This window comes from Rahnella rivi (genome assembly GCF_019049655.1).
GTDB classification, from domain to species: domain Bacteria; phylum Pseudomonadota; class Gammaproteobacteria; order Enterobacterales; family Enterobacteriaceae; genus Rahnella; species Rahnella rivi.
On the sequence record NZ_JAFMOX010000066.1, the window covers coordinates 283276 to 340946 of the forward strand.

General features: G+C 55.1%; 51 protein-coding genes (1 of these 51 running past the window's edge). 33 read left to right on the forward strand and 18 right to left on the reverse strand.

Features of this window, described 5'->3' with window-relative positions; genetic code table 11:
- Nucleotides 1-193: 193 nt before the first annotated feature.
- The 7 genes from J1779_RS22565 to J1779_RS22595 are packed head-to-tail and all read left to right on the forward strand — an operon-like array spanning nt 194 to nt 8340.
- Nucleotides 194-1834, forward strand: coding sequence for a TIGR04028 family ABC transporter substrate-binding protein (locus J1779_RS22565; protein WP_217204843.1), 1641 nt, complete (start codon nt 194-196; stop codon nt 1832-1834).
- A 17-nt stretch (nt 1835-1851) separates the two neighbouring features.
- On the forward strand, nt 1852-2811 hold the full coding sequence (locus J1779_RS22570; protein ID WP_217204844.1) for an ABC transporter permease: 960 nt from the start codon (nt 1852-1854) through the stop codon (nt 2809-2811).
- Entirely contained in the window at nt 2808-3671 is an 864-nt protein-coding gene (locus tag J1779_RS22575; protein ID WP_056778557.1) for an ABC transporter permease, read from the forward strand. Before J1779_RS22570 ends, J1779_RS22575 begins: the two co-directional genes overlap by 4 nt.
- Nucleotides 3668-5287: a dipeptide ABC transporter ATP-binding protein gene (locus J1779_RS22580; protein ID WP_217204845.1), complete on the forward strand. Its 1620-nt coding sequence runs from the start codon at nt 3668-3670 to the stop codon at nt 5285-5287. The genes J1779_RS22575 and J1779_RS22580 overlap by 4 nt, the downstream gene beginning before the upstream one ends.
- 32 nt (nt 5288-5319) lie before the next feature.
- Entirely contained in the window at nt 5320-6381 is a 1062-nt protein-coding gene (locus tag J1779_RS22585; RefSeq protein WP_217204846.1) for a putative FMN-dependent luciferase-like monooxygenase, read from the forward strand.
- Entirely contained in the window at nt 6378-7487 is a 1110-nt protein-coding gene (locus tag J1779_RS22590) for an alkylhydroperoxidase domain protein (protein ID WP_217204847.1), read from the forward strand. Before J1779_RS22585 ends, J1779_RS22590 begins: the two co-directional genes overlap by 4 nt.
- Nucleotides 7480-8340, forward strand: a complete 861-nt coding sequence (locus J1779_RS22595) for a VOC family protein (RefSeq protein WP_217204848.1) — start codon at nt 7480-7482, stop codon at nt 8338-8340. The genes J1779_RS22590 and J1779_RS22595 overlap by 8 nt, the downstream gene beginning before the upstream one ends.
- A gap of 861 nt (nt 8341-9201) precedes the next feature.
- Here the strand turns inward: J1779_RS22595 and fruA are convergent.
- Genes fruA through fruB form a run of 3 tightly spaced genes read right to left on the reverse strand, consistent with a single transcriptional unit; the run spans nt 9202 to nt 12983 of the window.
- Nucleotides 9202-10905, reverse strand: a complete 1704-nt coding sequence (fruA, locus tag J1779_RS22600; protein ID WP_056778542.1) for a PTS fructose transporter subunit IIBC — start codon at nt 10903-10905, stop codon at nt 9202-9204.
- 15 nt (nt 10906-10920) lie between these two features.
- Complete coding sequence (fruK, locus tag J1779_RS22605; protein WP_056778537.1) at nt 10921-11856, reverse strand: 1-phosphofructokinase; 936 nt, start codon at nt 11854-11856, stop codon at nt 10921-10923.
- Complete coding sequence (fruB, locus tag J1779_RS22610) at nt 11853-12983, reverse strand: fused PTS fructose transporter subunit IIA/HPr protein (protein ID WP_056778532.1); 1131 nt, start codon at nt 12981-12983, stop codon at nt 11853-11855. The genes fruK and fruB overlap by 4 nt, the downstream gene beginning before the upstream one ends.
- 474 nt (nt 12984-13457) lie before the next feature.
- Between fruB and J1779_RS22615 the strand changes: the two genes are divergently transcribed.
- Complete coding sequence (locus J1779_RS22615; RefSeq protein ID WP_056778529.1) at nt 13458-14672, forward strand: sugar efflux transporter; 1215 nt, start codon at nt 13458-13460, stop codon at nt 14670-14672.
- A 9-nt stretch (nt 14673-14681) separates the two neighbouring features.
- Here the strand turns inward: J1779_RS22615 and J1779_RS22620 are convergent, their stop codons facing one another.
- Nucleotides 14682-14936, reverse strand: coding sequence for a YkgJ family cysteine cluster protein (locus J1779_RS22620; protein WP_056778527.1), 255 nt, complete (start codon nt 14934-14936; stop codon nt 14682-14684).
- A 245-nt stretch (nt 14937-15181) separates the two neighbouring features.
- On the opposite strand from J1779_RS22620, the gene yeiP reads away from it, so the two are divergent.
- Nucleotides 15182-15754, forward strand: a complete 573-nt coding sequence (yeiP, locus tag J1779_RS22625; RefSeq protein WP_056778524.1) for an elongation factor P-like protein YeiP — start codon at nt 15182-15184, stop codon at nt 15752-15754.
- 284 nt (nt 15755-16038) lie between these two features.
- Nucleotides 16039-17508: a mannitol dehydrogenase family protein gene (locus J1779_RS22630; RefSeq protein ID WP_217204849.1), complete on the forward strand. Its 1470-nt coding sequence runs from the start codon at nt 16039-16041 to the stop codon at nt 17506-17508.
- Between the two features lie 59 nt (nt 17509-17567).
- Here J1779_RS22630 and J1779_RS22635 read toward each other — a convergent pair whose 3' ends face one another.
- Both J1779_RS22635 and J1779_RS22640 read right to left on the reverse strand, forming a co-directional pair.
- Nucleotides 17568-18299, reverse strand: coding sequence for a GntR family transcriptional regulator (locus J1779_RS22635; protein ID WP_056778516.1), 732 nt, complete (start codon nt 18297-18299; stop codon nt 17568-17570).
- A gap of 241 nt (nt 18300-18540) precedes the next feature.
- Nucleotides 18541-18849, reverse strand: coding sequence for a fimbrial protein (locus J1779_RS22640; RefSeq protein ID WP_183846337.1), 309 nt, complete (start codon nt 18847-18849; stop codon nt 18541-18543).
- Between the two features lie 215 nt (nt 18850-19064).
- On the opposite strand from J1779_RS22640, the gene J1779_RS22645 reads away from it, so the two are divergent.
- From J1779_RS22645 to yejF, 8 genes are all read left to right on the forward strand, one after another.
- A complete protein-coding gene (locus tag J1779_RS22645; protein ID WP_136375148.1) occupies nt 19065-20048 on the forward strand; it encodes a CobW family GTP-binding protein in 984 nt (327 codons plus the stop codon).
- 51 nt (nt 20049-20099) lie between these two features.
- Nucleotides 20100-20813 carry a phosphatase PAP2 family protein gene (locus J1779_RS22650; protein WP_217204850.1) on the forward strand — a complete coding sequence of 238 codons (714 nt, stop codon included), beginning with the start codon at nt 20100-20102 and terminating at the stop codon, nt 20811-20813.
- A 428-nt stretch (nt 20814-21241) separates the two neighbouring features.
- Nucleotides 21242-21817 carry a bifunctional murein DD-endopeptidase/murein LD-carboxypeptidase gene (gene mepS / locus J1779_RS22655; protein ID WP_056778505.1) on the forward strand — a complete coding sequence of 192 codons (576 nt, stop codon included), beginning with the start codon at nt 21242-21244 and terminating at the stop codon, nt 21815-21817.
- Nucleotides 21818-22056: 239 nt separating this feature from the next.
- Nucleotides 22057-23565: a cyclic di-GMP phosphodiesterase gene (locus J1779_RS22660; RefSeq protein WP_338019877.1), complete on the forward strand. Its 1509-nt coding sequence runs from the start codon at nt 22057-22059 to the stop codon at nt 23563-23565.
- Nucleotides 23566-23761: 196 nt separating this feature from the next.
- On the forward strand, nt 23762-25567 hold the full coding sequence (locus J1779_RS22665; RefSeq protein ID WP_217204851.1) for an extracellular solute-binding protein: 1806 nt from the start codon (nt 23762-23764) through the stop codon (nt 25565-25567).
- A gap of 10 nt (nt 25568-25577) precedes the next feature.
- A complete protein-coding gene (yejB, locus tag J1779_RS22670; RefSeq protein ID WP_217204898.1) occupies nt 25578-26672 on the forward strand; it encodes a microcin C ABC transporter permease YejB in 1095 nt (364 codons plus the stop codon).
- Complete coding sequence (locus J1779_RS22675; protein ID WP_217204852.1) at nt 26672-27712, forward strand: ABC transporter permease; 1041 nt, start codon at nt 26672-26674, stop codon at nt 27710-27712. The genes yejB and J1779_RS22675 overlap by 1 nt, the downstream gene beginning before the upstream one ends.
- A gap of 1 nt (nt 27713) precedes the next feature.
- Nucleotides 27714-29327, forward strand: coding sequence for a microcin C ABC transporter ATP-binding protein YejF (yejF, locus tag J1779_RS22680; RefSeq protein ID WP_217204853.1), 1614 nt, complete (start codon nt 27714-27716; stop codon nt 29325-29327).
- 65 nt (nt 29328-29392) lie between these two features.
- Here the strand turns inward: yejF and J1779_RS22685 are convergent, their stop codons facing one another.
- Nucleotides 29393-29737: a YejG family protein gene (locus J1779_RS22685; RefSeq protein ID WP_056778487.1), complete on the reverse strand. Its 345-nt coding sequence runs from the start codon at nt 29735-29737 to the stop codon at nt 29393-29395.
- A gap of 645 nt (nt 29738-30382) precedes the next feature.
- Here J1779_RS22685 and J1779_RS22690 point away from each other — a divergent pair.
- Genes J1779_RS22690 through J1779_RS22700 form a run of 3 tightly spaced genes read left to right on the forward strand, consistent with a single transcriptional unit; the run spans nt 30383 to nt 34055 of the window.
- A complete protein-coding gene (locus J1779_RS22690) occupies nt 30383-31000 on the forward strand; it encodes a sorbitol dehydrogenase family protein (RefSeq protein WP_136374934.1) in 618 nt (205 codons plus the stop codon).
- Nucleotides 31000-32655, forward strand: a complete 1656-nt coding sequence (locus tag J1779_RS22695) for a GMC family oxidoreductase (protein WP_217204854.1) — start codon at nt 31000-31002, stop codon at nt 32653-32655. Before J1779_RS22690 ends, J1779_RS22695 begins: the two co-directional genes overlap by 1 nt.
- Nucleotides 32652-34055 carry a cytochrome c gene (locus J1779_RS22700; protein WP_217204855.1) on the forward strand — a complete coding sequence of 468 codons (1404 nt, stop codon included), beginning with the start codon at nt 32652-32654 and terminating at the stop codon, nt 34053-34055. The genes J1779_RS22695 and J1779_RS22700 overlap by 4 nt, the downstream gene beginning before the upstream one ends.
- 58 nt (nt 34056-34113) lie before the next feature.
- On the opposite strand, the gene J1779_RS22705 is transcribed toward J1779_RS22700, so the two are convergent.
- Both J1779_RS22705 and idnO read right to left on the reverse strand, forming a co-directional pair.
- A complete protein-coding gene (locus J1779_RS22705; RefSeq protein WP_217204856.1) occupies nt 34114-34869 on the reverse strand; it encodes an SDR family oxidoreductase in 756 nt (251 codons plus the stop codon).
- 11 nt (nt 34870-34880) lie between these two features.
- A complete protein-coding gene (idnO, locus tag J1779_RS22710; RefSeq protein WP_056778472.1) occupies nt 34881-35645 on the reverse strand; it encodes a gluconate 5-dehydrogenase in 765 nt (254 codons plus the stop codon).
- Nucleotides 35646-35851: 206 nt separating this feature from the next.
- Between idnO and J1779_RS22715 the strand changes: the two genes are divergently transcribed.
- The 3 genes from J1779_RS22715 (at nt 35852) to J1779_RS22725 (ending at nt 38900) form a co-directional block, all read left to right on the forward strand.
- Nucleotides 35852-36835 carry a LacI family DNA-binding transcriptional regulator gene (locus J1779_RS22715; RefSeq protein WP_056778469.1) on the forward strand — a complete coding sequence of 328 codons (984 nt, stop codon included), beginning with the start codon at nt 35852-35854 and terminating at the stop codon, nt 36833-36835.
- Between the two features lie 184 nt (nt 36836-37019).
- Nucleotides 37020-38375 carry an MFS transporter gene (locus J1779_RS22720; protein ID WP_056778464.1) on the forward strand — a complete coding sequence of 452 codons (1356 nt, stop codon included), beginning with the start codon at nt 37020-37022 and terminating at the stop codon, nt 38373-38375.
- Between the two features lie 267 nt (nt 38376-38642).
- Nucleotides 38643-38900, forward strand: a complete 258-nt coding sequence (locus tag J1779_RS22725) for a hypothetical protein (RefSeq protein WP_122095792.1) — start codon at nt 38643-38645, stop codon at nt 38898-38900.
- Nucleotides 38901-38996: 96 nt separating this feature from the next.
- Here J1779_RS22725 and J1779_RS22730 read toward each other — a convergent pair whose 3' ends face one another.
- Both J1779_RS22730 and rsuA read right to left on the reverse strand, forming a co-directional pair.
- Nucleotides 38997-40196: a Bcr/CflA family multidrug efflux MFS transporter gene (locus J1779_RS22730; RefSeq protein ID WP_056779147.1), complete on the reverse strand. Its 1200-nt coding sequence runs from the start codon at nt 40194-40196 to the stop codon at nt 38997-38999.
- 33 nt (nt 40197-40229) lie between these two features.
- Nucleotides 40230-40937 (reverse strand): 16S rRNA pseudouridine(516) synthase RsuA, encoded by a 708-nt coding sequence (gene rsuA, locus J1779_RS22735; RefSeq protein WP_217204857.1) that lies wholly within the window; start codon nt 40935-40937, stop codon nt 40230-40232.
- A gap of 351 nt (nt 40938-41288) precedes the next feature.
- Between rsuA and radD the strand changes: the two genes are divergently transcribed.
- Complete coding sequence (gene radD, locus J1779_RS22740) at nt 41289-43052, forward strand: DNA repair helicase RadD (RefSeq protein ID WP_217204858.1); 1764 nt, start codon at nt 41289-41291, stop codon at nt 43050-43052.
- A gap of 160 nt (nt 43053-43212) precedes the next feature.
- Nucleotides 43213-43503: a 50S ribosomal protein L25 gene (gene rplY / locus J1779_RS22745; RefSeq protein WP_056778449.1), complete on the forward strand. Its 291-nt coding sequence runs from the start codon at nt 43213-43215 to the stop codon at nt 43501-43503.
- Nucleotides 43504-43630: 127 nt separating this feature from the next.
- Here the strand turns inward: rplY and yejK are convergent, their stop codons facing one another.
- The gene (gene yejK, locus J1779_RS22750) at nt 43631-44632 is read right to left on the reverse strand and encodes a nucleoid-associated protein YejK (RefSeq protein ID WP_056778446.1); all 1002 of its coding nucleotides are present in this window, start codon (nt 44630-44632) and stop codon (nt 43631-43633) included.
- Nucleotides 44633-44853: 221 nt separating this feature from the next.
- On the opposite strand from yejK, the gene J1779_RS22755 reads away from it, so the two are divergent.
- Both J1779_RS22755 and yejM read left to right on the forward strand, forming a co-directional pair.
- On the forward strand, nt 44854-45081 hold the full coding sequence (locus tag J1779_RS22755; RefSeq protein WP_056778441.1) for a YejL family protein: 228 nt from the start codon (nt 44854-44856) through the stop codon (nt 45079-45081).
- 24 nt (nt 45082-45105) lie between these two features.
- The gene (gene yejM / locus J1779_RS22760) at nt 45106-46887 is read left to right on the forward strand and encodes an LPS biosynthesis-modulating metalloenzyme YejM (RefSeq protein WP_056778439.1); all 1782 of its coding nucleotides are present in this window, start codon (nt 45106-45108) and stop codon (nt 46885-46887) included.
- 75 nt (nt 46888-46962) lie between these two features.
- Here the strand turns inward: yejM and J1779_RS22765 are convergent, their stop codons facing one another.
- The 4 genes from J1779_RS22765 to J1779_RS22780 are packed head-to-tail and all read right to left on the reverse strand — an operon-like array spanning nt 46963 to nt 50506.
- Nucleotides 46963-47463: a protein disulfide oxidoreductase gene (locus J1779_RS22765; RefSeq protein WP_217204859.1), complete on the reverse strand. Its 501-nt coding sequence runs from the start codon at nt 47461-47463 to the stop codon at nt 46963-46965.
- Nucleotides 47450-48034: a DsbA family protein gene (locus tag J1779_RS22770; RefSeq protein ID WP_056778432.1), complete on the reverse strand. Its 585-nt coding sequence runs from the start codon at nt 48032-48034 to the stop codon at nt 47450-47452. The genes J1779_RS22765 and J1779_RS22770 overlap by 14 nt, the downstream gene beginning before the upstream one ends.
- Nucleotides 48034-50073: a protein-disulfide reductase DsbD family protein gene (locus J1779_RS22775; protein ID WP_217204860.1), complete on the reverse strand. Its 2040-nt coding sequence runs from the start codon at nt 50071-50073 to the stop codon at nt 48034-48036. The genes J1779_RS22770 and J1779_RS22775 overlap by 1 nt, the downstream gene beginning before the upstream one ends.
- Before the next feature lie 55 nt (nt 50074-50128).
- Complete coding sequence (locus J1779_RS22780; RefSeq protein WP_217204861.1) at nt 50129-50506, reverse strand: copper resistance protein; 378 nt, start codon at nt 50504-50506, stop codon at nt 50129-50131.
- 195 nt (nt 50507-50701) lie between these two features.
- On the opposite strand from J1779_RS22780, the gene J1779_RS22785 reads away from it, so the two are divergent.
- The 3 genes from J1779_RS22785 to J1779_RS22795 all read left to right on the forward strand — a co-directional run bounded on the left by J1779_RS22785 (nt 50702) and on the right by J1779_RS22795 (nt 53837).
- Nucleotides 50702-50944, forward strand: coding sequence for a DinI family protein (locus J1779_RS22785; RefSeq protein ID WP_217204862.1), 243 nt, complete (start codon nt 50702-50704; stop codon nt 50942-50944).
- A 220-nt stretch (nt 50945-51164) separates the two neighbouring features.
- Complete coding sequence (locus J1779_RS22790; protein WP_056778420.1) at nt 51165-52937, forward strand: penicillin-binding transpeptidase domain-containing protein; 1773 nt, start codon at nt 51165-51167, stop codon at nt 52935-52937.
- 513 nt (nt 52938-53450) lie between these two features.
- Entirely contained in the window at nt 53451-53837 is a 387-nt protein-coding gene (locus J1779_RS22795) for a helix-turn-helix domain-containing protein (protein ID WP_056778417.1), read from the forward strand.
- Between the two features lie 5 nt (nt 53838-53842).
- Here the strand turns inward: J1779_RS22795 and J1779_RS22800 are convergent, their stop codons facing one another.
- Nucleotides 53843-54310 carry a nuclear transport factor 2 family protein gene (locus J1779_RS22800; RefSeq protein ID WP_217204863.1) on the reverse strand — a complete coding sequence of 156 codons (468 nt, stop codon included), beginning with the start codon at nt 54308-54310 and terminating at the stop codon, nt 53843-53845.
- Between the two features lie 110 nt (nt 54311-54420).
- Here J1779_RS22800 and J1779_RS22805 point away from each other — a divergent pair, with 110 nt between their 5' ends.
- Nucleotides 54421-55011 (forward strand): TetR/AcrR family transcriptional regulator, encoded by a 591-nt coding sequence (locus tag J1779_RS22805; protein WP_217204864.1) that lies wholly within the window; start codon nt 54421-54423, stop codon nt 55009-55011.
- A gap of 91 nt (nt 55012-55102) precedes the next feature.
- Here the strand turns inward: J1779_RS22805 and ompC are convergent, their stop codons facing one another.
- Nucleotides 55103-56230: a porin OmpC gene (ompC, locus tag J1779_RS22810; RefSeq protein ID WP_056778409.1), complete on the reverse strand. Its 1128-nt coding sequence runs from the start codon at nt 56228-56230 to the stop codon at nt 55103-55105.
- Between the two features lie 845 nt (nt 56231-57075).
- Between ompC and J1779_RS22815 the strand changes: the two genes are divergently transcribed.
- On the forward strand, nt 57076-57671 hold the start of the coding sequence (locus J1779_RS22815; protein WP_217204865.1) for a DUF4034 domain-containing protein. 1393 nt of this gene lie beyond the right edge of the window; the window shows 596 of its 1989 coding nt (coding positions 1-596); it begins with the start codon at nt 57076-57078; its stop codon lies off the right edge, out of view.

The window sequence follows — 57671 nt, forward strand, 5'->3', positions numbered from 1 at the left end:
TCCACCCGTCCGGATTAGCCGCTGGTTTTTTTCTTTCTGCCTCCCGTCCGTTCCCCCTAATGCCGTTTCCAGCTAACCATTGCTAAATTCCTTCGTTCACCTGCCCTTTAAATTGGTTTGTTATGGGTCCAGCACTTTCGTTCTATGCGAACGGAAAAGTGATTCATCTGCTAATAAGAAAAAGGGTTTAACTATGCAAAACATTCGCCGGGCAAACGCGATCACCCGCGCACTGGCTTTAGGGGCACTTCTCACCAGCACGTTTTCCGCCATCGCCGCTGACGGCACACCGGTTCAGGGCGGCACGCTGATTTATCTTGAGCAGCAGGCGCACACCAACCTGTATCCGCCCGCAGGCGGCTTCTACCCGAACGGCGGCATCCTTAATCAGATCACCGACAAACTGACCTACCAGAACCCGAAAACGCTGGAGATTGAACCCTGGATCGCCCAATCCTGGTCCTTCAACGCCGATAAAACCGAATACACCTTCAAGCTGCGTCCGGGTGTGACCTTCTCCGACGGTACGCCGCTCGATGCCAGCGCGGTGGCTAAAAACTTTGATACCTACGGTCTGGGCAACAAAGAGCACCACCTGCCGGTGTCTGAAGTCATCAACAACTATGACCACAGCGAAGTGGTTGATCCGCTGACCGTGAAGTTCTATTTCAAAAAGTCCTCGCCGGGCTTCCTGCAGGGCACGGCGACGATTGGCTCCGGGCTGGTGTCGCTGAGCACGCTGGAACGCAATTTTGATGCGCTGGGCGATGCCACGCACATCATCGGTTCCGGCCCGTTCGTGGTCAGCAAAGAAACGCTTGGGCGAGAAGTCGATCTGACCGCGCGTAAAGATTACAACTGGGGGCCGAAAAACCTCAAACAGCAGGGCCGCGCCAATCTCGACGGCATCAAAGTGATCGTCACCGGCGAAGACAGCGTGCGTATCGGCGCGCTGCTGGCGGGTCAGGCGGATTTCATCCGTCAGGTTCAGGCCTATGACGAGAAACAGGCCAAAGACCAGAATTTCCCGATTTATGCCGCGCCAACCAAAGGCGTCAACGACAGCATTTCGTTCCGCCCCGATAACGCGCTGGTGTCTGATCTGAAAGTCCGTCAGGCGCTGCTGCACGCCACCAACAGCAAACAGGTGGTCGATACGCTGTTCTCGCCAAACTACCCGCAGGCCACCTCGGTGATTGCCAAAACCGCGGCCGGTTATGTTGATCTGAGCAACAAACTGACTTACGACCCGACGCTTTCCAAAAAACTGCTTGATGAAGCGGGCTGGAAACCGGGCCCGAACGGCATCCGCCAGAAAGACGGCAAAACGCTGTCACTGACCATCTATGAATCGCTGCCACAACCGCAGAACAAAGAGGTGTTGCAGCTGGTGTCGCAGCAATGGAGCCAGGTCGGCGCGAAGCTCAATATTCTGGCGGGCGACGCGGGCAGCCGCGTGGCGGATAACCTCGATCCGGAGAAAACCCCGGCTAACGTGGTGGAAGTGGGGCGCGCCGATCCTGACGTCATCAAAAGCTCTTTCTACCCGACTAACCGTGATGCGCTGCTGCAAAAAGGCGGCCTGAGCAGCAAGGTGAAAAGCTTCCGCGACGACAAACTTAACGACCTGCTGACGGCCATTTCTGCCGAAGTGGATCCGAAAAAACGTCTGGCACTGACCGGCGACGTGCAGAACTACCTGCTCGATCAGGCGTATGTCATTCCGATTTTCGAAGAGCCGCAGGTGTTTGCCGGTGCGCCCTATTTCAAAGGCGTGAGCTTTGAAGCGGTCGGGCGTCCGAGCTTCTACGGCGCGTGGCTGGAAAAGCATTAACTGACGGGGAGTAAATCATGAGCCGATACGTGAGCGGTCGATTCGGGCAGGCGTTGCTGGTGCTGTGGGCGGCGTTTACCGTCTCCTTCATCCTGTTGCAGGTGCTGCCCGGCGACGCGATCCTGATTAAATTTCAGAATCCGGACATGGGATTAAGCCCGGCGCAAATCGCCGATATGCGTGCCGCGTACGGCGCAGATGTGCCGTTGCTGCAACAATATCTGCATACGCTGGGCAATTTTCTGCGCGGGGATCTGGGCTATTCGATTCAGGCTGGCGTACCGGTGACTGAATTACTCAGCAGCAACTTCCCGCCGACGCTGCGTCTGGCGCTGATTGGTTTCGCACTGGCCGCCGTGGTGGCCTTTGCGCTGGCGTTTATCTCCAGCCTGCTGCATTTCGGCTGGCTGAAAAATGCCTTACAGGCGCTGCCGTCGCTGTTTATCTCCATTCCAACCTTCTGGCTGGGCATCGCGCTGATTCAGTTCTTTTCGTTCCATCTGCGCTGGATCCCGGTGATTAATCCGGGTGAATGGGTCGGGCTGATTTTGCCGATTATTACGCTGGCAGTGCCGATTTCCGCGCCGCTGGCGCAGATCCTTATCCGCAGCATTGATCAGGTACAAACCCAGCCATTCGTCGCCGTCGCCCGCGCCAAAGGGGCCAGCCGCAGCGGCGTGTTGTGGCGTCATGTGGCGCGCAACGCCCTGCTTCCGGCGCTGACCATTGCCGGTTTGCTGTTTGGCGAACTGATTGCCGGTGCGCTTATCACCGAAACGGTGTTCGGGCTTAACGGCCTCGGGCAACTCACGCAGCAGGCGGTGAATAATCAGGATGTCGCGGTGCTTCAGGCGATTGTGGTGATTTCCGCAGCCGCCTTTGTCGGCATCAATTTAGTGGTCGATTTGCTGTATCCGCTTCTCGACCCGCGTCTTAAAGCATCTGCGTCTAAAAACTCACGGGGAGCCACCGCATGAGCAGCTTACCGCTTGGCAAAAGCACGCTTTCATTACCGCTCACACAGCGCCGCCGCTGGAAACCCGCCCGCCTGCAACCGGGATTGATCCTCGCCTGGCTGGTGATGGCAACCGTGATTTTATGGGCGATCGCCCCCGGTTTATTCACCAGCTACAGCGGCACCGAAGGGATTGCCGGTGCGCAGCGTCTGGCTCCGCAGGCCGGACACTGGCTGGGCACGGATCAGCTTGGCCGCGATGTGTACGCGCGTATTGTCTACGGCGCGTCGCATTCGCTTTCCGGCGCGCTGGTCGCCGTGGCGCTCGGGCTGGTGTTCGGCACTGCGCTCGGGCTGGCGGCGGGCGCGACCGGCGGTCTGGTGGATGCCATCGTCATGCGCATCAACGACGTATTGCTGTCAATTCCCGGCCTGCTGCTGTCGCTGAGCGTGATTATTTTGCTCGGCTTCGGCACGGTGCATGCGGCGATCGCCGTCGGTGTCACGTCGGTCGCCAACTTCGCCCGCCTGGCACGCGCCGAAGTGGTGCTGGTGCGTCACAGTGATTACGTTGAAGCGGCGTACGGCAGCGGAGGTTCCTTCTTCTCCATTTTGTGGCGGCACATTTTGCCCAACTCGCTGACCTCGGTGATCGCCTTTTCCGCATTGCAGTTCGGCAGCGCCATTCTCGCCATTTCCACCCTGAGTTTCCTCGGTTACGGCACGCCACCGCCGACGCCGGAATGGGGTTTGCTGATTGCCGAAGGCCGTAACTACATCTCCACCGCCTGGTGGTTAACCACCTTCCCCGGCGTGGTGGTGGTGTTAGTGGTGCTTTCCGCCAACCGCATCAGCCAGTCATTACGCAGGAGAACGCGATGAACGCACAGGCCACTTTTACGCATGACGCTCCGCCGGTTCTCGAACTGGACAATCTTTCCATCGCCTATGACGGCAAAGCGGTGGTACACAACGTGTCGTTTTCGATTCACGCCGGTGAAGTGCTGGCGCTGGTCGGTGAATCCGGCTCGGGGAAAACCACGACCGCGCAGGCGATTATCGGCCTGCTGGCGGAAAACGGTCATATCGAACAGGGCGAAATTCGCCTCAATGGCACCGACATCAGCCAGTGGTCGCAGCGCCGTCTCGACGCCCTGCGCGGTGCGCGCATCAGCCTGATACCGCAGGATCCGACCAGCTCGCTGGATCCGGTAAAAACCATCGGTTCGCAGGTGGCAGAAATTCTCGATATCCATCAGCGACTGCCGCGTGCGCAGCGCGACGCCCGCGTGGTGGAACTGCTTTCCCGCGTCGGCCTTTCGCATCCGGAACAGCGGGCGAAGCAGTATCCGCATGAACTTTCCGGCGGCATGAAACAGCGCGTCTTGATCGCCATTGCGATTGCGCTGAAACCGGCGCTGATCATCGCCGACGAACCCACCAGCGCGCTGGACGTCACGGTGCAAAAACGCATTCTGGATCTGATCGACGAACTGCGCCGCGAGTTCGGCACCGCCGTTCTGCTGGTGACGCACGATCTGGCGATTGCCGCCGAACGCGCCGACCGGCTGCTGGTGTTCCGTCACGGCAAAGTGCAGGAACAGGGCATCACCGCCGAGGTACTGAGCGCACCAAAAAGTGATTACACCCGCCAGCTGTTCGCCGACGTCCCTGCCCTTTCAGGCCGTCACCGCGCACAGATCCGTGCGGCTGAAGATCCGGTGCTGGTGGTGGAAAACATCACCCATGATTTCACGCTGGGCGGCAAACATCAGGCGGCGTTCCGCGCTGTCGATCACGTGTCATTCAGCATTCCGCGCGGCACCACGCATTCGCTGGTGGGTGAATCCGGCTCCGGTAAAACCACGCTGGCGCGCATTCTGCTCGGTTTTCAGAAACCGGACAGCGGACGCGTGTTGATCGACGGCGAAGACATCACGCGCCTGAAAGGTGAACTGCTGCGCCAGCTGCGCAGGAAAATCCAGCTGGTGTATCAGAACCCGTTCGCCTCGCTGGATCCGTCGCAAACGCTGTTCAGCGTGATTGAAGAACCGCTGCTGAATTTCGAAAAAATCCCGGCTGCCGTGCGCCGTGAACGGGTGCTGGATATCGCCCGCCGCGTGGCGCTGCCGGAAGAATTGCTCAGCCGCAAACCGCGTGAGCTTTCCGGCGGTCAGCGCCAGCGGGTGGCCATTGCGCGCGCGTTAATTTTAGAGCCGAAAGTGCTGATCCTCGATGAAGCCACGTCGGCGCTCGACGTCACCGTGCAGGCCCAAATCCTGACGTTGCTTTCGCAGTTACAGGATTCCCTCGGCCTGACCTATTTGTTTATCTCGCACGATCTGGCGACCGTCCGGCAAATCTCGCACAGCGTCTCGGTGTTAAACCGCGGACAGCAGGTGGATTCCGGCAACGTTGAGGACGTTTTCGCCCTGCCTTCCAGCGATTACACCCGCCAGCTGATCGACGCAATCCCGGGCCGCCACCGCGCCGCCTGATTCAGCACATGAAAAAAGAAAAGAGGGACATTATGAGCAGTAAACGTCTTGGATTTTTCACCCGCCTGCTGGACAACACCAGCGCGCAGGAACGTTACCGGCTGGCGACCGAACAAATCATTCACGCCGAGCAGTTAGGTTTTGATTCCGCGTGGGTCGCGCAGCACCATTTTCACGAGGCGGAAGGCGGCCTGCCTGCGCCGCTGGTTTTCCTCGCGCAGGTGGCGGCACATACCCGCTTTATCCGTCTCGGCACCGGCGTGATCACCCTGCCGATGGAGAATGCCCTGCGCGTCGCCGAAGACACTGCCGTGCTGGATTTACTTTCCGGCGGACGGCTTGAAATCGGTTTAGGCTCGGGCGGCACGCCGACGTCATTCCCGCCGTTCGGGCTGGAAAGTCAGGATCGCGGCAAAGCCTTTGGCAATAACCTGCAAACCCTGCTCACCGCCTGGCGCGGCGAACCGCTGGCGGGCACCGATAACCGGTTATACCCGGCGGCACCGCAGCTGGCGAACCGCGTCTGGCAAGCAACGTTCTCCGTTGACGGCGGCGCGCGTGCGGGTAAATCCGGCGACGGCCTGATGCTTTCGCGCACCCAGCCACGCCCGGCGGATGCGCCGGATTTGCGCCTCGACGAGCTGCAAAACCCGATTATTGATGCCTATCTCGATGCCCTGCCGGAAGGCGTTGCGCCACGCATCATGGGCTCGCGTACCGCGTTCGTCACCGAAAACGGCGATGAGGCCCGTGAGCTGGCGCAAAAAGGCTTACGCCGTCAGGCCGAAAATCACCGTGCCAGCGGACAGATTGTGAGGGGCGATACGCTCGACGATTACATCCGCACCTTCGACGTGCATCTCGGCACAGCGGCGCAGGTGACCGCGACGTTGCAGGCCGATACCGCACTGGCCCGCGTCACCGATCTGGCGTTTCAGGTGCATTCTATCGATCCGCCGCATCCGTATATTTTACGTTCCATCGAACTGATTGCCCGTCACGTTGCGCCCGCGCTCGGCTGGGTTCGCCGCACGCCGCAGCGCAGTGTCTCCACCTCTTCCGCCGATACTTTATTTTCACGGGAAACCTTATGACATCCTATTCGACCGACCTGCTGGAAAAACTGGCTGACATCGCCCCTGATTCCGCGCTGAAACAGGCCCGCGACACCCGCGACGCCGCCACCCGTCACGCGCAGGGCAGCTATGACGCGCTGTTTACTGAACAGGATGGCGTGGATTTTTCGCTGGCTGAGCGCCTGCGTTTAGCGCAAAACGTCGCCCGCTGGCACGGTGATTCGCAGCTTACCAATCACTATTCCGAACGCTTGCAGGATTTGCCGGACATCGACGAAACCGCCCGTCTCGACGCTGCGCTGACGCACGGCGAACGTCTGAGTTTCAAACCCGCCAGCGCCACGCCCGCACATTTGCAGGCGCTGAAAAAAGCCGGCTGGTCGGTGGATGCGATTGTCACGCTGTCGCAGCTGATTGCTTTCGTCAGCTTCCAGAGCCGCGTGCTGCGCAGCTACCGGCTGATTGGCGGCAAACCGGTGGAGAACGGCAGCAGTAAACCGGTCGGCGCGGCGTTCTGGCTTACCGAACCCAATACCCACAGCGGCCGTGATGCACCGCAGGCGTTTACCCAGGAAGAACTCGGCTGGGAACCGTGGATCCCGGCAAAAAAACTGGAAGAATTTGATGAAGCGCAGCAGGCGATTCTGGCGAAATTCGGCCATACCGATTCCGATTATTTCCGCCTGTTAGGCCGCAATTTGCCGGTTCTCGAACAGCGCACGCTGACCGACAAAGGCATTTTCTACACCTCCGGCGGGCTGCCGCGCAAAGAGCGTGAACTGGCCGCGACGGTCGCCAGCAAAATCAACGGCTGTATTTACTGCGCGTCGGTGCATGCGCGCAAAGCCAGCCAGCTTTCCAAACAGACGCAAGACGTCCAGCGCCTGATCGACACCCCGCCGGGCGGCATCCTCAGCAAAGAACAGTCTCCGCGCTGGCAGGCCGAAATTGATTTCGCTGCCGCGCTTTCCGCAACGCCACCGGTCGCTACAGAACAGCACATTGCGGCGCTGCGCGAACAGGGTTTAGATGAGCTGGAGATTGTTGATCTGGCGCAGTCCGCGGCCTTTTTCGCCTGGGCCAACCGTCTGATGTTAACGCTGGGAGAACCCTTCAATGACTGAAGCACAACGTTCACACCCTCTTCGCCCGCAGCTTGATCATGTGGTGATTAACGTTGCCGAGCAGCTGAATCAGTCCGAGCAGCAATTCCGTAGGCTGGGTTTTCACCTCACGCCGCGCGGCCATCACTCGCTCGGCTCCAGTAATCATCTGGCGATTTTTGGCGATAATTATCTCGAACTGCTGGGCTACGAGCCGGGTAATGCTCACACCCGCACCGACCTGTGGCAGGCACCGCTCGGGCTGAGTGGTCTGGTCTGGAAAACGCAGGATTCATCGGCGGTGTATCAACATCTGCAACAGCAAAATATTGCCGGTTCGCCACCGGCAGAATTCTTCCGTCCCGTTGCGCTCAACGACGGCACCTCGCCAAATGCGCGGTTCCGCACTGTGCCGCTGGCCGCCACCCGCGTGCCAAATGGCCGCAGTTTCTTCTGCCACCACCTGACGCCGGAACTGGTATGGCGCAATGAATGGCAAAACCACCCGAACGGCGTTGCTGATATCACCGGCTTTGTGATTTCTGCGGCAAATCCGCATGAGGCCGCGCAGGTCTATGGCGAGTTATTCGGTGCAAGCGCACTGGACGTCAGACCCAAAGAAGTGATCCTGCGCGCAGGCCGCGCCAGCGTACGATTTGTCACGCCGGAGCAAGCCACCGCAGAATTTGGCATTGTGCCGGAAGGCGAAAATGGCAGCGCCCGGATGATCGGGCTGGAGTTTGCCACGCGCTCACTGGATGCGGTACGCAACAGTTTGCGCGTCGGGGAAATCGCGTTTGCTGATCATACTTCGCAGATCACCGTGCGTGCAGCGGATGCATTAGGGGTGGGGGTTCAATTCAGGGAAGAATAAGGTCAAGGGCTTGTCGCCTGAACTGGCGTTAAGGTCAAGGTCGTGGGCGTCGGCCCACACCGACTTGGGGGTGGCTTATCGCCGCCACCCCCAAGACCCCCAGGCTCTTTCACTGCGCGCTGCCGCTCGCTGGCTATGTTTCAGCCCCCTCCGCTATTGCCGCAAAATCCCGCTGCTGCGCAGTCCCCTCCCGTCGGGTTTCAACCCGCGCAAACACACGCGCGGTTTTCCACCACTCCTCCGGCGCGATTTTTGAGCGCGGCTGGGGATTTTTAGGTCGTCACCTCACCCTTTTTGATTCTTTGAAAATCAAAAAGGGTCGGATTGGGTTTTATCTTTAAAAATAGTGGGATGGCGCGCTCAAAAATCTGGCCGACCGGGGGTTCGAGACGCAGGGCTCGAATCCCGCGGGGAGGGAACCGCGCAGCGGCTAGATTTTGCGCCACATTGGGGAGTGTCAGATCATGTCCATCGACCCAGCGGCAGCGCGTGTTTAAAAAAAGCGAGGAGAGTGCAGAGAGGAAAAGCAATTTCCTCTCTGCTCGGTTTCGGCGCGAAAAGCCAGGCGAGCACTGCTATTGAGAAACCGAAATGTTCACGGTTTAACGCAATGTTGAGCGCCACCGGCATGCCCGTCGGGCCAGCGCCACCGCGTGTTTAAAAAAGCGAGGAGAGTGCAGAGAGGAAAAGCACTTTCCTCTCTGCTCGGTTTCGGCGCGGGGAGTTAAGCAATCACGGTAATTAAAAAACCGAAATATTCTCTATCTAAGAAAATGCCGCCCCATTGCCCGGCCAAGGCAATAAAAAAAAAGACGCGACATTTTCACGTCGCGTCTTTTTCATTCACTACCCAATCTGATGTTATGCGGCGGTTTTAGCCGCTACAGCAACTTCTGAACGTTTCAGGATGGCGTAAGCACCGCCCGCCAGAACCGTACCGGCGATAATCGCCACCAGATAACCGAGAACCGGTGTGATAGCACCTGGGATCAACAGAACGAACAGACCACCGTGTGGCGCCATCAGTTGTGCATGGAATGCCATCGACAGAGCACCGGTCAGTGCGCCACCAGCGATACAGCATGGCAGAACACGCATCGGGTCACGGGCGGCGAACGGAATCGCACCTTCAGAAATAAAGCACAGACCCAACACCAGCGCCGCTTTACCGCCTTCACGCTCGCTTTGCTCAAACTTATGACGCGCCAGCAGCGTTGCCAGACCCATCGCCAGCGGTGGCACCATACCGGCAGCCATGATGGCGGCCATAGGTGCGTAAACGGATGAACTCAGCAGTGCCACGCCGAAAGCGTAAGCGGCTTTGTTGACCGGGCCACCCATGTCGGTACACATCATCGCACCAAGGATTGCGCCGAGCAGAACTGCGTTGGCAGTACCCAAAGATTGCAACCACGCCGTCAGACCCGCCATGATTTTAGCCACCGGCGTACCGACAACGTAAATCATCACCAGACCGGTAATCAGACTCGCCACCAGCGGAATGATCAGGATTGGTTTCAGGGCTTCCATACTTTGCGGTAATTTCAGCTTGCCGCTGATGGCCTTCGCCACATAACCCGCCAGGAAACCGGCAATGATACCGCCAAGGAAACCGGCACCGGTGCTCACCGCCAGCATGCCGCCGATAAGACCCGGTGTCAGACCCGGACGGTCAGCGATGGAGAAGGCAATGAAACCGGCCAGAACCGGCACCATCAGCGCGAAGGCTGAAGCGCCACCGATTTGCATCAGTGCTGCCGCGAGCGTGCCTTTAACTTCAAACGCTTTAATACCAAACACGAAGGAAAGCGCGATACACAAACCACCGGCAACCACCATTGGCAGCATGTAAGACACGCCGGTCAACAGGTGACGGTATGGGCCTGCGCCGCCCGCTTCTTTCTTCTTGCTAGTGGACGCACTGCCCTGAGTGGCTGGCTGGAACAGCTCAGCTTCAACCAGCGCTTTGTCCAGTTCCTGCTTCGTCTTTTTCAGTGCCAGACCGGTAGAGGTACGGTACATCGGTTTACCGGCAAACTTCGCCAGATCCACTTCGATGTCTGCCGCGACAATCACCAGATCGGCCGCTGCCACTTCTTCCGGGGTAATCGCATTGCCTGCGCCCACGGAACCGCGGGTTTCCACTTTCACCCACCAGCCACGTTTTTTGGCTTCGGATTCAATGGCTTCAGCAGCCATAAAGGTATGCGCTACGCCGGTCGGGCACGCCGTGATTGCCACGATACGTTTCGGACCCGCAGCAGCCGGTGCAGAAACGGCGGCAACGGCCGCAGGCGCCACATACGGTTTTGCCTCAGCCAGTGCGCGTTGCACAAAAGCATCAGGCTCACGCACCGCATCCGCCACGTTACCGGTGTAAATGTTTTTGCCGGTCAGCGCCGCGTCGTTCGGCACGGTTTCACCGGCCACGATCACGATGTCAGCTTCAGCAGCCTGTTCAACCAACGAGTGCCCGGCTTTTGCGACGGCAGCAGCGAGCAAATTTTTCGCCAGGTGGCTCCGGGCCTGTCCCAGCGAACTGTCTATCATCAGCAGCGTTTTCATTCTGCCTCCTGCGAATTAAAAGGGTTTCAGATCAACACGGGCCATCATCGCCGCGAGCTGCGGACGATCGGTGACACCGACATTACTCTGGCTGACAGCCAGGGCGGCAACGGCAGTGGCCAGTCGTAGCGTATGTTCACTGGATTCACGCATCAGTAAGCCGTAGATCAGGCCACCGACCATGGAATCACCGGCACCGACGGTGCTGACGACTTCACAGGCTGGCGGTTTGGCAATCCACGCACCCGACGCGTTAACCCACAAGGCACCTTCTGCACCCAGAGAAATCACCACATGGGCGATACCCTGGTCACGTAAGGCGTGCGCGGCTTCTACCACGTCACTCAGTTCTGGCAATTTACGGCCAGCCCAAATTTCCAGTTCACGACGGTTTGGCTTAACCAGCCATGGCGCAGCTTTAAGACCGGCGACCAGCGCTTCACGGCTGCTGTCGAAGATGATGCAAGGGCACTGGGCGCGCAGGCGCTTCATCCAGTCGGTGAAAGCATCAGGATCGACGCCCGCTGGCAAACTTCCGCTGACGGCAACCATGTCGAACTGACCCAGCCAGGAGAGGGAGTCGGTCACGAAACGTTCCCAGTCTGCCGGCGTCACGTTAAAACCAGAGAAGTTGAAGTCGCTGACTTCGCCATCTTTTTCGGTCAGTTTAACGTTGATGCGGGTCCGGCCATTGACCACCTGGAAACGGTTCGCAATACCCAGATCGCTGAACAGCAACTGGAAGCCGTCCTGATTTTCTTTGCCGAGGAAACCACCAACGGTGACGTCGATGCCCAGATCTTTCAGCACTTTCGCTACGTTGATGCCTTTACCTGCGGCATGCAGACCGGTGGTTTGCACCAGATTGACTTCACCGCGTTCGATTTCAGGCACATAGCCCACTAAATCGTACGCCGGGTTTAAGGTAATTGTGGCGACTCTGCGGCTCATGCGCCCTCCCCAAGACCTTCAGAAATAGCTTCACCAATGGTTTTCAGTGCCAGTTCGGCATCTTCACCGCTGGCGGTAAAGCGCAGGTGGTGACCTTTTTTCACGCCCAGCGCCACGACTTTCATCAGGCTGCGGCCGTTGGCAGGTTTACCGCTGCCATCAAGGTTGGTCACGGTGATTTCGCTGGTAAATTGCTTGATCACGTTGACTAAGGCGGTACCCGGACGTGCATGCAGGCCGTGTTCGTTACGGATAACGTATTCCGCACTCAGCACGTTGGCTTCTTCTGCCACTTCGCTGGTCAGCAATGCCAGCACGCCTACCGCGTCTGCCGTCAGCAGACGTTCAGCTTTGTTGGCTATCAGCAGATCGCTCAAGTAATTCAGCAGGTTCAGCGGCTGATCGTCGGCGACGGAAATGGTCAGCAACATCGCCACCTTTTCACCGTCCAGATCAAATGCCTGCTGAGCGCGGCTGAGGGTAGCAGCACTTTTCAGGTTGCCTTCCGTGCTGTCACTCAGCCAGATGCCCTGACCCAGGTTCAGCGGTTTACGGCTGATGACATCGCTGACGAAGGCAGTATCGACCGCGCCAATCTGTTGCAGACGGCCAGCGTTCAGCGCCTGCAGAGTGATCAGGTTTTCAGCAGCAACATCCACGGCGATCAGTTGGGTATCAAACAGGAATTCAGCGGCATTCTTTTCGCCCATCAGCAGGCTGCGCAGTTCTTCAGCTGAATCTGTTTTCGCCATGCGTTCAGCCACGCTGTCGTCGCTTAATACGTGCGTAAGCTGACGCAGCAGGCTGAGGTGTTCATCAGAACGCGCCGCGATGCCGATAACGATGTAGGCGGTCTGGTCTTCACCCCAGGAAATACCCTGCGGGAACTGATAGACCTGAACACCGGTATCAAGCACTAAATCACGGGTATCCGTGGTGCCATGAGGGATCGCAATGCCATTACCGAGGTAAGTGGAGGTTTGCAGTTCACGGGCTAACATGCCGTCGACATAACCTTCGCTGACGCGACCGGCCTGTGTCAGTGCTGCGGCGACCTGGCGAATGGCGTCCTGCTTATCGCTGGCTGCGGCACCGAGGTGAATATCTTGCTGTGACAGTTGGAACATAATTCTCCTCTCCTGCTGAAATTGAATCGTTTCAGCTTTACTGAGAAAAAAGGAGCGCCACCAGATTACGTTGTTGAAATCGGTAACGCTGAAACGTTTCAGGAAGTCTTAATCGGGCTCGTTTTTAAAGCAAGCATTCCCTGATTCTACGTGATGATTTTTTGATGCCACGCACAGTTTCCTTTATTCAGAACGCCTGGCGCGAATAACTTAACGCAAATGCTGAAGTCAGGCTGACGCGTTTTTCGTCAGACGAAAAAAACCAAAGCTGAAGCAAGCTGACCGGTATTTGAACATGACATCCCGGACCCTCTTGCGGTTATTTTTAACACAAAATGCGGTTTTATTATTCAGTATGGCAAATTAACTCAGGTTTACATTTTTGATGATCAAAACCTGTTTTTGTTTTTTTTAAACTGACGTAACATTCGCGCAAATTTCGTCCCTCCCCCTACTTCTGGTTCAGTTATACACATGCGAATTTCTACAGCATCAGCCCGCCGTTTGCCTGACATGACCTCGACCGCATTCCTGATCATTGCCTTTCTGACAGGCATTGCCGGTGCGCTACAGACGCCTACGCTCAGCCTGTTTCTGACCTCTCAGGTGCACGTCAGCCCCTTTATGGTCGGGATCTTTTTTACCGGCAGCGCGGTGATCGGCATTTTTGTCAGCCAGTTGCTGGCCACCTGGTCGGATAAACGCGGTGACCGCAAAACGCTGATCCTCTATTGCTGCCTGCTGGGCGCGCTGGCCTGCGTGCTGTTCGCCTTCAACCGTAACTACTTTATTCTGCTGTTTATCGGGGTATTGCTGTCGAGTTTTGGCTCCACCGCCAACCCGCAGATGTTCGCGCTGGCGCGGGAACACGCGGAAAAAACGGGCCGCGAAGCCGTGATGTTCAGCTCCATCCTGCGCGCACAGGTTTCTCTGGCGTGGGTGGTTGGCCCGCCGCTGGCGTTTGCGTTGTCGATGGGCTTCGGTTTCACCTTCATGTACTGCGCTGCCACGCTGGCGTTTCTGGTGTGTGGCGCGATGGTGTATGTCTTTTTGCCTTCGATGCCAAAAGCGCGCGTGAAGACCTCCGCGACGCTGGAAGCCCCGCGCCGCAACCGCCGCGACACGCTGATGTTATTCATCGCCTGCTCGCTGATGTGGGCAGCCAACAGCATTTATCTGATCAATATGCCGCTGTATGTGGTGCGTGAATTAGGTTTGCCGGAAAAACTGGCGGGCGTGCTGATGGGCAGCGCCGCGTGTCTGGAAATCCCCACCATGCTGATTGCCGGTTATCTGGCACGGCAGTTGGGTAAGCGTTTTCTGATGCGCCTCGCCGTGATTGCCGGCGTGATTTTCTACGGATGTTTGCTGTTTACTACCGGCGCCATGATGCTGATTGCTTTACAGCTGCTGAACGCGATTTTCATCGGCATTCTGGCCGGTATCGGCATGCTCTATTTTCAGGATTTGATGCCGGGTCAGGCCGGTGCGGCCACCACGCTGTTTACGAATTCTACCCGCGCTGGCTGGATCCTCGCCGGGTCGCTTGCGGGTGTGATTGCGCAGTTCTGGACCTATCACGCCGTGTTTTACGCCGCGCTGGCAATGGTGGTGGGGTCGGTGGTGTGTATCTGGAATGTGAAAAATGTGGATGATCCGGTCACGGAAACGGTGGCGGCGAAACGCTGATATCACCGCTCAGGGCGCAGTATCCGCTTCAAGCTTTATCAGGTAGGTCAGGGCCTGGTCGCGATGGGTAAAACACATCTCGCGGCTGGCCTGCAAACTGGCGCAGACTTTCGGGCGCAGCGGCGACGTAAAAATGTTGCACAGGAAGTTATCCGCCAGATGAATGCAACGCGTGTTGGCGGGTTTGCCGTCCGGCATTCCGGGGATCGGGCTGGAAATTGAAGGCGCTATGCAACAGGCTCCGCAATCAGTACGACAGTCCATCTACAGCCTCCTCAGGCCTGGTTTTGAGGCGCGACAATAGCAGGCGCTTTCATGCGCCACCAGCGAAATATTTACTACTCTTTAACACTGTTGACCCAACAAGTTTGATACCGGCTGGCTGCCCCACAGAGATGCGCAATAATGCGGGTTTTCACGACTCTTTTTGCGCTATCTGCTTGCCTGAAATCAGCGGCGCGAGTAACGTGTCGCAAATTATTTCCCCCTTTATCTCGACAGGTATTTATATGGCACGTGCTAACGAAATTAAACGCGGCTTCGTTGTGAACTACGACGGCAAATTGCTGCTGGTAAAAGATATCGATGTTCAAAGCCCAAGCGCCCGTGGTGCCAGCACCCTGTACAAAATGCGTTTTTCTGACGTTCGTACCGGTGGCAAAGTGGAAGAGCGTTTCAAAGGCGATGACATTCTCGATACCGTCACCCTGACCCGCCGTAAAGTGAACTTCTCTTACGTCGATGGCGACGAATACATCTTTATGGATGATGAAGATTTCACGCCTTACACTTTCAACAAAGCGCAGATCGAAGAAGAACTGCTGTTTATCCCTGAAGAAGGTTTGCAGGGTATGCAGGTTCTGACCCTCGACAGCCAGCTGCTGGCGCTGGAAATGCCGCAAACCGTGGATTTGGAAATTGTAGAAACCGCGCCGGGTATTAAAGGCGCTTCCGCCAGCTCACGCACCAAACCTGCCGTGATGGCTACCGGCCTGAACATTCAGGTGCCGGAATACCTGAGCTCCGGCGACAAAATCCGCATTCATATTGCCGAACGTCGCTATATGGGCCGCGCGGATTAATCATCCCTGCACATTGCTCTTCAAAGGAACGCCACAGCGTTCCTTTTTTATTGCGCCAGACCTGGCTGAAACTTTGCGTTAAATGCTCCAGACTCTCGATCTACTTCACAAAACGAGAGGCCATCCGGACTTACCAATTCCCCTTTCTATCATATGACTTTACACTCAAAGCCCTGATTTCGGCTTAAATCGTCGCTTTATCCAGCATGAAATTGAACTGACGGGTAAACAGCCCCAATTTGGCCTGACCAATTATTTATTTTCTGACTTGCCTGGAGTATTGCATGAAAACTATTGCCACAGCGTCCCTGCCCGCAGCCGTGTCATTGCCTGCTTACGACCGTGATGCGCTGAAAAGCCGCATTGTTCACCTCGGATTTGGCGCCTTCCACCGCGCCCACCAGGCGCTGCTGACCAACCGGGTGCTGAATTTACAGGGCGGCGACTGGGGCATCTGTGAAATCAGCCTGTTTGGCAATGAAAGCCTGATCAACGCGCTGCGTCAGCAAAATCACCTGTTCACCGTGCTGGAAAAAGGTGCAGAGGGAAATCAGGCCATCGTTGTCGGTTCCGCCCATGATTCGGTGCACGGCATCATTGACGGGCTGGAAGCGGTCATCGAAAAACTGGCGGAAGCGCAGGTGGCCATCGTGTCACTGACCATCACCGAGAAAGGGTATTGCATTGAGCCTGGCACCGGTGAACTGGATCTGCAAAACCCGAAAATCCAGCAGGATCTGGCAGGCGGTCAGGCACCCTGTACCGCGCCGGGTGTACTGGTTGAAGCATTACGCCTGCGCCATGAGCGCAATCTGCCTGGCTTTACGATTCTGTGCTGCGATAACATTCCGGAAAACGGTCTGGTCGTAAAAAATGCCGTTCTGGGCATGGCGAAGGCACGCTCCGCTGAGCTGGCGGAATGGATCACTGCAAACGTTTCTTTCCCGAGCACCATGGTGGATCGCATCGTTCCCGCCGCGACCGAAACGACTCTCGACGAGATCACCGAAGCGCTGGGCGGCATCACCGATCCCTGCGGAATCGCCTGTGAGCCATTCATTCAGTGGGTTGTGGAAGATGACTTTGTCGCCGGTCGTCCTGACTGGGAAAAAGCCGGTGCGCAGATGGTGTCCGACGTTCTGCCTTTCGAACAGATGAAACTGCGTATGCTGAACGGCAGCCACTCATTCCTGGCTTATCTGGGCTATCTGGCCGGTTATCAGCACATCAACGACTGTATGGAAGATGAACATTATAAGACGGCAGCTCACCGTCTGATGCTGAAAAAACAGGCGCCAACGCTGAGCGTGGAAGGTGTCGATCTCAACGCCTATGCTGACAGCCTGATCGCACGTTACAGCAACCCTTCACTCAAGCACCGCACCTGGCAAATCGCGATGGACGGCACGCAGAAGCTTCCGCAACGTATGCTCGATTCCATCCGCTGGCATGTGAAAAATGGCGGTTCTTATGAACTGCTGGCGCTGGGCGTGGCGGGCTGGATGCGTTACATCAGCGGGATGGATGATGCGGGCCAGCCGATTGAGATTAAAGATCCGATGGCCGATACCTTAGCCAGCATCGTGGCCTCAACCGCAGACGGCGAAGAACGCGTGAAAGCCCTGCTGGCCCTGAATGCGGTGTTTGGCGAGCAACTGCCGCACGAAGAAAAAGTGGTGCAGGCGATTCTGGCGGCTTATGCCGATCTGCAACGCGTGGGCGCGAAAAAAGCCGTGGCGAAGTACGTCAGCTAACCGTAAAAGAAGAGAAAACCACGGCTGCTGCGGCAGCCGTTTTTTATGGGGACGGGTCTTCAGTCGTTGAGTTCGGAGGGAACGGAGGAAAATAAGAAACCATCAAACGCAGGGTCATCCGCATCTGACACCTGCAACAACATATCTTTCACGTTTTCCAGATGCTGCCACATCGCCTGCTTAGCCGCTTTCGGATCACGGCGCAGCACGGCCTGCAAAATGGTCTGATGATCCTGCAACCAGAGCTGGCTGTGGGTTTTGCCGACAACGTGCTGATGAATACCCAGCCACATCGGGCTGCGCTGGCGGATCAGCCACAAATCATCCACCAGTTTAACCAGAACGCTGTTCTGCGAGGCCTGCGCCAGCAAGCCGTGGAAACGCTGATCTTCCACATCATCTGAAACGCCGCGTTCAATACAATCGCGCTGGGCATCGATGGCATCGCGCATTTGCAGAATATCGGTTTTAGTGGCCTGCATAGCGGCAAAAGCCGCAATTTCCCCCTCCAGCAACTGCCGCGCCTGCAGCAATTCGAAGGGACCGTAACCGGTATCTGCCGTCTCTGTCGGGCTGTTTTCAGCAGGATGCAGCACATACACGCCGGAGCCCTTACGCACTTCCACCCATTTTTCCAGTTCCAGCATGATCAGCGCTTCCCGCACCACGCTGCGGCTGACAGAGAAGGATTCAGCAATTTCGCGTTCAGGCGGCAGACGGTCGCCGGGGGCATATTTCCCCGCATGGATATCACGGCGTAAATGGCCGCCAATCTCCTGATAAAGTCGCATAATCTTGCCCCTGTCGAACAATTGGTCTGACATCTGAAAAGACGGCAAGCCGCTGCCAGAATGCCTGAATTAAGAGGGAAAATTATAACATGCGGGGATAAGGCGAACAGAATGAGAACTAAAAACTGACGGCCCGATCAAAATTGGGCCTGCCAGTTTTCAGGGTGTCCGGCCAGAACGGTGTGAGAAAACCGGCGGCTCAGGACGTTGCACAGCGGAATTATTAAGCAAAACTTAACTGTCAGTTATAGGTCACCGTCATGAGGGTCAGACGGGGATCGTTTTTAATGTGCTCAGTGCTCACATGGCCCAGAGACAGCGGCAACGTATACGCCTGGGGTTGTGTCGCATCCAGAGTGCGGACCTGACTGACGGTCTTCCCGCCACGGTCACATTTGCTGGTAACCTTTTGATCACCTGTCGTAAAGCTGCATCCGCCATCGACAATGGCACCGTAAAAGTAAATCTTGCCGGTACTTCCGGCGCTGGCAAACTGCATCATCCCTGAGGCTAACAATCCCAAAAACAGTGTCCATCTGATGCTGTTCATGGTCATACCCTCATCTGTAAATTGGTTTTTTTAATCATTGCGTAACTTCAATTTAACATTAATACATCTAACCGATTTCGCACTACGCAAACGAAAATATCGGAGGAAAAGCCATCAGAATTACGCGGTACTGAACAATAATCGGCACAATGCTGGATTTTCTTTAACGCCCATTGCACATTGTCCGGTGAATTTTTTTACAGAGGGATGCAGTCATGACCAAAACTAACCTGATTACCGGCTTTCTCGGCAGCGGTAAAACCACCACGCTGCGCCATTTACTGGCTCAAAAACCCGAAGGTGAAAAATGGGCGGTGCTGGTGAATGAGTTCGGTGAGATTGGCATCGATGGCGCGTTGCTCGCTGACAGCGGTGCCGTGCTGAAAGAAATTCCCGGCGGATGTATGTGTTGTGTGAACGGTTTGCCGATGCAGGTGGGGTTAAACATGTTGTTGCAGCAGGCGAAACCTGATCGCCTGTTGATCGAACCCACCGGTCTTGGGCATCCGAAGCAAATCCTGTCCCTGCTCACCTCTGAGGTTTACAACAACTGGATCACGCTTAACGCCACGTTATGCCTGATGGATCCCCGTCAGCTGAGCGATCAGCGGGTGATTGATAATGAAAACTTCCGCGACCAGCTGGCTGCCGCCGACGTGATCGTCGCGAATAAAGCCGATGTGGCGCAGGCGCAGGATAAACAGGCGCTGGAAACATGGTTCGCCACTCATGGCGGCGGGCGTCAGCTGGTGGTTGCGTCGCAGGGCGCCATCGACCCTGCCCTGCTGGATTTGCCGCGTCTGAATCAGGTCACACTGCCGGAAGGTAAACATCATCATGCTCATGCCCCGCAACGCGGGCTGGCAGCGCTGAGCCTGCCGGGTAGCCAGCGCTGGCGTCGGGCGCTCAATCAGGCCGACGGCTATACCAGCTGTGGCTGGATATTTGATGGCGAAACACAATTTGATACCGCGGGCATACTCGACTGGGCGCGTCAGGCACCGGTAGATCGCGTGAAAGGCATCATGCGCATAAAGGAAGGAACGCTGCTGATAAACCGTCAGGGAGACGACCTGCATATTGAAACCAAACCGGCGGCGCCGTTAGACAGCAGAATTGAGCTTATTACACGAGATGTTGCGCAATGGAATGAACTACAATCACTCTTGTTGAAGGTTCGTTTAGGTTGTAAGGATTAAGTTAACGCTGACTAATTTATTCATTACCCTGCTAAGTATAGGTTAACATTTATGTGGCGCCGAAATATCCCCGCAATCCTGATACTCAACGTATTAGGCGTTGCACTGTTTTTATCCTTTTATCTGCCGGCAAATCATGGTTTCTGGTTCCCGATTGATAAGTCGATATTCTTCTTCTTCAATCAGCACCTGGCAACAGACCATTGGTTCCTGCATCTGGTGGCGGTAACCAATAACCGCGCCTTTGATGTTATCTCGCTGCTGGCGATGGGTGCCCTGTACCTGTGCTTCTTCCTGAAAGAGGATACCCGGGGGCGCCGCCGCCTGGTGATTATCGGGTTCGTGATGCTGCTGACCGCCGTGGTGCTTAACCAGCTGGGTCATTTGCTGCCGGTGAGCCATAAAAGCCCGTCGCTGAGTTTCCCGGATGTTAACCGTGTGAGTAAACTGACCGGCATTCCGACCAAAGATGCCTCTGCGGACAGCTTCCCCGGTGACCACGGCATGATGCTGATCATTTTCTCCTGCTTTATGCTGCGCTATCTGAGCAAGGGCGCTTTCGCTATTGCCGTGCTGATCACCGTTATCTTCTCGTTGCCACGCGTGATGATTGGTGCGCACTGGTTTACCGATATTGCCGTCGGTTCGATGTCCGTCGTGCTGGTAGGGGCCAGCTGGTGGCTGATGACGCCTGCCAGTGACATGCTGATTAACTGGCTGGAAAGAAAATTACCCGGTAATAAAATGCTTAGCAAAAACCCGTGATGCATTGATGCATATCATTTAATTATGGCTCGCCTGAAACTGAACGGCAGGCGGGCCATTTTTTAAGACAAATCCCAGATATACTTAGCTGAAAAAGGCCGGTGCAACCCGCTTGTGATGCGGTTTTAATCCAAATTAGCATAAAAATAACCCATCCTTTTTTACATCTTTACTTACATCAGCTTACATCACAATTTCTTATAAAAAATCTCATAATACCTCTCGCAATCCCCTATTCATTACGGTAATCTCCAATTCGCCTGCACAGAAATGTGGCAAAAACACCGGGTTTCAAGATAAAAACGTGCTCTGACGCACATTTTATCATTCCAGTGTTTGTCCCGACTGTGCGCGGCGGGTAGTCTCGCTTCGTTTGGCAATTTTAATAACGATTACATCGTTAAGGACAGCAAGGGATAACAACAATAATGGTCAAGTCTCAACCTTTTCTGAGATATATCACGCGGATAATTCCCGCGATTGGCGCAGCAATTATTCTCACTGCGTGTAGTGGTACACATTCTTCGAACACAGAAAACGCGCAAACTGATATGCGTGCAGTAAATGACAAAGACGGTCTTCTACTGCAAGCCTCTCAGGATGAATTCGAAGCAATGGTTCGCAGCGTCAACGTAAAATCCAAAATTATGGATCAGTATGCTGACTGGAAAGGCGTTCGTTATCGGTTAGGTGGTGACAGCAAGCGTGGTATCGATTGCTCAGCTTTCGTCCAGGTAACATTCCGCGAACAATTTGGTATGGATTTACCTCGTTCTACCTATGAACAGGAAGAGAAAGGCAAGAAAATCCAGCGCACGAAACTGCGTCCGGGTGATCTGGTTCTGTTCCGCGCAGGTTCGACAGGCCGTCACGTCGGTATTTATTTAGGTAACGATCAGTTTGTACATGCATCAACCAGCAATGGTGTGATGATTTCCAATCTGAAAGAGACTTACTGGAATACACGTTATCGTGAAGCAAGACGCGTTTTGGCTAACGGTTAACCGTTACCCCATGATTTAGCTCTTGTTGTTCTATGCCAAGCGAATAAAAAAACGTCATCTCCGGATGGCGTTTTTTTATGTCTGGAATAACCGGTAATAAAAAGCTGCTGTTTTTTTGGCTACGTTATACTTTGATTTCATCAGTCAAAAAAAGGGCTTCTCATATGGGGTTAAAAGCGGCGCTTACGCACAGCGTATTACCCAAACGCCGTTATTTGAAAAAAAGTCTTTTTTTCTCCGTGATATTTTTTATCTTATTTACCCTCATCACATTAAGCGTCATTAAAGCCAATAACTCCCTCGAACAAAATGAGATTGCCAAAAGAACCGGTCAATTCAGCAACCGCTATTTTCATCAGCTCACCGATACCATGCGCCGGGTGGGTTTACTGACGACCGAAAGCTGCGCGTCCGTTGCCAGTGAAATTAACCGGGATGCCGCTTTCAGTATCGGTGTGCGCGATTTCCAGCTGGTGCGCGACGGCATGGTGTATTGTTCGTCAGCCTCGGGAAACCAGCACGTTCCGGCCAATTCCACGCTGCATGGCATTGATTTCACCAAACCGATGGCCGTCAGCCTGCAAATGGGCACGCCTGCGGTGCCCAACCGTCCGGTGATCATTGTCTGGCAGCGTAATGCGGGATCATTTGATGACGGGGTGATCGCCACGCTGGAACTGACGCTGTCGCCTTATATGCTTTTTGCCCAGCCTGGTTCGGGTTATCGCGGATTTGCCCTGCTGGTCGGCGATGTGGCGCTGGTGTCCTCCCAGGAGGGGCTGATACCGGTCAGCCAGCTGCCGACCAGCCATTTCACGCAGATACAGGGGGGCGATTACCCTTTTACTATCCGCCTCTACTCCCCTTCCCTGACGGGCGACAACATCCGCTTTACGCTGCTCGGCGGTCTGCTGCTGAGCATACTGGTGTACGTACTGATTTATCACAGCCTGCTGATCCGCCATAACGTCGAAAGAGAGATCCTGCGCGGGCTGAAAAATAAAGAATTCTTTGTTGAGTATCAGCCGGTGGTGGAAGCCCGCAGCATGAAAGTCACCGGAGTCGAGGCCCTGCTGCGCTGGCAGCATCCGATCGAAGGCCGCATTCCTCCTGACATGTTCATCAGCTATGCGGAAACTCAGGGGCTTATTGTCCCGCTGACTCAACATATGATGATGCTGGTCGCCGCTGATGCCCACGAACTGGCACGCGCGTTTGCGGATAAAGCCAAGCTGAGCATCAATATTTCCCCGCACCACATGAATAAAGTCAGTTTTCATGATGACGTTTTAAACTTCATTGAGGCTCTGCCGGAAAATGCATTTCAGGTTGTGTTTGAAATCACTGAGCGGGGAATGATTGATACCGAAGGGGCGATGCGCGAGTTCAACTGGCTGCGCCGCCATAAGATTGAAATCGCCATTGATGATTTCGGCACCGGCCACAGCGCCCTGATCTATCTGGAAAAATTCACCCTCGACTACCTTAAAATCGACCGGGGTTTTGTCATGTCGATTGATCAAAAGACCCTGATTGCGCCGGTGCTTGATACCGTGCTCAGGCTGACTGAGGAACTGAAACTCAAAACGGTGGCCGAAGGCGTGGAAACCCACCAGCAGGCTGAGTATCTGAGAAACCACGGTGTGACCTATTTGCAGGGTTTTTTGTACAGCAAACCGTTGAGTGTCACCGCACTTCTGGCGTTTACCCGTGACTTCAATGAAAAAGAGGCCTGTTATCACATCTGAACCGCCACCGGTGGCGGTCTGCCGCATTATTTTTCTTTTAGGCGTCTGTCGCTGAATATGATAAAAAGGCCGAAATCAGGGAAAGTGCCAAAAACTGGCGCGTTACAAGGCCTTAGCCATTCATTGATCATCACTGAACGACAGCCCGCGCGTAAGTCGCATCTTGCTGTTGTCATCACAGGAGTGCAGATTCAGGATGTTATCTCGCGTTTTTGCCGCAGCGTTATGCCTGCTGAGCCTCGGTGCTCAGGCTGAAGTTATTCAGGACAGTTATGCGTTCGCGATTCTGGGCGAACCTAAATACGTGTCCAACTTCAGCAGTTTTGATTACGTCAATTCCGCTGCACCTAAGGGTGGACAAATCACGCTCGCCGCCATCGGCACCTACGATAACTTCAACCGTTTCGCCTCACGCGGCAACCCGGCCATACGCAGCGGCTCTCTCTATGACAGCCTGTTCACCACCTCCAGCGATGAAATCGGCAGCTATTACCCGCTGATCGCCGACTCCGCCCGCTACGACAGCGAGTACCGCTGGGTCGAAGTGGATATCAACCCGCGCGCCCGTTTTAACGACAACACGCCGATCACCGCCAGCGACGTCGCCTTCTCTTTTACGAAATTCATGACCGAGGGCGTGCCGCAGTTCCGCGTGGTGTATAAAGGCGTCGAGGTGAAAGCCATTTCGCGTCTGACCGTGCGCATCGTACTGCCAAAGCCGGATAAAGACATGATGCTCGGCCTGCTCGGTTTACCGATCCTGCCGCAGGCATTCTGGGAAAAACACAAATTCAACCAGCCGCTGAACACCCCGCCGCTGGGCAGCGGGCCTTACCGCATCAGCGATTACAAACTCGGGCAGTACATCACTTATTCCCGCGTGCCGGACTACTGGGCGGCCAATTTGCCGGTCAACCGTGGCCGCTATAATTTCGACACCATCCGCTACGACTATTACCTCGACGACAATGTGGCGCTGGAAGCCTTTAAATCCGGCGCGTTTGATTTCCGCATGGAAAGCTCGCCGAAAAACTGGGCGACGCAATATCAGGGCGGTAATTTCAGCAAAAACTTTATCGTCAAAGCCGATGAGGAAAATCAGGCGGCACAGGATACGCGCTGGCTGGCGTTCAACATTCATCGCCCGCAATTTGCTGACCGCAAGGTGCGCGAAGCGATCACGCTCGCTTTCGATTTTGACTGGATGAACAAGGCACTCTATTTCGGTGCCTATCAGCGGGTGGACAGTTATTTTCAAAATACCGAATACGCCGCCAAAGATTATCCGAACTCGGCTGAACTGGCCTGGCTCGGGCCGCTGAAAAATAAAGTGCCCGCAGAAGTCTTTACCACCTTGTATCAGCCGCCGCGTTCTGACGGCAGCGGCAATGACCGCACCAACCTGCTCAAAGCCACCGCGCTGCTTAAAGAGGCGGGCTGGGAAGTGAAAAATCAGGTGCTGGTCAACAGCAAAACCGGCAAGCCGTTGACGTTTGAGTTACTGCTGCCGGCTGGCGGCAACGCGCAATACGTCTTGCCCTTCCAGCATAATTTACAGCGGCTGGGCATTCAGATGTCGATCCGTGAAGTGGATAACTCGCAGTTCGTGCGCCGTATGCGCCAGCGTGATTACGACATGCTGCCGACCGTTTATCCCGCCACCTCGTACCCGAGCAGCGATCTGCAACTTTACTGGAATACCCGGTTCCTGGATTCGACCTACAACAAGTCTGGCGTGAGCGATCCGGCTATCGACAAACTGACCGATGACATCGCCGCCAACCAGGGCAAACCCGAGGCATTGCTGTCGCTGGGCCATGCGCTGGACCGCGTACTCACCTGGAATATGCTGATGATCCCGATGTGGTACACCCATCACGAGCGTTATGCGTACTGGGATAAATTCTCAATGCCAGTCATCACCCCGTCCAACGGAATGGAGCTCGATACCTGGTGGTATGACGTTAACCGCGCAGCCCGTTTACCTGCGCAACGCCGCTGAGGAGCCTGCTGTGGCCGCCTATCTGTTAAGACGACTACTCCTGATGATCCCGACGCTGTGGGCGATCATTACCATCAACTTCTTCATCGTGCAGATTGCGCCCGGTGGCCCGGTTGATCAGGCGATTGCCGCCATTGAGATGGGGCATTCCGGCGGGCTTCCCGGTGCAGGCGGAGATACCGGTAACGGCAAAGCCTCGCCGGGCGTCGCGCAGTTTGGTGAAGGCCAGTACCGTGGCGCGCGCGGGCTGGATCCTGAAGTCATCGCTGAAATCACCCGGCGCTTCGGTTTTGATAAACCGCTGCATGTGCGCTACTTCGAGATGCTTGCAAATTACGTGCGCTTTGATTTCGGCGACAGCCTGTTCCGTGGCTCCTCGGTCATGGGGCTGGTGAAAGGCGCGCTGCCGGTCTCCGTCAGCATTGGCTTATGGAGCACGCTGATTATCTATATGGTGTCGATTCCACTGGGTATTCGTAAAGCGGTGCGCAACGGCACGAAGTTCGATACCTGGAGCAGTTCACTGATTATTATCGGTTACGCCGTTCCCTCGTTCCTGTTTGCCATTCTGCTGATTGTGCTGTTCACCGGCGGCAGCTACCTCGACTGGTTCCCGCTGCGCGGTCTGACCTCGCCGAATTTCGATACCCTGCCCTGGTACGGCAAAGTCACCGATTACCTGTGGCATATCACGCTGCCGGTGGTGGCGACGGTGATTGGCGGATTTGCCACCCTGACCATGCTGACCAAAAACTCCTTTATGGATGAAGTCGGTAAACAGTATGTGGTGACCGCCCGCGCCAAGGGGCTGAACGAGAAGCAGATCCTGTACCGCCATGTGTTTCGCAACGCGATGCTGCTGGTGATCGCCGGTTTTCCGGCCATTTTCATCACCATGTTCTTTACCAGTTCCCTGATGATTGAAGTGATTTTCTCATTGCAGGGGTTAGGCCTGCTGGGCTATGACGCCATCGTCCAGCGCGATTTCCCGGTGATGTTCGGCACGCTTTATATTTTCACACTGATCGGCCTGCTGCTGAACATCATCAGCGATCTGACCTACACGCTGGTTGACCCGCGTATCGACTTTGAGGGCCGCCACTGATGCCACGTCATTTAAGCACGGTGAACCAGGCGCGCTGGGCGCGTTTTCGTCAGAACCGCCGCGGTTTCTGGTCATTGTGGATTTTTCTGGTGGTGTTCACGCTGGCCCTGCTTTCTGACGTACTGGCCAACGACAAACCGCTGCTGGCGCGCTATCAGGGGCACTGGTACGTGCCTTTCATGATGAACTACAGCGAAACCACCTTTGGCGGCGAACTGGAAACACCGACCGATTATCAGGATCCGTTCGTGCTTAAACAGCTCGACGACCACGGCTGGGTGCTCTGGGCACCGATCCGCAGCAATTTTAAGTCGATTAATTTTGCCACCACACAGCCCTTCCCTTCCCCGCCCTCGGCAGAAAACTGGCTGGGCACGGACAGCAACGGGCACGATGTGCTGGCGCAAATTCTTTACGGCCTGCGGATTTCACTGTTCTTCGGCATTTTTCTGACCGCGCTGACCTCCGTCATCGGGGTCACGGCCGGCGCCGTACAAGGCTATTACGGCGGCATGATTGACTTGCTCGGCCAGCGTTTTATCGAAGTGTGGTCAGGCATGCCCACGCTCTATCTGATCATCATTCTGGCAAGCGTGGTGCAGCCGAGTTTCTGGTGGCTGCTGTTGATCAGTATTCTCTTCGGCTGGATGGCGCTGGTCAGCGTGGTGCGCGCGGAATTCCTGCGCACCCGAAATTTTGACTACATTCGTGCGGCGCAGGCAATGGGCGTCAGCGACCGGTCCATTATGCTGCGGCATATGCTGCCGAATGCGATGGTCGCCACCCTCACCTATCTGCCCTTCATTTTGTGCGGGTCGATAACGTCTCTGACCTCACTGGATTTCCTCGGTTTTGGCCTGCCGCTCGGTTCGCCCTCTCTCGGCACGTTACTGATGGAAGGCAAAAACAACTTACAGGCCCCGTGGCTGGGCATCAGCGCCTTCGTGGTACTGGCCTCGTTGCTGTCTCTGCTGATTTTCATTGGTGAAGCGGTACGCGACGCCTTTAATCCGTCCGCACAACATCATGAGGCGCGCTGAGATGACAGACACTCCTCTTTTACACATTAAAAATCTCAGCGTGGCCTTTCGTCAGGCCGGTGAGGCGCGTGAAGTAGTGAGCGATGTGTCGCTGACTCTCCGCGCCGGAGAAACGCTGGCGCTGGTGGGCGAATCGGGCTCCGGCAAAAGTGTCACGGCGCTGTCAGTGCTGCGCCTGTTGCCCTCGCCGCCGGTGGTGTATCCGCAGGGCGACATTCTGTTTGCCGGAAAATCCTTACTGCACGCGGATGAAAGTACGCTGCGAAGTATTCGCGGCAACCAGATTTCGATGATCTTTCAGGAACCGATGGTGTCTCTCAACCCGCTGCATACTCTTGAAAAACAGCTCTCCGAAGTGCTGATGTTGCATCGCGGGTTGCGCGGCGAAGCAGCACGCAACGAGATCGCCCGTTGTCTTGACCGGGTGGGTATCCGCCAGGCCGCTTCGCGCCTGAAAGATTTCCCGCACCAGCTTTCCGGCGGTGAACGCCAGCGGGTGATGATTGCGATGGCGGTGCTGACCCGGCCAAAACTGCTGATTGCCGATGAACCGACTACCGCGCTGGATGTGTCGGTACAGGCGCAGATTTTATCGCTGCTTGATGAGCTTAAGCAGGAAATGGGCATGGCAATGCTGTTTATTACCCACAATCTGCGTATCGTGCGCCGCCTGGCAGATAACGTCGCGGTGATGCAGCATGGCCGCGTGGTGGAGCAGCAACCGCGTGCCAGCCTGTTCAGCCAGCCGCAGCACCCTTACACGCGCCAGCTTTTGCAGGCCGAGCCACAGGGCCGCCCGCAGCCGCTGACGGGCGAGCCGCCGGTTCTGCTGGAGGTGAAAAATCTTGCGGTTGGATTTCCGGTCAAACGCGGTCTGCTGCGCCGCACAGTGAGCATCAAACATGCCGTGAATCAGGTCAGTTTCCGGCTTCGTCGCGGGGAAAGTCTCGGCGTGGTGGGCGAATCCGGTTCAGGGAAAAGCACCACCGGGCTGGCGCTGCTGCGCCTGCTGAAGTCACAGGGTGAAATCTGGTTCGACGGGCAGCCGCTGCATACTTTTTCGCGTCAGCAAATGCTGCCCTTTCGCAGCCGGATCCAGGTGGTGTTTCAGGATCCCTTTTCGGCGCTGAACCCGCGTTTTACCGTCGGGCAAATCATTGCCGAAGGCCTGCTGGTACACCGGAAAGTGAGCGCCGGAGAGCGTGAAAAAGAGGTGATCCGCGCCATGGAAGACGTGGGGCTGGATCCGCAATCCCGTCACCGTTACCCGACTGAATTCTCCGGGGGCCAGCGTCAGCGCATCGCCATCGCCCGCGCGCTGATTTTACAGCCGGAAATGCTGATTCTGGATGAGCCTACGTCGTCGCTGGATAAATCGGTGCAGGCGCAGATCCTGGCGATCCTCAGCGAGCTGCAACAGCGTCGCGGCCTGACCTATCTGTTCATCAGCCATGATTTGCACGTCGTGCGCGCACTCTGTCATCAGCTGATGGTGTTACAAAATGGGGAAGCCGTGGAACAGGGAGACTGTGAGCAGATTTTCAACGCACCGCAGCAGGCTTACACGCGGGAGTTGCTGGCCGCATCGGATGCGTTTGATAAACCGGTGGTGTGAAGCGCTTAGGCCTGGAATAGCGAACGGGCGGGACGACGCGCCTGACAGGGTAACACGTCAGGCGGTCAGAACGGATAGAGTGCGGTAATCGATTCGGCGATGGCCGCGCCAATATTTTTCAGGCAACAGAGCGTGGCGCTTTCATCTTCGCGATGCACGAACAGACAAGGCTCACCGTCGATTTCAACGATCGCGGCTTTCACCTGAATATCTTCCAGCGCATTAGTCAGCTGGTGCATCACCTGCCAGGCAAACTCACCTTCATGACTGAGCAATTTCAGGCCAATAAGATTGTTATCTTCATCGTTGCCAGGCAGCGGAATCGGTTCAACTTTGATACCGGCAAAACCTGACATCCAGCGATAACTTTGCGGCAAACGGTGTACTACCGAAAGTTGGATATTATTCACGGGATTCCCCAGATAATGATTTATACACTTCACCTGCAAATGCGTAACATCTATACCAGTTATAGACGACAGACGCCGCTTTGCCCAATTTATGCTCAAATCATTAACATTAAATTAACGTAATCAAAAGCCAGCCAGCTGACAGTAGCCTTGTTTTGTCTGCTCCCGACGTTTGTGGGAGCCAGATCTCATTTTGGCTTCTTTGTAACCTTTTTCGCCTTATTTAACAACCATTTTAAGCATTGGTGGCTACTTTTTAACTTCTATTTGTTTACATAAAATTTACATATGGCGTGAGTGCTTAAAAATAAGCGGCAGATTAACTTATTACTTATCAGTCACATATATGTTATTCGCAGTAAAAAATGTGTGAGGCTGTCAGCTATTTCATTGTGAAATGAACCATCTGGTTACAGCTTTCAGCGCGGCGCATAATACGTTAAATTCGTGATCTAATGTTAATAAATCCGCACAATTTGTTTGCACAAAACCCCTATTATTGGCTTATCATCCGCATCGTTATTACTGATATCACCTGTCAGGATGAAAGCCTCCCGCCTTAACCTTCTGATAAATATCACTAAAAGTCATTTTATTACGCATTCCTGAGTCATTTGGCTCACACCCAACCCAGCGAGAAATGAGATGGAAAACGATCCTTCAATCATGGAAAGCAATGTCACTGCCAATGGAACCGGTTTCAGTCGTCGTCAACTGCTGAAAGGTTTAACCTCCGCAATGGTTGCCAGCACCCTGCTCGGCTTTCCGTTCCTGAGCCTGGCTGAAAAAGAGACGGCCACCGCGTCGCCGGTTATTTTCGGTCAGTTCTACCTGATCTCTCAGGCCATCACAGAACATAAAAATATCAGCGAAGGTGCTTCCGCGCAGATTTTCAATGCGTTCCACCGCTCGCATCCGGATTTCGCCGCGCAGGTCACTCAGCTGCATGCGCTGGTCAAACCGGGGCAATCCGCCAAAGTCTTGCAGGAAGCCGCCCGCCAGCAAGGCCTGGGTGATCTGGTGACACTGATCGTCACCGCCTGGTACACCGGCACAGTCGGTCATGGTACCGATTCCATTTTAATATCGTATAAAGATGCACTGATGTATCGCCCGGTAAGCGACGGCCTGATCGTGCCGACTTACTGCGGTAACGGTCCGCTGTACTTCACCGCTGCGCCGCCTGACGCCGCGATGCCTGAATCCATGAACGCCGACCGTTTTACCAACATTTCTGAATCTGCTGATGTGAGCAAAGCCTGATGAAAAAACCCGAATTTACCGCAGACGGCGATGCGTCTGCTGATGTGATCGTTGTCGGTTCCGGCGTCGTGGGCGGCATGATTGCCGATCAACTGGTCAGCCAGGGCTATTCCGTACTGGTGCTGGAAGCCGGTCTGCGTATTGAACGTGCGCAGGCCGTGGAGAACTGGCGCAATATGCCGTTCGACAACCGTGCCGGTTCTGATTTCCAGGGACTTTACCCGCAGTCAGAAAACGCCCCCGCGCCGCTCTATTTTCCGGAAAATAACTATGTCTATCTGACCGGCCCGAGCGCGGGCAGCTTCAAGCAAGGCTATCTGCGCACCGTCGGCGGCACCACCTGGCACTGGGCGGCGTCCTGCTGGCGTCACGTTCCTAACGATTTCAAAATGAAAACGTTATACGGCGTGGGTCGCGACTGGCCGATTTCCTATGATGAACTCGAACCTTATTACTGCCGCGCAGAAGAAGAAATTGGCGTAGCAGGCCCGAATGACCCGGCGTTGCAGTCCCCTTCCGAGCGCAGCAAACCCTATCCGATGGAGCAGGTACCTTACGGTTACGGCGACACCCGTTTCGCTGAAATCGTGAACCCGCACGGTTACCGTTCGGTGCCGATCCCGCAGGGCCGCAGCACCCGCCCGTGGAACGGTCGCCCGACCTGTTGCGGTAACAACAACTGCCAGCCCATCTGCCCGATCGGTGCCATGTATAACGGTATTGCCCACGTGGAACGCGCTGAAAACAAAGGTGCCGTGGTACTGGCCGAAGCGGTGGTCTACAAAATCGACACCGATGAAAACAACAATGTGACCGCCGTTCACTGGCTGGACAGCGATAAAAAATCGCACAAAGCCACCGGTAAAGTGTTCGCACTGGCCTGTAACGGTATCGAAACCCCGCGTCTGCTGCTGATGGCGGCTAACGAAAAGAACCCGAACGGGATTGCCAACTCGTCCGATCACGTTGGCCGTAACATGATGGATCACTCCGGTTTCCACTGTACGTTTATCGCCAAAGAACCCCTGTGGATTGGCCGTGGTCCGGCGCAGAGCAGCTGCCTGGTCGGCCCTCGCGATGGCGATTTCCGCAAAGAGTATTCTGCCAACAAAATGATCCTCAACAATATCAGCCGCGTGATCCCGGCGACGTCGAAAGCGTTGCAGATGGGGCTGGTGGGGAAAGAGCTGGATGAAGAGATCCGCCGCCGTTCCATCTTTGGCGTGGATTTGTCCATCAGCCTGGAACCGCTGCCGGATCCGAATAACCGCCTGACCCTGAGCACCACCCGTAAAGATCCGCACGGTCTGCCGTGCCCGGACATCCATTACGACGTTGGCGATTACGTGCGTAAAGGTGCCGAAGCTGCACACAAGCAGCTGGAACACATCGGTTCCCTGTTTATGGCGGAAGAATTCAACATCACTACCAGCCTGAACGCCAACAACCACATCATGGGCGGCACCATCATGGGCAGCGATCCGAAGGATTCCGTGGTCAACGGTGAATGCCGTGCGCATGACCACGCTAACCTGTGGTTGCCGGGCGGCGGTGCGATCCCGTCTTCCAGCGTAGTGAACAGTACGCTGACCATGGCCGCACTGGGCCTGAAAGCGGCGGATGACATGGCGAAAAAACTGGCAGGTGCAGCATGAAAAAAATCCTTGTTGCCTGCTTGTTAAGTGCTTCGTTTTGCGGGTTCGCTGCGGCACAGGACAATCAGGCGGAGCTTATCCGTCAGGGTCAGGAAGTGGCGACAGCCGCTGACTGTCAGGCCTGTCATACCACGCCGGAAGGCGGTAAGCCGTTTGCCGGTGGCTATGAAATCCACTCGCCGATGGGCACGATTTATACCACCAACATCACACCGTCGAAGCAGTTTGGTATCGGTAATTACACCGAAGAACAGTTTACCCGCGCGGTGCGTGCAGGCGTTCGTCCGGATGGGGCAAACCTCTATCCGGCCATGCCTTACACCTCTTACAGCCATATGAGCGATGCCGACATGCACGCGCTGTATGTCTACTTCCTGCAAGGGGTGAAGCCGGTCGAGCAACCGAATACTGAAACCGCCCTGCCGTTCCCGTTCAACATGCGTATTGCGATGGCGGGCTGGAACATGATGTATCTCGACAGCACGCCGTTTAAGCCGGATCCGTCGAAAAGCGAGCAATGGAACCGCGGCGCGTATCTGGTCAACGGTGCCGGTCACTGTGATACCTGCCACACGCCACGTAACCTGATGATGGGTTCAGTGACCGATAAACCGCTGGCGGGCGGCATGGTCGGCCCGTGGTATGCACCGAACATCAGTTCTGATCCGGTCAGCGGTATCGGCAACTGGTCGCAGGCTCAGCTGGTGGAATACCTGAAAACCGGCCGTACCGCCGGGAAAAATCAGGCGGCAGGCGGCATGGCAGAAGCGGTGCAAAACAGCCTGCAATACATGTCTGACACGGATCTGAACGCGATTGCCTTCTACCTGAAAAACAGCACACCGGTGCGCGACCCGCGGGATACGCAGGCAGCGGATACTTTCGGTAAGCCGGTAAACGTGGAAGAAGGCCTGCGCGGCGCGCATCCGTATAACGCGAACAAAACCATCGATAACGGTGCGGCCTTGTTCAGCGGTTATTGCGCCAGCTGTCATCAGCCGGACGGCTCCGGCAGCAAGAATCAGGCGTACCCGTCGCTGTTCAACAACACCGCAACCGGTCTGGGCAACGCGTCAAACCTGATTTCTGCCATTCTGTACGGCGTGGATCGCCAGGTCGGCGACCATCACGTGCTGATGCCGAAATTTGGCGTGGGTTCGTATGTCGGTCAGCTCGACGATCAGCAGATTGCCGATATCTCCAACTACGTGCTGAAGAACTACGGCAACGCGGGCGTGCAGGTTAACGCGCAGGATGTCGCGGTGTTACGCGCCGGCGGGCCGGTCACATTGCTGGCAAAACTCCAGCCGTTCATGGCGCCAGCGATGGTGGCAGGCGTGGTGATTCTGCTGGTGCTGATTTTCTGGCTCGGACGCAAACGCAAAGCGAAAGCGGCGTAATTCGTTCAATGCAAAACGGCCCTGCTTAAGGGCCGTTTTTTTATGTCAGAAATTCAGCTTAACCTCGGCCCACCAGCGGCATCGCGCTCGCCATTACGGTCATGGTCAGCACGTTAGTATCAAGCGGAAAACCGGCCATAAATGCCACCGCCTCACCGACACGCTCCACCGGGATCACCGGTTCTTCGGCGATACGCCCGTCGGCCTGCATTCTGCCCGCCAGCGCTTTATTGCCCATGTCCGTCGCCGCATTGCCCACATCAATCTGCCCGCAGGCAATATTGAACGCGCGCCCATCCAGCGCGGTGGACTTGGTCAGACCGGTAATGGCGTGTTTACTGGCGGTGTACGGCGCAGAATTCGGGCGCGGCGACTGCGCCGAAATCGAGCCGTTGTTGATGATGCGCCCGCCCTGCGGCGATTGCTGTTTCATCAGCTTTACCGCCGCCTGCGTACATAAAAATACGCCGGTCAGATTGGTGTTGATCACCGACAGCCAGTCTTCCACCGGCAGTTCGTCGATGGGCACATCCTTCACATTGTTACCGGCGTTATTGAACAGCACATCCAGCCGACCGAAGGTTTCCTGAATATCCTGAAACAGCGCGGCGACCGACTGCGGGCTGGTAACGTCCAGTTGCCGCGCCACCGCCTGCCCCGCTGCAAATAACTTCACCGCCTGATCCAGTTTTTCTTTGTTACGCCCGGCCAGGATCACGGTAAAACCGATCGCTTCCAGCGCCTTCGCGGCACTCAGGCCAATGCCGCTCCCGCCGCCGGTGACTAAAGCAATTTTCGCGTTTTCTGTGCTCATCTCGCTTCCTTCTACACCGCGGCCAGCATGCCGCCATCAATGAATAAAAGATGCCCGTTGACGAAGTCTGAGGCGCGGGATGACAGATAAACTGCGCCGCCGACCAGCTCTTCCGGGTTACCCCAGCGCGCTGCCGGTGTGCGTTTACACAGCCAGTCGGAGAACTCTTTGTTATCCACCAGCGCCTGCGTCATGTCGGTTTTGAAATAACCCGGCGCGATGCCGTTTACCTGAATATTGTAGCGCGCCAGCTCAACACACATGCCGCGGGTCAGCATTTTCACCGCCCCCTTTGACGCGGCGTAAGGCGTGATGGTGTCGCGGCCCAGCTCGCTTTGCATCGAACCGATATTGATGATTTTGCCGCGCTCGCGCGGGATCATGTAACGTGCCACTGCCTGAGAAACCAAAAACACGGATTTCTGGTTCACGGCAATCACGTCGTCCCAATCTTTTTCCGGGAACTCGGTGAATTTGTGACGGCGCTGGATCCCGGCGTTATTGATCAGCACATCAATCGGTCCGATGGTGCTTTCAATGTGATCAATCCCCTGATTCACCGCCTGACTGCTGGTGACATCAAACGCAACGGCATGAGCGATAAAACCTTCCGCCCGCAGGGCTTCCGCCGCCTTTTGCGTGGACGCCTGTTGCGTACCGTTGACGATAATTTCAGCGCCGTGCTGCGCCAGCCCTTTCGCCAGCAGGAAACCCAGACCGCGCGTGGATCCGGTGACCAGTATCTTTTTGTTATCCAGTGAGAAGAGATTTGTCATAGCATTGGCCTTATGGAGGAAGCGGTTCGAAGCGTTAGCCACACTACAACGTTTTAGGCGCGGGCAAACTGTGATGCAGATCACTTTGAAGGATGTTAAAAAACGCTGTTACCCTTCGTGTGATCATCATCATTTTGATAACAATTCACGGCGCTTTCTGTTTCAATAATCAGGACTATTTGCAGGCACAACCAGGAACATTCCGCATGAGAAATCAGCGCGTGACACTACAGGATATCGCCCAACTGGCAGATGTGACCAAGATGACGGTAAGTCGTTTTCTGCGCACGCCGGAAAAGGTGTCTCCTGAAACCCGCGAGCGCATCACCAGGGTGATGGAGGAAGTGGGATATCCGCTGGAAGAGGCGCGGGGACCGGCCAAAGCGCCGCGCATCGGCATTCTTGTGCCGTCGTTCAATAATCAGATCTTCTCCGATTTGCTGGCCGGTATTGAATCGGTGACCTCAGCACAGGGCTACCAGACGCTGGTGGTCAATTATGATTACAGCAAAGAGCGCGAAGAAGAGCACATCATCAACCTGCTGGGTTATCAGCTGGCGGGGCTTATCCTGACGGATTCCGTCCATACGCTGAAAGCCGATAAGTACCTGAATGCGGCGGATATTCCCGTGGCACAGGTGATGGATCTGGATGATACCCATGGCCGGATCGCCGTAGGGTTTGACAATCAGCAGGCCGGCTACGACATGGCCACCACGCTGCTCGCCAGTGGCAAACAGCATGTGGTCTATTTCGGCTCGATGTCTGATGCCCGCGATCAGAAACGTTATCAGGGATATTGCCGCGCCATGAATGAACGCGGGCTGACGCCGGTGCATATCACGCCAAATAAAGTCTCGTCGGTGTCTATTGGCGCAGGCATGCTGGCAATGGCGCGCCAGCTGGATCCGCAAACCAATGCCATCTTATGCACCAATGACGATATTGCGGTCGGCGTGTTACAGGAATGCCTGAAATTAGGCATCCGCGTGCCGCAGGACATGGCAATTTCCGGTTTCCACGGGCTGGATATCGGGCTGGCCACCACGCCGCTGCTGGCCAGTGTCATCACGCCGCGCTTTGAAATGGGCAAAGTGGTGTCTGAAATATTACTCAAAAAAATCAATAACCTGCCCACCATTGAGCGGGTAGATTTGCACTACCGCATCTCGCTTGGCGGCACCATTTAACCGGATATTTCCTCTTCTTTTGCCCTGTCACCCTTCGTTTATCCACGCCTGAAATAAGGCGTGGGATCACGTAAGAAGTAACACCTTTTCTTAACATAATTCAACGTGACTCATGTCACGAAATACTTTCCTCAAAATGCTTTTATTAGGACATCGCCTGATACCCCTACACAGAGGAAAGAATATGAATAATAAGATTCCTAAGGCCCGCTGGTTACGCGTCATCGCTCCCATCCTTATCGCCTGTATTATTTCTTTCATGGACAGGGTTAATATCAGTTTCGCCATGCCCGGCGGAATGGACGCTGAATTAGGCATTACCGCATCAATGGCCGGTCTGGCCGCCGGTATATTCTTTATCGGGTATTTATTCCTGCAGGTTCCGGGCGGCAGCCTGGCGGTTCACGGCAGCGGACGTAAGTTTATCGCCTGCTCGCTGATTGCCTGGGCGGTGATCTCCATCCTGACCGGCTTTATCACCAACCAGTACCAACTGCTGTTCCTGCGCTTTGCGCTGGGTGTGGCCGAAGGCGGGATGCTGCCGGTGGTGCTGACCATGGTCAGCAACTGGTTCCCGGATAAAGAACGTGGCCGCGCCAATGCGTACGTGCTGATGTTCGCGCCGCTGGGCGGAATGATCACCGCGCCGCTGTCCGGCCTGATTCTGGATACGCTCGACTGGCGCTGGTTGTTCATCATTGAAGGGGCATTGTCTTTCGTGGTGATGATTTTCTGGTGGTTCACCATCAGCGACCGTCCGGAAGAAGCCAAATGGCTGTCAGAGCGCGAACGCGACTATCTGGTCACCGAGCTGAACCGCGAACGCGACGCCCTGCGGGCGCTGGCGCCGGTGAACAATGCGCCGCTCAAAGAGGTGTTCCGCAACGGTTCTATCGTCAAACTGATCATCATTAACTTCTTCTATCAGACCGGGATCTACGGTTACACCCTGTGGCTGCCGACTATCCTGAAAAACCTCACCGGCGGCGACATGAGCTCGGTGGGTATGCTGGCGATTATCCCTTACGTGGGCACCATGCTGGGGATCCTGGCGATGTCGGTGATGTCCGATAAAACCGGTAAACGCCGGATGTTTATCGCCCTGCCGCTGTGTGGTTTCGCGGCCTGTCTGGCGGCGTCGGTGGCGTTTGGTCATAACATCATGGCGGCCTACGGTTTCCTGGTCGGTGCCGGTTTCTTCCTGCAAGCCGCCACCAGCGCCTTCTGGACCATTCCGGGCAAAGTGACCACGCCGGAAGTGGCAGGCAGCGCGCGCGGTGTGATTAACGGTCTGGGGAATTTAGGGGGCTTCTGCGGGCCGTATCTGGTCGGCGTACTGGTCAGCCTGTACGGTCAGAGCACCGCGATTTACGCGCTGGTGGCGTCATTACTGATTGCCGCAGCGGTCACCACGTTACTGCCGAAAGAGTGCGACATGGCGCTTATCCCTGGCGCGAAAGCCAAAGCGATGGCGGATGAATATGCCCGGATGCGGATAAGCCGCAAGACGAAAAGCATAAATACGCCCATTACCGGTTGATCATTACGTCGCCCTGATGCAGGGGTAATTCGTATAAATGATAATGATTATTCAGGTAAGCATTATTATTGGTGAAGTAAAGTCAAATTTTTAGACTTTATATAATACGCGGTTAAATTTTGTACTAATCTCTGATCGTAAGTCCTTCGCAGTTAACTTTACGCTCTGAAGATAAACATGACTTTAACGCTAAAAACATCACACCCTGAATTAGACAGTGCATTGAAAAGCATAGATAAAGACAACATAACGACCCCGGCAGAATTCATGGCTATCCGTGATTCTGCCGATCAGGCGCTGACAGTGGTAAAGAATGAGCCCACGCTGGAGGCAGTCAAAGTCTTCCAGAAAGAGATGGATGAAGCCGTGCAGTCCATGCAGAAAGTCGCGCTTGCTGCGCGTAAAAATAAAATCACGCCCGAAGAAAGAGATGCACTGATCGCCGGTGTCGAGGCACAGGTGGCATATGTGGTACTGGGGTATAAATCCAGTATTGAGCGGCTTAATACCTTTAATCAAAAGTAAGCTGACTTACTGATATTGAACGGCAGAAAAAGAAAAAGGCTGGCTAAATAATACTATTTAGCCAGCCTTTATTTTTGGTCGCGTCTGCTACGGCTCTTATGATGCTTTTTGGGGCTGCGGGCGGCTCGCGTACAGGTACAGCAAGGTGGCCGCAATCACGCAAAACGCCATTGAACCGACCATCGGCCAGGCACTTTTCGCGGTAAACAGTGACAGAATGGAACCAATCGCCGCACCGGTGCCGAAACGAATCGTCCCGGCCAGAGAGGCCGCGGTACCGGCCATGTGCGGAAAGTCATCCATGATCACTGCCATGGCGTTAGACGTCACCATGGCAATCACGCCGACATACCCCGCCACGCCCATCACCATCGCCCAGAACGGCAGACCGAGCAGGCAAACCACGACCAGCCAGATACCCATCGCCAGCTGCACAAACAGGCCAAAGCGGAACATTTTGACGGCACCTGCGCGGCGAACGTTACGGCTGTTGATAAGCGTCAGGATCACCAGCGCCACAATATTGAGCGCAAAGTAAAAGCCGAAATTCTGCGGTGAAACTCCGTTCAGCTCGATATAGACAAACGGACCGGCGCTGAGAAAAGAGAACATCCCGGCAAAGGAGAAACCACTCGCCAGCATATAACTGAGCACGCGTTTATGACGGAACAGTGAGACGAAGTTGCCCACGCTGGTGCGTAAATGGAATTTTTGTCTTCGCTCTTTGGGTAATGTTTCTTTGATGTACACCGCGACCAGGGTCGCTGCGATCAGTGCCGCAATGGCCATCGCCCAGAATATCGCGTGCCAGCTGAACAGCACCATCAGCACGCCGCCCAGCATCGGAGCAAGCAGCGGCGCGACGGTCATCACCAGCACCACGAAAGACATCATCCGCGAGAACTCGTCTTTGGTGAACATATCGCGCATCAGGGCGTTGATCACCACGCTGGCCGCTGCGGCGGCTAAGCCGTGCAGGAAACGCATCCAGACCAGTTGCTCGACCGACTGCGCCATCGCACAGGCACCGGCCGCCACAGCAAAGATCATCACGCCCCAGAAGATCACCGGTTTACGCCCGAGGCTGTCTGCCATCGGCCCGTAAAACAGCTGCCCTATCGCAAAACCCAGCACATACGCGCTGAGGGTCATTTGCACACTGCCCGCCGGAACACCATATTCCTGCGCAATCACGGGCATACTTGGCAGATACATATCGATAGCCAATGGCATCAGCATCGATATCAATCCCAGAATGAAAATTAATCCAATATGGGATACCGGTTTTTCCTGCACGTTCACCACCAAATTAATCAGATAATGAAAAAACTACCGCGGGGGCATGCCAACGCTGGCAATTTCCTGCTCAGTTAACGGACGATACTGGCCTGGCTCCAAATCTTCATCCATCACAATCCCGCCAATGCGTTCGCGGTGCAGTGCCACAACGTGGTTGCCCACGGCGGCAAACATGCGTTTAACCTGATGGTAACGGCCTTCGCTGATGGTCAGACGCACCACGCGCTCATCGACTTGCTCAAGCTGTGCCGGTTTGGTCAGGGAATCTTCGTTGTGCAGCTGAACGCCCGCTTCAAACTGTGCGGCAGTGTCATCCGCCAGCGGATTTTCGAGCGTCACCAGATAGGTTTTTTCGCACTGATGGCGCGGAGACGTAATGCGGTGCGACCACTGGCCGTCGTCGGTCATTAACACCAGACCGGTAGTGTCGATATCCAGACGCCCTGCGGCATGCAGTTTGTACGCTACCGGCTCTTCGAGGAAGTACAGCACGGTCGGGTGATCGGGATCATCGGTGGAACAGACATAGCCCTGCGGCTTATTAAGCATGAAATAACGCGGGCCGGTGATTTGATCCAGCACGTTACCGTCGAATTCGACACGCTGCTCGGGGCTGATTTTCATCGCGCCGGTTTTGACGATTTCACCGTTAACGGTGACACGTTTGTTGCGAAGCTCACGCAGAACGAGCGCGCGACTTACACCTAATTGCTGAGATAAAAACTTGTCCAGACGCATTGGATCGGCTTGCCTTACATGGCGATCTGAGTGATCGCGTTACTGATAAAACACAAGACCCCGCCGCCGCATTCAAGCAACTGACAGGGTTCAGGGTTGTTCGATTCGTAATACTTTCAATTCGCAATAACTGCAAAACGTGATTATTACTTCGAGGGGGCAGATGCACTGCCGCATTGAGACAGAGAGTATAGCCGCGCTTAGCGACGCATCCTAGGAGGAAAGCATAAAAATAAGCAGGCTACACATTCCCACGGCGTGATTTGATTGCTCATCGCCATGCGCCAGATTTCTTGGCATACTCCACCACTGTATTTATTAACATGTAAATGAACAGGTGATGGCCGACCCGTGACTGCTTTTACGCTCCGCCCCTATCAGCAAGATGCCGTAGACGCCACGCTGCGTCATTTCCGTCAGCACGATGAACCGGCGGTGATCGTGCTGCCTACCGGCGCGGGAAAAAGCCTGGTGATTGCCGAACTCGCCCGCGTCGCCCGTGGCCGTGTGCTGGTGCTGGCGCATGTCAAAGAACTGGTGGCTCAGAATCACAGCAAATACCTGTCCTATGGGCTGGAGGCGGATATCTTCGCCGCCGGGCTGAACCTCAAACAAAGCAGCGGTAAAGTAGTGTTCGGCAGCGTGCAGTCCGTGGCCCCCAATCTGGCGGCGTTCAGCGGTGAGTTTTCCCTGCTGATCGTCGATGAATGCCACCGCATTTCTGACGATGACACCAGTCAGTATCAGCAAATCATTACCCACCTGAAAGCGCAAAACCCGCGACTGCGCCTGCTCGGGCTGACGGCAACGCCTTACCGTCTCGGCAAAGGCTGGATTTATCAGTACCACCATCAGGGCATGGTGCGCGGCGATGCCAACAGCCTGTTCCGCGACTGCATTTATGAACTGCCGTTACGTTACATGATCAAAAACGGCTTTCTGGTGCCGCCTGAGCGGCTCGATATGCCGGTGGTGAGTTACGATTTCAGCCGGTTGCAGGCCAACAGCAACGGGCTGTTCAGCGAAGCAGATCTGAACAACGAACTGCGCCAGCAAAAACGTATCACGCCACACATCATCAGCCAGATCGTGGAGTTCTCGCAGGATCGCAAAGGCGTGATGATTTTTGCCTCCACCGTGGAACATGCTGGTGAGATTTTTGGCCTGCTGCCGAAAGGCGAAGCGGCGCTGATCAGCGCACAAACGCACGCCGTCGAACGCGACCGTCTGATCACGGCATTTAAAGCGCAGCAGTTACGCTATCTGGTGAACGTCTCGGTGCTGACCACCGGTTTTGACGCCCCGCACGTAGACTTGATCGCCATTTTGCGTCCGACGGAATCGGTCAGCCTGTATCAGCAAATCGTCGGGCGCGGGCTGCGTCTGGCGCCGGGTAAAACCGATTGTCTGATCCTCGATTACGCCGGAAACCCGCACGATCTTTTCACGCCGGAAGTCGGCAGCCATAAACCGGCAGGCGATAACAAACCGGTGCAGGTCTTCTGCCCCGCCTGCGGCTTCGCCAATATCTTCTGGGGGAAAACCACCGAAGACGGCACGATCATCGAACATTTTGGGCGTCGCTGTCAGGGCGTGCTGGAAGATGACGAGGGCAACCGCGAACAGTGCGATTTCCGTTTCCGCTTTAAAAGTTGCCCGCACTGCGGCGCGGAAAACGATATCGCCGCGCGGCGTTGCCACCAGTGCCAGGAAATTCTGGTCGATCCGGACGATATGCTGAAAGCCGCACTGCGCCTGAAAGATGCGCTGGTGCTGCGCTGCAGCGGCATGAATCTGGAACACGGGCGCGACGATAAAGGTGAATGGCTGAAAATCACCTATTACGATGAAGACGGCGCGGATGTCTCCGAACGTTACCGTCTTAGCACGCCCGCCCAACGCATGGCGTTTTTGCACAATTTCCTGCGCCCTCACCAGCGCGCGCCGGGTGTGCCGCTGGAATGGCAGACGGCGGCGGATATCGTCGCGCTGCAGGTTTTACTGCGCCACCCGGATTTCGTGGTGGCCCGCATGAAGGGTCAGTTCTGGCAGGTGCGGGAGAAAATGTTTGATTATGAGGGGCGATACCGGCGTGCCAACGAACTGCGCGGGTGAGTAAATAAGCGGATCCTGGCTATTTATATTGCTGCCACCGCCCTGCTCCGGTATCATACCGCCCGCTTTCGCCTTGTGTGGAAGCCGTAATACTCAACTCGTCACTCGGTCGCAGGTGGCGGGGCAAATCTTAGAAGTAGTGCTAATAGAGAAACATACAATGTTCACTATCAATGTTGAAGTACGTCCGGAAGCAGAGCAGGGCAAAGGTGCGAGCCGCCGCCTGCGTTTAGAAAACAAATTCCCAGCTATCATTTACGGTGGCTCAGCTGCTCCAGTTTCTATCAAACTGGACCATGATTCTGTTAAGAACATGGAAGTTAAAGCGGAGTTCTACTCTGAAGCTATTACTCTGGTTGTCGACGGTAAAGAAACCAAAGTTAAAGTTCAGGCTGTTCAGCGCCACCCGTTCAAGCCAAAACTGGCTCACATCGACTTCGTTCGCGTTTAATCGCTGACTAAGTTGTTGCGCATCGGGACGCCGTGCGAGAACAAATAAAAAACACCGCTCAGGCGGTGTTTTTTATTGGGCGCTGTTCAGCTTTTCTCCCCCCTTTCATCAGGGAGAGCATCGGGAATTACTTCCCGCTTTTACGCTGCAACTGATCCCGCAGATTGGGTGGCGTACCTTTAATGGTCAGCGTATCGGTCGCCGGATCCCAGAAAATACGTTCGCCCATCAGCATGGCATCGAAATTAATGCTCAGACCGCCGCCGCTGCCGGCGAATTTGGTCAGCTGACGCAAGGTGCTGCGGTCCGCCGGGAACGTCTCTTCCAGCGCGTATCCCTGCTCCTGAGTAAACTCTTTGAATTTCTTGTCATTCCACGGCGGCAGCTCTTCGGACAAATCATCCAGGGCGATTTCCTCGCCTGCCTGCAACTGCTCATTACAGTAGGTGTAAACCTGCTGACGGTAATTCTGACGCTCATTTTTATCGAGCTGCGCTTCGGTACAGAAATCATCCACCGCCTGTAACAAACCACGGTTTTGCGCTTTGGTGTCCAGACCCACGGACGCGCCGAGGAAATCCATGAAGAAGTCAGAAACTTTGCGCCCTACCCGACCTTTAAGGAACGTCAGATAACGGGTGGATTCAGGATTGGTTTCCCATTCGGTCAGATCGACACGCGCCACGATGTCCGCGTGGTTGATGTCCAGATAATGAATACTGCTCACATCCAGTTGCTCATTCACGCGCATACTGCTGCGGCTGTTCAGCACCGCGACCAGTAAATAATCCACCGCCAGGAAGCGATAATGGCAAAACAGCACCACGCCGCCTTCGGCGAACGGATATTTAGCCAGCTCGTCACGCAGGCGGCCGGTGGCGGCGCGGCTGAATGACAGGAAATCATCGTCCCCTTTGCGGCAGCCACGCAGTGCAACGGCCAGCTCGCTGTCTTCGTTGAACAGACCGTACGCTTTGCTTTTTGCACTGTAGACGCGGTGCAATTCCGCCATCATTTCATCAACGGCAGCATTTGGCGTCAAAAGCGTGTCGCGCAGCACAACATCCAGCGTTTGCTCATCGCGTTTGTTCAACTGGTGCAGAGCGATCTGCTCGATATCCAGACTCATGGGGACTTTCTCCTGTTAGAAATGCAGCCGTATAAGGGGGGTTTGCCTGCGGGGCGTATTCAAACACTGAAGCGCCAAAGCCGCAACCACTCCCGCCGCTGAAACACTGATTAATAGATACGATCAATACCGGAACGTTATCTCCGTTATAAAAATGCGGAAACTGATGCCGTGATCAGCTAAGATATTGGACTTTGTCAGATCAAGAAGCACAATACTCTATGGCACAATCATCCCGTTACAGTGACGAACATGTTGAACAGCTCCTTTCCGAGCTGGCAACCGTTCTTGAAAAGCACCGCGCCCCAACCGATCTTTCTCTGATGGTTCTGGGCAATATGGTGACTAACCTGATTAATACCAGCGTCGCTCCTGCACAGCGCAAAGCGTTATCACAGTCTTTTGCTAATGCCTTGCAAGCGTCGATAAGAGAAGATAAAGCCCATTAATCCATTACTTGCCCAATACCTCTCATGGTGACAAATAGTCAGCGCTATCGCGAAAAAGTTTCCCAGATGATCAGCTGGGGGCACTGGTTCGCCCTGTTTAATATCCTGCTCATTCTTGGGATCGGCAGCCGCTACCTGTTTGTTTCTGACTGGCCTTCTTCCCTGCAAGGGCGCATTTACGCGCTGGTCAGCTGGCTTGGGCATTTCAGTTTTATCGGTTTCGCCGCCTATCTGCTGATCATCTTCCCGCTGACCTTCGTGGTGATGTCGCAAAGGCTGTTGCGTTTCCTGTCAGCGATACTGGCGACTGCCGGGCTTACGCTGGTGCTGGTGGATACCGAGGTCTTTACCCGTTTCCACCTGCACATCAATCCTGTGGTTTGGGAACTGGTCGTCAACCCCGGACGGGGCGAGATGGCGCGCGACTGGCAGCTGATGTTTATTGCCGTGCCGGTGATTTTCCTGCTCGAAATGCTGTTCGGTACCTGGGCATGGCAAAAGCTGCGCAGCCTCAACCGCCGCAATTTTGCCAAACCCATCGTCGTGCTGTTTATCGTCAGCTTCTTTGCTTCGCACCTGATGTATATCTGGGCGGATGCCAATTTCTATCGCCCGATCACCATGCAGCGTTCAAATCTGCCGCTCTCTTACCCGATGACCGCGCGCAAATTCCTTGAAAAACATGGTCTGCTAAACGCCGAAGAGTACCAGCGGCGCCTTATCGAGCAGGGAAATCCGGAAGCGCTGGCGGTGGAATACCCGCTCAACAGCATCACGTTCCGCAATACCGGCACCAAATACAATCTTCTGATGGTGGTGCTGGACGGCGTGCATACTTCCACGCTGGATAAGGACATGCCTGCACTGAACGATTTTGCCAAACAGAACATCCGTTTTGAGCAGCATTTCAGCTCCGGCAATCGTGATGATACCGGCCAGTTCGGCCTGTTCTATGGCATCTCGCCGACGTACATGCAGGGCATTCTCGCTGCCCGTAAACCTTCTGCGCTGGTGACCTCGCTGGAACAGCAGGGCTACGAGTTTGGCCTGTTTGCCTCCGACGGCTTTGATAATCCGCTGTACCGTCAGGCATTACTGACCGACTTTACGCTGCCAGCGCCGGTGAAACAGTCCGATCAACAGACCGTGGCGCAGTGGCAACAATGGCTGAACGTGCGCGGCAATGGCCCGTGGTTCTCCTACGTGAATCTGAACGGCATCAGTGCTTCGTTGCGTCAGAACGGCGACAGCGTGCCGGTGGGGAATACCTTTATTCACCGTTACCAGCGCGGCGCGCAAAGCGTCGATCAGCAAATCACGGCTATCCTGCAATCGCTAAAAGATCGCGGTGAGCTGGATAAAACCGTGGTAGTGATCACCGCGTCGCACGGCATTGAATTCAATGAGAACGGTACCTGGGGTTCAGGCAATGCCATGAACCGCCAGCAGTTGCAGGTGCCGCTGATCATTCACTGGCCGGGCACACCGGCACAGAATATCGATAAGCTGACGGCACATGCCGATGTGATGACCACGCTGATGCAGCGCCTGTTGCACGTCACCACATCGCCGGCGGATTACTCGCAGGGTGAAGATTTGTTTGCTGCGAAACGTCGCCACAACTGGGTGACCACCAGTGACGATGGCACGCTGGTCATTACCACGCCGGACCAGACGCTGGAACTGGAAAGCGACGGGGATTACCGCGCCTTCGACGCCAACGGCAAACACATTAAAGATCAGAAACCTGAACTCAGCCTGCTGCTGCAGGTACTGACAGACGAGAAACGCTTCCTGGCTAACTGATTAGCCTGTGTTGAGAAAAAGGCCTTCACCGATGCGTCAGTGAAGGCCTTTTTGTTTGTCAGTGGCGCGGGCGGTTTACAACCCCGCCCACCATAGTCTGGCTTTCAGCCCCCATGAAGAGGTCCAGCCGGTGGTGCTACTGACCACCTCGCCTTTACTGATGATCACAAACGTCGGCGTCACGCCCACATCCCACTGCGAAGAGATCTCGCCGCGCGGATCATTAACCACCGGCATGACGAAATGTTTCGCGGTCAGATACTGCTGAATTTTTGCCGCATCGCCCGAACGCAGCGCCACGGTGATCACATTCCCGCCCTCTTGCGCCAGCGTTGCCACCCCTGGCGTGGTCATCTTGCAGATCCCGCACCACGTCGCCCAGAAGTAGACCAGCAGCGGCCGCTGCTGGCTTTGTTCGAGCAGCGTGATGCGTTGCCCCTCCAGAGTGTGCAGGGCCTGATTGCCGAAATTCGCCGGAGCCTGCGGCGCCCGCAGGAAATCCATGCCGGACGTCACGGCAATGATCAGCAGCGCCATCACCGCCCCTTCGCGTAACCGGCGCTTAAGTTTTGTCATGTTGTGCCTTCGCCAGCTGCTCTTTCACCAGTTTATTCAGATCTTCCCAGCTGATGGCACCCGCCACCAGTTGATCGCCAATGATCGTGGCGGGTGTCCCCTGAATGCCCAGCACTTCCGCGATTTCCACATTGGTTTTCAGCTCAAGATAACTGGCTGGCGTGACGGTGATCGGCGCCAGTCCGACACTTTTCACCGCCTCCACGGCGCTGGCCTCGTCATGCGGCCCTTTTTTGGACATCAGGCGCTGATGTACAGCCAGAAACTTGTCCGGATGCTGCTCCCAGACGGTCATCGCCGCGCGACCGGCAATGATCGAGCTGGCACCGCGAAAAGGCAGCAACTTGATCACCACCGCCACTTGCGGATTTTCCTTCACGACGCGTGCGAGCAGCGGATCAAACTGTTTGCAGTACGGGCAGTTGTAATCGGTAAAAGACACAATCGTCAGCCGGGGATTTTTGGCACCAAAGTGCGGCGTGGCCGGATTGTTGAACAGCGTCTCTTCCGGCGTCATCGCCAGCACCGCGGGAGACATCACCATCATCAGTATCAGCATTAACATTTTCATTATTCAGCTCCCTGGGCATTTTTCAGCCCCTTTAACACGGCTTCGCGGGTCAGCAGCGGCGACAGAATCTCGCCATCAGGCCGCTGCGGGCCATAAATTTGATTGAAGGGTACGGCGACGCTGCCGCGCTTTTGCAAAAATTCATTGATGGAGGGCGACGGCAAACTCCAGTCACCGCGCAGGGCGACGACCTGTTTGTCCGTCAGCGCCTGCTGCACATCATCACGCAGCAGGACATTGTATTTATTGGCTTTACAGGTCACACACCAGTCAGCGGTAACATCCACAAACACCACTTTTTTCTCTGCCAGCGCATCACGAATCGCCTGCTCTGACAGCGGCTGCCAGCGAATTTCATCCCGCGGGGGGTGGATACCGGCGTTCCAGGAGAGGCTGAAGAAGAGCGCCAGACCCGCCACCAGACCGGCACCGCTGGCGATTGCCGCAGCGCGCAGGCCATAACGGCGTGCGCAGGCCACCACCAGTATCAGCAGCAGAACCCCGGCAATGACCATTGCCCCGCGTTCGGGCAGATGGTTTTGCAACAGGCTGAGCAGCCACAGGCAGGCGGCGAGCATCAGCGCACCGAGCGCCATCCGTACACGCAGCATCCAGCGGCCAGGGCGCGGAAGCCGCAACGCCAGCCCCGGCCAGAGGGCGATCATCAGCCACGGCAGGCTCATGCCCAGTCCCAGCATCAGAAATAATCCCCACAACACCGGCAACGAAGCCGCCAGCGCAAAAGCCACGGCGGTGCCGAGGAACGGCGCAGAGCACGGCGTTGCCAGCAAGGTGGCGAAGGCGCCTTCGGCAAAGTGACCGGCTAAACCGCTACGTTTTTGCGTCGCCAGCCGCGTGGTCAGGCGGGAAGGCAGTGTGATCTCAAACAGGCCCAGCAGATTGGCGGTGAACAGCGCGGTGACCGTCACCATCAGCCCGATAAACCATGGGTTCTGAAACTGAATGCCCCACCCCAGCGTCTGATTCGTGGCGCGCAGCACCGTCATCAGTAGCGCCAGCGCGAGGAACGACGTGATAATCCCGGCGGATGAGGCCAGAAACTGCACCCGGACGCGTTGCCGGTCACGGTGTTCCACCTGCAAAATTGTGCCGAGCTTCATCCCCAGCACCGGCAATACGCACGGCATCAGATTGAGAATAAATCCGCCCGCCAGCGCCATCAGCGCGATCTGCCACAGCACCGCACCGCGGCCTGCGGGCGCGGGCAGCGCCCCGACGTTCAGGTTAAGCTGCTGGGCAAGGCCGCTGTCTGCCAGCACCACGCTGACGCTTTTGCCACGCAGATCCCCGGCCACATCGCCCCACTCGTCAGTCACCGGCAGCGTGACCTGTAACTGCGCCCCGTCCACCTTCACGACCGGCTTACCAAACGCACTGCCGTCGAGCGTATCAATAAACAGCTCAGGGTTTTGCCAGCCCTGCTCGCGATGAGCAGAAATCAGCAGGCTGCCCGTGCGATAACCTGCCGAGGCGCGGTCTGTCAGACCTTGTGCAATAGGCACTTTTCCCATCGCGATGGCAAACTGGCGGGCAAAATCCTCACGGTCAGCGCCCGCGCCGGGCTCAAGGCTGAAGGGAAAATCAGTCAGAATACAGACGTTGCTGCACACCGGCAGCGTCAGTGTACCGGCGAGTTTCTCAGGCACCTGACCGCTGATGATCAGCGGCAAATCGACGTTATCGTGATAGCCCTGCGTGGTGATGCCCGCCACGTCAAACCGCGACGGCGTCGGCCAGAACCAGGTCACGGCACCGGCGACAGCCTCGCTTTCCCAGCTGACGGACGGCGCAATGCCCCCTTCACCGGGCGAGCGCCAGTAGGTTTTCCAGCCTTTTTCCAGACTGACCGACAGCAGCATCCGGGTTTCGCCGGCCATGCCATCCGCAGGCTGCACCTGTAAACGCACCCTGGCATGTGTATTTTGCGGACTTTGCAGCCAGCCGGAATCGGCTGCTGTTCCGGCGTGCAGCCAGAGCATCAGAAAGCAGCCAAACGCCGCCCTGAATAAACTTCGCATAGATTTTCTCCAAAAATAAAAAGGTCACCTTCCGTTGAACAACGCAGGTGTATTTTTATTCCCGGAAAACGCACAGCCGCAGATGCACCCGCAATCGGGGCACCGGCACGGCGTCGGGGAGACGTAAGCGAATGGCCGCCATCGTGCCGCGTGACAAAAAGGCCAGCAGCAGGCTCAGCGCCAGCAACGCAAATTCCAGGAGGAGAGGCGGAACAGAAAGCAGTGATTTACTGCTTAGTTCACAGGGTGTGGGGAGGGTTTCCACCCCGGCAGGCGTTTCAGCCAGTGCAGAAGACGTGGGTTGCGTCACAAGAGGCTGATTCAAAATGGCAGATAACGCGTTCAGCCCGGCAATGCGCTGCGTCATACAAGTCAGTATGACGAGACAGGCCAGGCAAAAGAAAATCAGTGCTGAACGCCGTTGTTTATCCACATTTCCCTCGTACAGTTCGCCGCCATTCTAGCGGGCAGGAAAACATTCACAAGGGTTATGGTTGGCGAATTACATGAATTTACGCTGAAAAAGGTGAATCTGATTCCACCGTCAGGGTCAAAAATCGCTAGAGCAGACCGGTCAGTTACTGTATATTTAGCCAGTTAATCACATACAATAATCACGAGGAAAGTTATGCGGGTTGAACTGATTTTTGACAAACGGAATGTCTCCGGCATCCCAAACGCCAGTGAAAAAATTGAAGCCGAGCTGGCGAAACGTGTTCACCGAATGTTTCCTGACGCGGAAGTGAAAGTGAAGCCCATGCAGGCGAACGGCCTGAATACTCACGGGGCCAGTAAGCAGGAACGCTCACAATTAAATCAAATGTTAGAGGAAATGTTCGAAGAAGCGGATGAATGGCTGTCGATGGAATAAAAACGGGCTTTGCCGTTGCACTTGCTTACAAAGCGCAATTGAAATAAACAATCCATGCCTTTGGCTTAATATAAGATGTCGGTGATATACGAAATTCATTATCAATCAGAGCGATGAGTCGCATTATATTGGGTACAGACTGGAGAGAATTATCCGGTTTTTATTGTCCCCGCCTCCTCGCTTTTCGCTTCAAATGCATTCATGACTTTGCGAAACCGCCATGCGACCGAGCTCAAAAAAATCCAGCGCCCAACCCCACTTTTATGCCAAGCGCTTTGCGCTGATTTGTCTGGGCATCGTCTGTTGTATGGCACTTCTGCTTGGCCGGGTGGGATATTTACAGCTGCTGAATCAGCCGATGCTCGAGAAAGAAGCCGACTCCCGCTCGCTGCGTTCCAACGTTATTCCTGCCGTACGCGGTACGATCTCCGACCGTAACGGCCACCCGCTGGCGTTAAGCGTCGCATCGAAAGACATCGTGGCCGACCCGTTCCGCATCCTTGAATTGCATAGCGATTTGAACAGCCCGAAATGGCAATATCTGGCCTCCGCGCTCAATATGCCGCTTTCGCAGTTGCAGCAAACCATCAACAGCGATCCGCAGCGCCGCTTTGTCTACCTTGGTCGCAAAATTGAAGAAGGCATTGCCGAAGATATCGGTCAGTTGCATCTCGGCGGCATCAGCAGTATTCACGATGACAGCCGCTACTACCCGATGAGCGAAGCCGCGGCCAACCTGGTCGGGGTAGTTGGCACCGACAATGAAGGGCTGAACGGCATCGAAAAAGGGTTCAATGCGCTGCTGGAAGGCAAGCCGGGCATGCGTGAATACCGTCAGGATCGCCACGGTAACGTCATTGGCGTGCTCAAAGAGGTCGCTCCGCAACAGCCGCCGACCATCAATCTGAGCATCGACAGCTTTATGCAGTACGTCCTTTACTCGCGTCTGCGCACCGGCGTTCTGCTCAACCAGGCGGAATCTGGCGCCGCCGTGCTGGTGGACGTCAATACCGGCGAAATTTTAGGGATGGCGTCGTTCCCCTCCTACAACCCGAATAACTATGCCGGTGTCGCGGTCAAAGACATGCGTAACGTCGCCATCAGTGACAGCTTCGAGCCAGGTTCTACCGTGAAACCGCTGGTGGTGATGGCCGGTCTGGCACGGCGGATGATCCGCCCTGATTCCGTTCTCGATACCCACCCCTACACCGTTAACGGCCACCTGATCAAAGACGTCGGCCACTGGCCTGCCCTGACCATCACCGGTATTTTGCAAAAATCCAGCGACATCGCGGTGTCCCATATCGCTCTGGCAATGCCGGCCAACGTGCTGGTGCAACTCTACCAGTCGTTCGGGCTGGGCAAACCCACAGATTTAGGTATCGGCGGCGAAAGCAGCGGTTATTTCCCGGCGCACCGTGAACGCTGGGCAGACATCGAGCGTGCCACCTTCTCGTTCGGTTATGGCCTGCGCGTGACGCCGCTGCAAATCGCCCGCGAGTACGCCACGATTGGCTCAGAAGGGATTTATCGCCCGCTGTCGATCACCAAAGTGACGCCTCCGGTACTGGGTACCCGGATTATGTCTGCTGACGTGGTGAGAACCGTCATTCATATGATGGAAAGCGATGCCCTGCCCGGCGGTTCCGGCCTCAGTGCCGCGGTTCCCGGTTATCGTTTAGCGATCAAAACCGGTACGGCAGAAAAAATGGGCAGCAGCGGCAAATATGACGGCGGCTACATCAACTATACGGCCGGTGTCGCACCGGCCAGTAATCCGCGCGTGGCGCTGGTGGTGATGGTCAACAATCCGCAGGCCGGTAAACACTTCGGGGGTTCAGTAGCTGGCCCGATATTCGGGCAAATCATGGGCGAAGTCCTCAATCACATGAATATCGCCCCGGATGCGCTGGTGCCTGAAACGCCGCCGACCACTGTCATTAACGGCGGCCAGAAAACCGATCTGGTGAGACGTCCGGCCACCGAGGGATAGCGCCACAGCAGCGCTGTCACTGGATTTGTGCGGTAAATAGGGTTAACGTGCGCGTGATTTGTTGGTAAAACTGATGCTGGTAAACACACAGGTTTACAGCAGAAGTGACGTCATTTGCGGGTTAGCCCCACGCTGGAGGAAGAGCTCAGGCTCTGATAGAAAAGAATGAAGCGGCTATTTATCGTTTTGCTGGTATTTGTAGTGGTCTGTATGGGTGTTATTGCGCTGAATATGCAGGGCAGCGGCCCCTGGTAACTGAGGTATCCCTATGCCAACCCGTAAGAACTTTATTATTCTGATCGTTCTTATTCTCGTCGGGATCGTACTTCTGGACGATGGCATTGCCAGATTAATTCACTGGATGCTGTTGCGGTAAATCATGGCCCGTCAGGCTGCACGCGCAGTTCTGATCTGCGGGCCATTTTTGTGAACCCTTCTCATCCGCAAGACCTGCCACGCCATCATCGCTAAGTCGTGTATAATAGGCCTATTCGACATCAATACAGACTGGTTATGGCTCAAGACATTCATCTCGCAATCGTCAGCGCACTCAGCAAATGGATCGAAGGCCATCTGGGCCGTGTGATCCATCTGGAAGAACTGGCTGAGTACTCCGGCTATTCGCTCTGGCACATGCAAAAACTGTTCAAGGAATCGACGGGCATTTCTCTGGGGAAGTACATCAGGGAACGTCGTCTGGCGAGCGCTGTTTATCAGCTGAGCAGCAGTGAAACACCGATTTTTGATATCGCAATGGATTTCGGATTCGGCTCGCAGTCGCATTTCACCTACATGTTCCGCAAGCGTTTTAATATTACGCCGCATGAATTCCGCCAAAACCCCGACATCAAACTCGATGTTTCTCCGCCGCTGCATCTGATCCACCAGAAATCAGCCTGAGGCTGTTAAAAACCCATCTCCGTCAGGCCCGGATGCGTATCCGGCCTGCGCCCCAGCGGCCAGTGGAATTTGCGTTCACTTTCCTGAATCGGTAAATCATTGATACAGGCGTGACGTTCAAACATGTGTCCCTGCTCGTTGAACGCCCAGTTCTCATTCCCGAAACTGCGGAACCAGTTACCCGAATCATCTTTCCATTCATACGCAAAACGCACCGCAATCCGCTCACCGTCAAACGCCCATAACTCTTTGATCAGCCGGTATTCCAGCTCTTTGGTCCATTTACGTTGTAAGAAAGCCACCACGGCATCCTGCCCGTTCACGAATTCGCTGCGATTTCGCCAGCGGGTATCCGCCGAGTAAACCTGACTGACCCGCAGCGGGTCACGGCTGTTCCAGGCATCTTCTGCCAGACGGATTTTTTCGATTGCGCTTTCACGGCTGAAGGGGGGCAACGGCGGTTTAGTTAACATAAGCACCTCATGAGGGAAAATGGATGTAGACAACTCTGTCTACACAAAAGCCTAGCGCATGTAGACAGAGTTGTCTACAATCGATGCATTCACTTCCGGAGGTTTTTTCAATGTCTGTCGATCGTTCTGCCCTGCCCGCCCGTGACCGGATCTTACTGACCGCCCATGACTTGTTTTACCGCGAAGGGATCCGCGCCACGGGGATTGACCTCATCATCAGGCAAGCAGGGGTGACCAAGGTGACGTTCTATCGTCATTTTGCCAGTAAGAATCTGCTGGTCAGCGCATTTCTCGATTACCGGCATGAACGCTGGATGACGTGGTTTGAGGAAAAACTGGCTCAGGAAATGGGCGCATGTGCCGGCGATTTTCCGCTGGCGCTGACGGCAACGCTGGCCGAATGGTTTGAGTCTGAGGATTTTCGCGGTTGTGCGTTTATCAACAGCGCCCTGGAATTTTCGGAACCGCTGCCGCAGGTGCTCGACGTCGCGGCCAGCCATAAACAGCAGATGGCTGATGCCATCGCGGCCTGCCTTCCTGAAAGCGCGGAGCGTGCATTCAGCGCGCAGGCCATTGCGATGATAACCGACGGAGCCATTGTGACCGCTCAAATCAACCGCAACATCCCGCAGGTGCTTTCCATGCTCAAAGCCACGCTGGTGGCTTTTACCGGGCAGCCCCCGGCGGTTCCGCACCCATAAAAAAACGCGGCCGGTAAGGGCCGCGCTTTTCTCACGCTTTCACTGCTTTTCTATCATCCTGAGCGTCATTCTGTGTCTGAGAAAGGCACGCTTAGAACTGATACACCAGACCCACCGCCGTCACGTCATCGGTATTGATACCGGCGTTATCGGTGAAGGTGCTGCTGTCGATCAGGTTAATTTTGTAATCAACGTAGGCCGACATATTTTTGTTGAAGTAGTAGCTCGCGCCCAGATCGACAAATTTCACCAGATCCTGATCCTGATAGTTGTTGCCCAGACGGTCTGTGCCTAAATCTTTACCGCGCGTTTGGTTATACGCCACGAACGGACGCAGACCAAAGTCGAACTGGTAGCTGGCGTAGGCTTCAAACGCCTGAGACTGGTTGGCATAACCGTAAGCTTCTGAATCGGTAGAACCGAAGCGGGAAGCGTTATAAGCCTGAGTGAACATCGCCGCCAGGTACACATTGTTGGCGTCATATTTCAGACCCCCGGTGTAACCTTCCGCTTTTTTACCTTCGCCCATAATGCCCGGTGCGGAATTCTGCTCGTCAGTACGGTCGGAGTTAAAGAAGGCACCCGCCACGCTGACGCCTGCGCCAATATCGTAGCTCAGAGACATGCCGTAACCGTCACCGTTCTGCGTCAGCACATCACGGGTACCCGGCTCACCGCCGCCGCTGTCGTTTTTACCCTGATATTGCAGGGCAAAGTGCAGGCCATCCACCATGCCGAAGAAGTTATCGTTACGGTAGGTCGCGACGCCGTTAGTACGCTGGAACAGGAACTGATCCGCGCCGTAGGTGGAACCATCGAACTCAGGCTGCATGTCGGTCCAGGCGGCCACGTCATACAGCACGCCGTTGTTACGACCGTAATCAAATGACCCCATATCACCAAATTTCAGACCCGCAAACCCGTAACGGGTAAATGCGCGATCGCCATCGTCAGAGCTTTCTGCCTGATTAGCCTGAACCTGATATTCCCACTGACCGTAGCCGGTCAGCTGGTCGGTGATTTGCGTTTCGCCTTTGAAGCCTAAACGGATGTAGCTCTGATCGCCGTCAGAACCCGCGTTGTTGGAAAAATAGTGTAAACCGTCAACTAAACCGTAGAGGTCCAGTTTGTTGCCATCTTTATTGTAAACTTCTGCCGCACTGGCTGATCCTGCGACCAATAACGCAGGGATCATGAGCGAAAGAATACGGAGTTTCATTATATTTATCCTCGATAGGTGTCGAGCCGCGCCACTGAATGTAAAGTATCGTTTTTTCTTTTTTACTGAGGTAAAACTTTTTTAAGAATTGTTGGCCCGACATGGCAACCCCATTCTCTGGATATAACGATGAATAAGCCAGAAAGAAAATGATACGAAGTTAGTTAAGACATTTCTTATTTATTGATAGATGTAACAGAATATTAAAAAAGAGTCAATTTACGTCTGTTTAATTTTGTTAAATTAAAGCACGCAAAGCTAAATTAGAATTTAATTCAATTAAATCATTGCATTAGTTCAAATAATTACCGCACTAAGTGATAAAGCAAACGCCAAACAATAATATATACTTTTCCTCGCTATCATCATTATTTGTTATTGAATTACCCTCATTCCCCGTTTTGTGGAAACAACAGCCGACCCTTTGTGGTCGGTTTTTTTTGCTTCCAGATTAATGGTTGCGTGGCGTGATATTAAATGCGGGTGGTTATTACACATATTGACATTCTTCCTCCATAATTAATTCACCCTTTCTCCTTATTTCACACAACCATTTAATTAATATCCGATATCTAAATACCGAAATAGACAGGGAATAATGCCGGTTTATTCAGCGTTAAATTGTGCAGGGTTTGTTCGTCACTCAGGAGCGGATCCGTTACTATAGCCAGCATAATTTCCGCTGCGGGACGCGACACCGCCTCCTGGCCACGGCAAGCATGAAGGGATCTACCTAAAGTCAGAGCAATCTCGCTGACCTGTGCGCATAACAACGTTAGACTGCGTTGCCACGTAATACCTTCTTTATACGATAGTTCAGGCTCCTCAACCGTTCAGGGAAACTCATGCCGCACCAGGATCAGTCCGACACCCTATCCAAAGCCAGAATGCTGCTGGCAACCCGCCGTTTTCTGAAACTCGACGAGTGGCTGTTGTCACTGATGCGTGGATGGCAGAACCAGACTGAAGGGGATTCCGTGTATGGGCTGCTGATGCATCCCGCAACCTTATTTACCGGCAGCGAAACTCCGCCGCTTAACGCGCTGGAAATTCTCAGCGACTGGGCTCAGCAATGTCCGCAGAGTTACCACGCCCACGTTTTGCTCGGCATGGTCTGGCATGAAAACGCCTGGCTGATTCGCCAGACAGCGCCCGGTGAGGAAGTGGAAGATCACCAGTGGCTCGGTGCTCAGCTGTGCTGTGATTACGCCGTGCTGGCTTTTTTACGTGCGACAGAATTGCATCAGCGCCCGACGCACGCCTTCCGCCATATGATGAATCTCAGTGGCGGATTCGGTGAACCCTACTGGCTAAAATCTCTGTTTGCCGGTGAAGTTCCGCTGCCCTTGCATGAGAAGTTTTCGATTCAGGGCAGTGAAATCTGGCAGGCCGGCGTCGCCCATATTCATGCGCTCGGATTCGAACCGGCGACACAGTGGCC

Bases quoted from the DNA above. Each gene is read 5' to 3' on its own strand.
- J1779_RS22565 (WP_217204843.1), top strand. From the start codon at position 194: ATGCAAAACATTCGCCGGGCAAACGCGATCACCCGCGCACTGGCTTTA.
- J1779_RS22570 (WP_217204844.1), top strand. From the start codon at position 1,852: ATGAGCCGATACGTGAGCGGTCGATTCGGGCAGGCGTTGCTGGTGCTG.
- J1779_RS22575 (WP_056778557.1), top strand. From the start codon at position 2,808: ATGAGCAGCTTACCGCTTGGCAAAAGCACGCTTTCATTACCGCTCACA.
- J1779_RS22580 (WP_217204845.1), top strand. From the start codon at position 3,668: ATGAACGCACAGGCCACTTTTACGCATGACGCTCCGCCGGTTCTCGAA.
- J1779_RS22585 (WP_217204846.1), top strand. From the start codon at position 5,320: ATGAGCAGTAAACGTCTTGGATTTTTCACCCGCCTGCTGGACAACACC.
- J1779_RS22590 (WP_217204847.1), top strand. From the start codon at position 6,378: ATGACATCCTATTCGACCGACCTGCTGGAAAAACTGGCTGACATCGCC.
- J1779_RS22595 (WP_217204848.1), top strand. From the start codon at position 7,480: ATGACTGAAGCACAACGTTCACACCCTCTTCGCCCGCAGCTTGATCAT.
- fruA (WP_056778542.1), bottom strand. From the start codon at position 10,905: ATGAAAACGCTGCTGATGATAGACAGTTCGCTGGGACAGGCCCGGAGC.
- fruK (WP_056778537.1), bottom strand. From the start codon at position 11,856: ATGAGCCGCAGAGTCGCCACAATTACCTTAAACCCGGCGTACGATTTA.
- fruB (WP_056778532.1), bottom strand. From the start codon at position 12,983: ATGTTCCAACTGTCACAGCAAGATATTCACCTCGGTGCCGCAGCCAGC.
- J1779_RS22615 (WP_056778529.1), top strand. From the start codon at position 13,458: ATGCGAATTTCTACAGCATCAGCCCGCCGTTTGCCTGACATGACCTCG.
- J1779_RS22620 (WP_056778527.1), bottom strand. From the start codon at position 14,936: ATGGACTGTCGTACTGATTGCGGAGCCTGTTGCATAGCGCCTTCAATT.
- yeiP (WP_056778524.1), top strand. From the start codon at position 15,182: ATGGCACGTGCTAACGAAATTAAACGCGGCTTCGTTGTGAACTACGAC.
- J1779_RS22630 (WP_217204849.1), top strand. From the start codon at position 16,039: ATGAAAACTATTGCCACAGCGTCCCTGCCCGCAGCCGTGTCATTGCCT.
- J1779_RS22635 (WP_056778516.1), bottom strand. From the start codon at position 18,299: ATGCGACTTTATCAGGAGATTGGCGGCCATTTACGCCGTGATATCCAT.
- J1779_RS22640 (WP_183846337.1), bottom strand. From the start codon at position 18,849: ATGAACAGCATCAGATGGACACTGTTTTTGGGATTGTTAGCCTCAGGG.
- J1779_RS22645 (WP_136375148.1), top strand. From the start codon at position 19,065: ATGACCAAAACTAACCTGATTACCGGCTTTCTCGGCAGCGGTAAAACC.
- J1779_RS22650 (WP_217204850.1), top strand. From the start codon at position 20,100: ATGTGGCGCCGAAATATCCCCGCAATCCTGATACTCAACGTATTAGGC.
- mepS (WP_056778505.1), top strand. From the start codon at position 21,242: ATGGTCAAGTCTCAACCTTTTCTGAGATATATCACGCGGATAATTCCC.
- J1779_RS22665 (WP_217204851.1), top strand. From the start codon at position 23,762: ATGTTATCTCGCGTTTTTGCCGCAGCGTTATGCCTGCTGAGCCTCGGT.
- J1779_RS22675 (WP_217204852.1), top strand. From the start codon at position 26,672: ATGCCACGTCATTTAAGCACGGTGAACCAGGCGCGCTGGGCGCGTTTT.
- yejF (WP_217204853.1), top strand. From the start codon at position 27,714: ATGACAGACACTCCTCTTTTACACATTAAAAATCTCAGCGTGGCCTTT.
- J1779_RS22690 (WP_136374934.1), top strand. From the start codon at position 30,383: ATGGAAAACGATCCTTCAATCATGGAAAGCAATGTCACTGCCAATGGA.
- J1779_RS22695 (WP_217204854.1), top strand. From the start codon at position 31,000: ATGAAAAAACCCGAATTTACCGCAGACGGCGATGCGTCTGCTGATGTG.
- J1779_RS22700 (WP_217204855.1), top strand. From the start codon at position 32,652: ATGAAAAAAATCCTTGTTGCCTGCTTGTTAAGTGCTTCGTTTTGCGGG.
- J1779_RS22705 (WP_217204856.1), bottom strand. From the start codon at position 34,869: ATGAGCACAGAAAACGCGAAAATTGCTTTAGTCACCGGCGGCGGGAGC.
- idnO (WP_056778472.1), bottom strand. From the start codon at position 35,645: ATGACAAATCTCTTCTCACTGGATAACAAAAAGATACTGGTCACCGGA.
- J1779_RS22715 (WP_056778469.1), top strand. From the start codon at position 35,852: ATGAGAAATCAGCGCGTGACACTACAGGATATCGCCCAACTGGCAGAT.
- J1779_RS22720 (WP_056778464.1), top strand. From the start codon at position 37,020: ATGAATAATAAGATTCCTAAGGCCCGCTGGTTACGCGTCATCGCTCCC.
- J1779_RS22725 (WP_122095792.1), top strand. From the start codon at position 38,643: ATGGCTATCCGTGATTCTGCCGATCAGGCGCTGACAGTGGTAAAGAAT.
- rsuA (WP_217204857.1), bottom strand. From the start codon at position 40,937: ATGCGTCTGGACAAGTTTTTATCTCAGCAATTAGGTGTAAGTCGCGCG.
- rplY (WP_056778449.1), top strand. From the start codon at position 43,213: ATGTTCACTATCAATGTTGAAGTACGTCCGGAAGCAGAGCAGGGCAAA.
- yejK (WP_056778446.1), bottom strand. From the start codon at position 44,632: ATGAGTCTGGATATCGAGCAGATCGCTCTGCACCAGTTGAACAAACGC.
- J1779_RS22755 (WP_056778441.1), top strand. From the start codon at position 44,854: ATGGCACAATCATCCCGTTACAGTGACGAACATGTTGAACAGCTCCTT.
- yejM (WP_056778439.1), top strand. From the start codon at position 45,106: ATGGTGACAAATAGTCAGCGCTATCGCGAAAAAGTTTCCCAGATGATC.
- J1779_RS22765 (WP_217204859.1), bottom strand. From the start codon at position 47,463: ATGACAAAACTTAAGCGCCGGTTACGCGAAGGGGCGGTGATGGCGCTG.
- J1779_RS22770 (WP_056778432.1), bottom strand. From the start codon at position 48,034: ATGAAAATGTTAATGCTGATACTGATGATGGTGATGTCTCCCGCGGTG.
- J1779_RS22775 (WP_217204860.1), bottom strand. From the start codon at position 50,073: ATGCGAAGTTTATTCAGGGCGGCGTTTGGCTGCTTTCTGATGCTCTGG.
- J1779_RS22785 (WP_217204862.1), top strand. From the start codon at position 50,702: ATGCGGGTTGAACTGATTTTTGACAAACGGAATGTCTCCGGCATCCCA.
- J1779_RS22790 (WP_056778420.1), top strand. From the start codon at position 51,165: ATGCGACCGAGCTCAAAAAAATCCAGCGCCCAACCCCACTTTTATGCC.
- J1779_RS22795 (WP_056778417.1), top strand. From the start codon at position 53,451: ATGGCTCAAGACATTCATCTCGCAATCGTCAGCGCACTCAGCAAATGG.
- J1779_RS22800 (WP_217204863.1), bottom strand. From the start codon at position 54,310: ATGTTAACTAAACCGCCGTTGCCCCCCTTCAGCCGTGAAAGCGCAATC.
- J1779_RS22805 (WP_217204864.1), top strand. From the start codon at position 54,421: ATGTCTGTCGATCGTTCTGCCCTGCCCGCCCGTGACCGGATCTTACTG.
- ompC (WP_056778409.1), bottom strand. From the start codon at position 56,230: ATGAAACTCCGTATTCTTTCGCTCATGATCCCTGCGTTATTGGTCGCA.